This window comes from Olivibacter ginsenosidimutans, assembly GCF_039542865.1.
Classification (GTDB): Bacteria; Bacteroidota; Bacteroidia; order Sphingobacteriales; family Sphingobacteriaceae; genus Olivibacter; species Olivibacter ginsenosidimutans.
This window is the reverse complement of sequence record NZ_BAABIQ010000035.1, coordinates 1-57,671: the sequence shown is the minus strand read 5'-3', so window position 1 is coordinate 57,671 and position 57,671 is coordinate 1. Positions and strand designations below refer to the sequence as shown.

Annotated in this window: 55 protein-coding genes, 1 pseudogene and 1 riboswitch; of the genes and pseudogenes, 30 read left to right on the top strand and 26 right to left on the bottom strand. The window is 39.3% G+C overall.

Annotation, left to right across the window (positions count from 1 at the left end; genetic code table 11):
- The first annotated feature begins 119 nt into the window (after nucleotides 1-119).
- The 3 genes from ABD930_RS12045 (at nucleotide 120) to gdhA (ending at nucleotide 3,263) form a co-directional block, all read left to right on the top strand.
- Nucleotides 120-335, top strand: a complete 216-nt coding sequence (locus ABD930_RS12045) for a helix-turn-helix domain-containing protein (RefSeq protein WP_345231975.1) — start codon at nucleotides 120-122, stop codon at nucleotides 333-335.
- A 35-nt stretch (nucleotides 336-370) separates the two neighbouring features.
- A complete protein-coding gene (locus tag ABD930_RS12040; RefSeq protein ID WP_345231974.1) occupies nucleotides 371-1,750 on the top strand; it encodes an exonuclease domain-containing protein in 1,380 nt (459 codons plus the stop codon).
- 172 nt (nucleotides 1,751-1,922) lie between these two features.
- Nucleotides 1,923-3,263: an NADP-specific glutamate dehydrogenase gene (gene gdhA, locus ABD930_RS12035; RefSeq protein ID WP_345231973.1), complete on the top strand. Its 1,341-nt coding sequence runs from the start codon at nucleotides 1,923-1,925 to the stop codon at nucleotides 3,261-3,263.
- Between the two features lie 65 nt (nucleotides 3,264-3,328).
- On the opposite strand, the gene ABD930_RS12030 is transcribed toward gdhA, so the two are convergent.
- Nucleotides 3,329-3,550, bottom strand: a complete 222-nt coding sequence (locus ABD930_RS12030; RefSeq protein ID WP_013666684.1) for a DUF2795 domain-containing protein — start codon at nucleotides 3,548-3,550, stop codon at nucleotides 3,329-3,331.
- Between the two features lie 205 nt (nucleotides 3,551-3,755).
- Between ABD930_RS12030 and ku the strand changes: the two genes are divergently transcribed.
- Nucleotides 3,756-4,511 carry a non-homologous end joining protein Ku gene (gene ku, locus ABD930_RS12025; RefSeq protein ID WP_345231972.1) on the top strand — a complete coding sequence of 252 codons (756 nt, stop codon included), beginning with the start codon at nucleotides 3,756-3,758 and terminating at the stop codon, nucleotides 4,509-4,511.
- A 254-nt stretch (nucleotides 4,512-4,765) separates the two neighbouring features.
- On the opposite strand, the gene ABD930_RS12020 is transcribed toward ku, so the two are convergent.
- From ABD930_RS12020 to ABD930_RS11995, 6 genes are all read right to left on the bottom strand, one after another.
- Nucleotides 4,766-5,146: an HU family DNA-binding protein gene (locus ABD930_RS12020; protein WP_345231971.1), complete on the bottom strand. Its 381-nt coding sequence runs from the start codon at nucleotides 5,144-5,146 to the stop codon at nucleotides 4,766-4,768.
- Nucleotides 5,147-5,375: 229 nt separating this feature from the next.
- Complete coding sequence (locus tag ABD930_RS12015; RefSeq protein ID WP_345231970.1) at nucleotides 5,376-6,134, bottom strand: 3'-5' exonuclease; 759 nt, start codon at nucleotides 6,132-6,134, stop codon at nucleotides 5,376-5,378.
- 5 nt (nucleotides 6,135-6,139) lie between these two features.
- Entirely contained in the window at nucleotides 6,140-8,467 is a 2,328-nt protein-coding gene (locus ABD930_RS12010; protein WP_345231969.1) for a RecQ family ATP-dependent DNA helicase, read from the bottom strand.
- 141 nt (nucleotides 8,468-8,608) lie between these two features.
- Nucleotides 8,609-8,917: a helix-turn-helix domain-containing protein gene (locus ABD930_RS12005; RefSeq protein ID WP_345231968.1), complete on the bottom strand. Its 309-nt coding sequence runs from the start codon at nucleotides 8,915-8,917 to the stop codon at nucleotides 8,609-8,611.
- Nucleotides 8,898-9,245 (bottom strand): type II toxin-antitoxin system RelE/ParE family toxin, encoded by a 348-nt coding sequence (locus tag ABD930_RS12000; RefSeq protein WP_345231967.1) that lies wholly within the window; start codon nucleotides 9,243-9,245, stop codon nucleotides 8,898-8,900. Before ABD930_RS12000 ends, ABD930_RS12005 begins: the two co-directional genes overlap by 20 nt.
- Nucleotides 9,246-10,192: 947 nt before the next feature.
- Nucleotides 10,193-11,320, bottom strand: coding sequence for a putative sensor domain DACNV-containing protein (locus ABD930_RS11995; RefSeq protein ID WP_345231966.1), 1,128 nt, complete (start codon nucleotides 11,318-11,320; stop codon nucleotides 10,193-10,195).
- 83 nt (nucleotides 11,321-11,403) lie between these two features.
- Here ABD930_RS11995 and ABD930_RS11990 point away from each other — a divergent pair, with 83 nt between their 5' ends.
- Both ABD930_RS11990 and mgrA read left to right on the top strand, forming a co-directional pair.
- Nucleotides 11,404-12,324 (top strand): L,D-transpeptidase, encoded by a 921-nt coding sequence (locus ABD930_RS11990; protein ID WP_345231965.1) that lies wholly within the window; start codon nucleotides 11,404-11,406, stop codon nucleotides 12,322-12,324.
- A gap of 148 nt (nucleotides 12,325-12,472) precedes the next feature.
- Entirely contained in the window at nucleotides 12,473-13,504 is a 1,032-nt protein-coding gene (gene mgrA, locus ABD930_RS11985) for an L-glyceraldehyde 3-phosphate reductase (RefSeq protein ID WP_345231964.1), read from the top strand.
- A gap of 72 nt (nucleotides 13,505-13,576) precedes the next feature.
- On the opposite strand, the gene ABD930_RS11980 is transcribed toward mgrA, so the two are convergent.
- Both ABD930_RS11980 and ABD930_RS11975 read right to left on the bottom strand, forming a co-directional pair.
- On the bottom strand, nucleotides 13,577-14,581 hold the full coding sequence (locus ABD930_RS11980; RefSeq protein ID WP_345231963.1) for a Kelch repeat-containing protein: 1,005 nt from the start codon (nucleotides 14,579-14,581) through the stop codon (nucleotides 13,577-13,579).
- Between the two features lie 4 nt (nucleotides 14,582-14,585).
- Complete coding sequence (locus ABD930_RS11975) at nucleotides 14,586-15,938, bottom strand: DUF4270 family protein (RefSeq protein WP_345231962.1); 1,353 nt, start codon at nucleotides 15,936-15,938, stop codon at nucleotides 14,586-14,588.
- Between the two features lie 193 nt (nucleotides 15,939-16,131).
- Here ABD930_RS11975 and ABD930_RS11970 point away from each other — a divergent pair, with 193 nt between their 5' ends.
- Nucleotides 16,132-17,634: a sensor histidine kinase gene (locus ABD930_RS11970; RefSeq protein WP_345231961.1), complete on the top strand. Its 1,503-nt coding sequence runs from the start codon at nucleotides 16,132-16,134 to the stop codon at nucleotides 17,632-17,634.
- Nucleotides 17,631-18,302 (top strand): response regulator transcription factor, encoded by a 672-nt coding sequence (locus ABD930_RS11965; RefSeq protein ID WP_345231960.1) that lies wholly within the window; start codon nucleotides 17,631-17,633, stop codon nucleotides 18,300-18,302. The genes ABD930_RS11970 and ABD930_RS11965 overlap by 4 nt, the downstream gene beginning before the upstream one ends.
- A 2-nt stretch (nucleotides 18,303-18,304) precedes the next feature.
- Here ABD930_RS11965 and ABD930_RS11960 read toward each other — a convergent pair whose 3' ends face one another.
- Together ABD930_RS11960 and ABD930_RS11955 are read right to left on the bottom strand one after the other, a co-directional pair.
- Nucleotides 18,305-19,033, bottom strand: a complete 729-nt coding sequence (locus tag ABD930_RS11960; RefSeq protein WP_345231959.1) for a LytR/AlgR family response regulator transcription factor — start codon at nucleotides 19,031-19,033, stop codon at nucleotides 18,305-18,307.
- Nucleotides 19,030-20,085 carry a sensor histidine kinase gene (locus ABD930_RS11955; protein WP_345231958.1) on the bottom strand — a complete coding sequence of 352 codons (1,056 nt, stop codon included), beginning with the start codon at nucleotides 20,083-20,085 and terminating at the stop codon, nucleotides 19,030-19,032. Before ABD930_RS11955 ends, ABD930_RS11960 begins: the two co-directional genes overlap by 4 nt.
- Before the next feature lie 465 nt (nucleotides 20,086-20,550).
- On the opposite strand from ABD930_RS11955, the gene ABD930_RS11950 reads away from it, so the two are divergent.
- Genes ABD930_RS11950 through ABD930_RS11935 form a run of 4 tightly spaced genes read left to right on the top strand, consistent with a single transcriptional unit; the run spans nucleotide 20,551 to nucleotide 25,115 of the window.
- A complete protein-coding gene (locus ABD930_RS11950; protein ID WP_345231957.1) occupies nucleotides 20,551-21,909 on the top strand; it encodes a TolC family protein in 1,359 nt (452 codons plus the stop codon).
- Nucleotides 21,910-21,950: 41 nt separating this feature from the next.
- A complete protein-coding gene (locus ABD930_RS11945; protein ID WP_345231956.1) occupies nucleotides 21,951-23,129 on the top strand; it encodes an efflux RND transporter periplasmic adaptor subunit in 1,179 nt (392 codons plus the stop codon).
- Between the two features lies 1 nt (nucleotide 23,130).
- Nucleotides 23,131-23,877, top strand: a complete 747-nt coding sequence (locus ABD930_RS11940; RefSeq protein ID WP_345231955.1) for an ABC transporter ATP-binding protein — start codon at nucleotides 23,131-23,133, stop codon at nucleotides 23,875-23,877.
- Nucleotides 23,878-23,888: 11 nt separating this feature from the next.
- Nucleotides 23,889-25,115 carry an ABC transporter permease gene (locus tag ABD930_RS11935; protein ID WP_345231954.1) on the top strand — a complete coding sequence of 409 codons (1,227 nt, stop codon included), beginning with the start codon at nucleotides 23,889-23,891 and terminating at the stop codon, nucleotides 25,113-25,115.
- Nucleotides 25,116-25,185: 70 nt separating this feature from the next.
- Here ABD930_RS11935 and ABD930_RS11930 read toward each other — a convergent pair whose 3' ends face one another.
- Nucleotides 25,186-25,365: a histone H1 gene (locus tag ABD930_RS11930; RefSeq protein ID WP_345231953.1), complete on the bottom strand. Its 180-nt coding sequence runs from the start codon at nucleotides 25,363-25,365 to the stop codon at nucleotides 25,186-25,188.
- A 267-nt stretch (nucleotides 25,366-25,632) separates the two neighbouring features.
- Nucleotides 25,633-26,382, bottom strand: coding sequence for a DeoR/GlpR family DNA-binding transcription regulator (locus tag ABD930_RS11925; RefSeq protein ID WP_345231952.1), 750 nt, complete (start codon nucleotides 26,380-26,382; stop codon nucleotides 25,633-25,635).
- A 90-nt stretch (nucleotides 26,383-26,472) separates the two neighbouring features.
- Between ABD930_RS11925 and ABD930_RS11920 the strand changes: the two genes are divergently transcribed.
- Entirely contained in the window at nucleotides 26,473-26,994 is a 522-nt protein-coding gene (locus ABD930_RS11920) for a 5' nucleotidase, NT5C type (RefSeq protein WP_345231951.1), read from the top strand.
- Here the strand turns inward: ABD930_RS11920 and ABD930_RS11915 are convergent.
- Both ABD930_RS11915 and ABD930_RS11910 read right to left on the bottom strand, forming a co-directional pair.
- A complete protein-coding gene (locus tag ABD930_RS11915; protein ID WP_345231950.1) occupies nucleotides 26,939-27,616 on the bottom strand; it encodes a class I SAM-dependent methyltransferase in 678 nt (225 codons plus the stop codon). The genes ABD930_RS11920 and ABD930_RS11915 overlap by 56 nt on opposite strands.
- 92 nt (nucleotides 27,617-27,708) lie before the next feature.
- Nucleotides 27,709-28,617 carry a UbiA family prenyltransferase gene (locus ABD930_RS11910; protein ID WP_345231949.1) on the bottom strand — a complete coding sequence of 303 codons (909 nt, stop codon included), beginning with the start codon at nucleotides 28,615-28,617 and terminating at the stop codon, nucleotides 27,709-27,711.
- 55 nt (nucleotides 28,618-28,672) lie between these two features.
- On the opposite strand from ABD930_RS11910, the gene ABD930_RS11905 reads away from it, so the two are divergent.
- The 6 genes from ABD930_RS11905 to ABD930_RS11880 all read left to right on the top strand — a co-directional run bounded on the left by ABD930_RS11905 (nucleotide 28,673) and on the right by ABD930_RS11880 (nucleotide 34,981).
- Nucleotides 28,673-29,509, top strand: a complete 837-nt coding sequence (locus ABD930_RS11905; protein WP_345231948.1) for a universal stress protein — start codon at nucleotides 28,673-28,675, stop codon at nucleotides 29,507-29,509.
- Nucleotides 29,510-29,711: 202 nt separating this feature from the next.
- Nucleotides 29,712-30,293 carry an RNA polymerase sigma-70 factor gene (locus ABD930_RS11900; protein WP_345231947.1) on the top strand — a complete coding sequence of 194 codons (582 nt, stop codon included), beginning with the start codon at nucleotides 29,712-29,714 and terminating at the stop codon, nucleotides 30,291-30,293.
- On the top strand, nucleotides 30,290-31,321 hold the full coding sequence (locus ABD930_RS11895) for a FecR family protein (protein WP_345231946.1): 1,032 nt from the start codon (nucleotides 30,290-30,292) through the stop codon (nucleotides 31,319-31,321). The genes ABD930_RS11900 and ABD930_RS11895 overlap by 4 nt, the downstream gene beginning before the upstream one ends.
- Before the next feature lie 4 nt (nucleotides 31,322-31,325).
- Entirely contained in the window at nucleotides 31,326-32,975 is a 1,650-nt protein-coding gene (locus ABD930_RS11890) for a carboxypeptidase-like regulatory domain-containing protein (protein ID WP_345231945.1), read from the top strand.
- Nucleotides 32,976-33,097: 122 nt separating this feature from the next.
- Nucleotides 33,098-34,192: a hypothetical protein gene (locus ABD930_RS11885; RefSeq protein WP_345231944.1), complete on the top strand. Its 1,095-nt coding sequence runs from the start codon at nucleotides 33,098-33,100 to the stop codon at nucleotides 34,190-34,192.
- A gap of 261 nt (nucleotides 34,193-34,453) precedes the next feature.
- On the top strand, nucleotides 34,454-34,981 hold the full coding sequence (locus tag ABD930_RS11880) for a YceI family protein (protein ID WP_345231943.1): 528 nt from the start codon (nucleotides 34,454-34,456) through the stop codon (nucleotides 34,979-34,981).
- 16 nt (nucleotides 34,982-34,997) lie between these two features.
- On the opposite strand, the gene ABD930_RS11875 is transcribed toward ABD930_RS11880, so the two are convergent.
- Genes ABD930_RS11875 through ribD form a run of 4 tightly spaced genes read right to left on the bottom strand, consistent with a single transcriptional unit; the run spans nucleotide 34,998 to nucleotide 38,411 of the window.
- Nucleotides 34,998-35,858, bottom strand: a complete 861-nt coding sequence (locus ABD930_RS11875; protein ID WP_345231942.1) for a nucleoside phosphorylase — start codon at nucleotides 35,856-35,858, stop codon at nucleotides 34,998-35,000.
- A 4-nt stretch (nucleotides 35,859-35,862) separates the two neighbouring features.
- Nucleotides 35,863-36,480 (bottom strand): YigZ family protein, encoded by a 618-nt coding sequence (locus ABD930_RS11870; protein WP_345231941.1) that lies wholly within the window; start codon nucleotides 36,478-36,480, stop codon nucleotides 35,863-35,865.
- Nucleotides 36,481-36,502: 22 nt separating this feature from the next.
- On the bottom strand, nucleotides 36,503-37,366 hold the full coding sequence (locus ABD930_RS11865; RefSeq protein WP_345231940.1) for an EamA family transporter: 864 nt from the start codon (nucleotides 37,364-37,366) through the stop codon (nucleotides 36,503-36,505).
- Complete coding sequence (gene ribD / locus ABD930_RS11860; protein ID WP_345231939.1) at nucleotides 37,335-38,411, bottom strand: bifunctional diaminohydroxyphosphoribosylaminopyrimidine deaminase/5-amino-6-(5-phosphoribosylamino)uracil reductase RibD; 1,077 nt, start codon at nucleotides 38,409-38,411, stop codon at nucleotides 37,335-37,337. Before ribD ends, ABD930_RS11865 begins: the two co-directional genes overlap by 32 nt.
- Before the next feature lie 109 nt (nucleotides 38,412-38,520).
- On the opposite strand from ribD, the gene prmC reads away from it, so the two are divergent.
- Nucleotides 38,521-39,396 (top strand): peptide chain release factor N(5)-glutamine methyltransferase, encoded by an 876-nt coding sequence (gene prmC / locus ABD930_RS11855; RefSeq protein WP_345231938.1) that lies wholly within the window; start codon nucleotides 38,521-38,523, stop codon nucleotides 39,394-39,396.
- Complete coding sequence (locus tag ABD930_RS11850; protein WP_345231937.1) at nucleotides 39,393-40,175, top strand: glycoside hydrolase family 25 protein; 783 nt, start codon at nucleotides 39,393-39,395, stop codon at nucleotides 40,173-40,175. Before prmC ends, ABD930_RS11850 begins: the two co-directional genes overlap by 4 nt.
- A gap of 42 nt (nucleotides 40,176-40,217) precedes the next feature.
- Here the strand turns inward: ABD930_RS11850 and ABD930_RS11845 are convergent, their stop codons facing one another.
- Nucleotides 40,218-41,420: a serine hydrolase gene (locus tag ABD930_RS11845; protein WP_345231936.1), complete on the bottom strand. Its 1,203-nt coding sequence runs from the start codon at nucleotides 41,418-41,420 to the stop codon at nucleotides 40,218-40,220.
- 289 nt (nucleotides 41,421-41,709) lie between these two features.
- Here ABD930_RS11845 and ABD930_RS11840 point away from each other — a divergent pair, with 289 nt between their 5' ends.
- The 3 genes from ABD930_RS11840 (at nucleotide 41,710) to ABD930_RS11830 (ending at nucleotide 45,252) form a co-directional block, all read left to right on the top strand.
- A complete protein-coding gene (locus ABD930_RS11840; protein WP_345231935.1) occupies nucleotides 41,710-42,837 on the top strand; it encodes a YncE family protein in 1,128 nt (375 codons plus the stop codon).
- A gap of 157 nt (nucleotides 42,838-42,994) precedes the next feature.
- Nucleotides 42,995-44,059 (top strand): oxidoreductase, encoded by a 1,065-nt coding sequence (locus ABD930_RS11835; RefSeq protein WP_345231934.1) that lies wholly within the window; start codon nucleotides 42,995-42,997, stop codon nucleotides 44,057-44,059.
- Nucleotides 44,056-45,252, top strand: a complete 1,197-nt coding sequence (locus tag ABD930_RS11830) for a BaiN/RdsA family NAD(P)/FAD-dependent oxidoreductase (RefSeq protein WP_345231933.1) — start codon at nucleotides 44,056-44,058, stop codon at nucleotides 45,250-45,252. The genes ABD930_RS11835 and ABD930_RS11830 overlap by 4 nt, the downstream gene beginning before the upstream one ends.
- Before the next feature lie 106 nt (nucleotides 45,253-45,358).
- Here the strand turns inward: ABD930_RS11830 and ABD930_RS11825 are convergent, their stop codons facing one another.
- From ABD930_RS11825 to ABD930_RS11810, 4 genes are all read right to left on the bottom strand, one after another.
- Nucleotides 45,359-46,540 (bottom strand): homoserine dehydrogenase, encoded by a 1,182-nt coding sequence (locus ABD930_RS11825; protein ID WP_345231932.1) that lies wholly within the window; start codon nucleotides 46,538-46,540, stop codon nucleotides 45,359-45,361.
- Nucleotides 46,541-46,688: 148 nt separating this feature from the next.
- Entirely contained in the window at nucleotides 46,689-47,738 is a 1,050-nt protein-coding gene (locus tag ABD930_RS11820; protein ID WP_345231931.1) for a homoserine O-acetyltransferase family protein, read from the bottom strand.
- 25 nt (nucleotides 47,739-47,763) lie between these two features.
- On the bottom strand, nucleotides 47,764-49,068 hold the full coding sequence (locus ABD930_RS11815; RefSeq protein WP_345231930.1) for an O-acetylhomoserine aminocarboxypropyltransferase/cysteine synthase family protein: 1,305 nt from the start codon (nucleotides 49,066-49,068) through the stop codon (nucleotides 47,764-47,766).
- Nucleotides 49,069-49,316: 248 nt separating this feature from the next.
- Nucleotides 49,317-49,427: riboswitch (SAM riboswitch) on the bottom strand.
- A 191-nt stretch (nucleotides 49,428-49,618) separates the two neighbouring features.
- Nucleotides 49,619-50,164, bottom strand: a complete 546-nt coding sequence (locus tag ABD930_RS11810; RefSeq protein WP_345231929.1) for a GNAT family N-acetyltransferase — start codon at nucleotides 50,162-50,164, stop codon at nucleotides 49,619-49,621.
- Nucleotides 50,165-50,526: 362 nt separating this feature from the next.
- On the opposite strand from ABD930_RS11810, the gene mqnE reads away from it, so the two are divergent.
- From mqnE to ABD930_RS11795, 3 genes are all read left to right on the top strand, one after another.
- Entirely contained in the window at nucleotides 50,527-51,729 is a 1,203-nt protein-coding gene (gene mqnE / locus ABD930_RS11805) for an aminofutalosine synthase MqnE (RefSeq protein ID WP_345231928.1), read from the top strand.
- Nucleotides 51,730-51,813: 84 nt separating this feature from the next.
- Nucleotides 51,814-52,449, top strand: coding sequence for a histidine phosphatase family protein (locus tag ABD930_RS11800; RefSeq protein WP_345231927.1), 636 nt, complete (start codon nucleotides 51,814-51,816; stop codon nucleotides 52,447-52,449).
- Between the two features lie 22 nt (nucleotides 52,450-52,471).
- Nucleotides 52,472-53,194, top strand: coding sequence for a menaquinone biosynthetic enzyme MqnA/MqnD family protein (locus ABD930_RS11795; protein ID WP_345231926.1), 723 nt, complete (start codon nucleotides 52,472-52,474; stop codon nucleotides 53,192-53,194).
- A gap of 29 nt (nucleotides 53,195-53,223) precedes the next feature.
- Here the strand turns inward: ABD930_RS11795 and ABD930_RS11790 are convergent, their stop codons facing one another.
- Nucleotides 53,224-54,342: an AI-2E family transporter gene (locus ABD930_RS11790; protein ID WP_345231925.1), complete on the bottom strand. Its 1,119-nt coding sequence runs from the start codon at nucleotides 54,340-54,342 to the stop codon at nucleotides 53,224-53,226.
- Between the two features lie 126 nt (nucleotides 54,343-54,468).
- Here ABD930_RS11790 and ABD930_RS11785 point away from each other — a divergent pair, with 126 nt between their 5' ends.
- Together ABD930_RS11785 and ABD930_RS11780 are read left to right on the top strand one after the other, a co-directional pair.
- Nucleotides 54,469-55,053, top strand: a complete 585-nt coding sequence (locus tag ABD930_RS11785; RefSeq protein WP_345231924.1) for a DUF6580 family putative transport protein — start codon at nucleotides 54,469-54,471, stop codon at nucleotides 55,051-55,053.
- Between the two features lie 11 nt (nucleotides 55,054-55,064).
- Nucleotides 55,065-55,148 (top strand): annotated as a pseudogene (locus ABD930_RS11780) (NAD-dependent deacylase); the annotation flags it as partial.
- Here ABD930_RS11780 and ABD930_RS11775 read toward each other — a convergent pair.
- On the bottom strand, nucleotides 55,143-56,003 hold the full coding sequence (locus tag ABD930_RS11775; RefSeq protein WP_345231923.1) for a helix-turn-helix domain-containing protein: 861 nt from the start codon (nucleotides 56,001-56,003) through the stop codon (nucleotides 55,143-55,145). The pseudogene ABD930_RS11780 and the gene ABD930_RS11775 sit on opposite strands and share 6 nt — an antisense overlap.
- A 92-nt stretch (nucleotides 56,004-56,095) precedes the next feature.
- On the opposite strand from ABD930_RS11775, the gene ABD930_RS11770 reads away from it, so the two are divergent.
- The gene (locus ABD930_RS11770) at nucleotides 56,096-57,319 is read left to right on the top strand and encodes an MFS transporter (RefSeq protein ID WP_345231922.1); all 1,224 of its coding nucleotides are present in this window, start codon (nucleotides 56,096-56,098) and stop codon (nucleotides 57,317-57,319) included.
- The last annotated feature ends 352 nt before the right edge of the window (nucleotides 57,320-57,671 follow it).

Here is a 57,671-nt window from a genome sequence, read left to right as displayed (position 1 = left end):
CTACAAAACATTTGCTTTTTCTCTACAAATATAAGAAAAAAACAACCATTTACAATTAATCAAGCTAGGTACGTGTTCTTAAAGTATTTTTATAGCAATAAATTACGGAGATAATAAACTTGACTGCATTAGGATTATACTTAGCAAAACGATCAATCAATAAAGCCGAAGTATCCCGAAAAACGGGTCTGAGTACTTATCGATTAAGTCAGCTTTCGCTTAATCCAAAATCCCATTTACGTGTAGACGAGCTTTACCTCATTGCATTGGCTATCGGTGCTAATCCTGGTGAGATGTTCGAATTTCTGTGTAAAGACCTACAACTTAAAAAGTAATATACAATTCAAAAAAATATGCTAATTTTGTTAGCATGGAATATGCCATAGTAGATATTGAAACGACCGGTGCTTACGCTGCTGGCCATGGTATTACCGAAATCGCCATTCTAATTCATGATGGATCAACGGTGCAAAGCACCTTCGAAACGTTAATTAACCCCTTGCAAGAGATCCCTTTGCATATTACGGCACTTACAGGTATTGACCATCAATTGGTGAAACATGCTCCGACATTTGCAGAAATAGCAGCCCAAATTTATCATTTGTTAAATGATAAAGTATTTGTTGCCCATAACGTAAATTTTGATTATTCCTTTGTAAAACACCATCTTGCAATCCATGGTTATTCATGGAGCGCAACTAAATTATGTACCGTACGATTAAGCAGGAAATTATTACCGGGCTATCCATCTTATAGTTTAGGAAGATTGTGCCAACAGTTAGATATAACGATTAATAACCGGCATCGCGCAGGCGGTGATGCAGAGGCCACCGCTATTCTCTTTTCCAAGCTATTGGAACAGGATCGTGGCGAAATTCAACAAATGCTCAAGAAAACATCTAAGGAACAAGTTTTACCTCCTCATTTACCAAAAGAGCATATCGAATCACTTCCTACATCCCCAGGTGTTTATTATTTCAAAGATCAAAAGGGCAAAACCATCTATGTCGGAAAAGCAAAAAATATTCGTAGCCGGGTAGCTGCACATTTCGCTGGCCAAAACCCAAATCCGCAACGGCAAAATTTTATGCGCCATATTTATGCGGTCGATTTTGTTAACTGCGGTACGGAATTAATGGCATTGTTACTGGAAGCATCCGAAATTAAACGGCTTTGGCCAGAAAATAACCGGGCACTAAAACGTTTCGAACCTAAATATGGTCTTTATCTATACGAAGATCAGCGGGGTTACCTACGATTAGCGATTAATAAACACCAACGATACCAAAAGGCTCTTTACGCTTTTGGTCAGTTAAGTGACGCTTATCAGCTACTGAATACCTTAATACGCGACTATCAACTCTGCCCAAAATTATGCCATGTGCATAAAACTGCTGGCTCCTGTTTATCCACTCCAGATAACCCATGTTTAGGGGCCTGTGTTGCTAAGGAAGATCCAAACCGTTATAATGCGAGGCTTGAAACAGCTGTACACCAGTTAAAAGAAAGCTTACCTTCCTTTTGTCTACTGGATAAGGGGCGGACTCCTGACGAACAGAGTTGTATTTGGATTGAAAAAGGTAAGTTTTATGGAATGGGGTACATCAGCTTTGAGAGCGCTCTTATCTACCCAGAAGAAATCAAAGAGCATCTTACTCCTTATCCATCCAACGACTATATGATGCATTTAATTACGACCTATACTCAAAAGCATCCGGAAAAAATAAAACCGCTTAAAGGCCACATATAGACCAGCCCGTCCCGTTTAAAAGACTACGTAAAACAGCCTATCGACCATTTATGAATGGTTGATAGCAACTATTGGAAAAAATAAATTCAAAAAACAAAAGTAGAATTGATGAAATTTATGTATTTTACGCTCCCCATTGTTACCACAATACTATATTAAATTGATTTTATATATGAATTTATCAAAAGAGGACTTTATCAATCAAGTCCAAAAAAGAAATGCAGGAGAATCCGAATTTTTACAAGCCGTAACCGAAGTAGCAGAAACCGTTATTCCTTACATTCAAGATCATAAAAAGTACCGAGAGGCCCGTATTTTAGAAAGAATAGTTGAACCTGAGCGGGTTATCATATTTCGTGTACCCTGGTTAAATGACCGAGGAGAAGTAGAAGTAAACCGAGGTTTTAGGGTACAGATGAATAGCGCTATCGGGCCATATAAAGGAGGCTTGCGTTTTCATGAATCCGTCAACCTAAGCGTACTTAAGTTCTTGGCTTTTGAACAGATTTTTAAAAATAGTTTAACCGGACTGCCGATGGGTGGGGGTAAAGGTGGATCGGATTTCAATCCAAAAGGAAGGTCAGATCATGAAGTCATGAAATTTTGTCAAAGTTTTATGACGGAGCTATACCGCCATGTCGGAGCGGATATCGACGTTCCAGCCGGTGATATCGGTGTGGGCAGCAGAGAAATTGGTTACCTCTTTGGTCAATACAAGCGCATTAAAGGAGAATTTACCGGCGTACTTACTGGAAAAGGGTATGAGTGGGGGGGAAGTCAAATTCGGCCAGAAGCTACCGGTTATGGCCTAGTTTATTTTGTAAAGGAAATACTCGAGCGACAAAAAGAAACCTTAAAAGATAAAAAAATCATTATTTCCGGTTCGGGCAATGTGGCGCAATTTGCTGCTGAGAAATGCATTTTAGAAGGAGCAAAAGTGCTGACCTTATCCGATTCTAATGGTTATATCTATAATCCAAAGGGAATTGATTTAGAAGGATTAGCCTACATAAAGAAATTAAAGAATGATGAACGGGGTCGAATTAGCGCTTATGCCACAAAATATAATTGCGATTACTTTGAGGGAAAGACACCTTGGGAAGTCGAAGGCGATATTGCTCTTCCCAATGCTACCCAGAACGAACTGCATAAAAAGGATGCGTTGAAACTTGTTCAGAATGGATGTTTCTGTGTTGCCGAAGGTGCTAATATGCCTTGTACACCAGAGGCTATTGCCGTTTTTAATCAATATAAAATTTATTATGCCCCAGGTAAGGCGGCTAATGCTGGCGGAGTTGCAGTATCAGGTTTAGAAATGTCCCAGAATTCTTTACGCTATACTTGGACGCGCGATAAGGTGGATGCCAAATTACAGCAAATTATGCGTGAGATCCATACCCTCTGCGTAAAACATGGCAAAGAAGATCATGATTATATCAATTACGAAAGAGGGGCAAATATTGGCGGATTTGTGAAAATTGCAGACGCCATGCTGGCGCAAGGTTTGGTATAACTGACAAAATGACAAAAAAAGAGGCGTCGTGTATTTATATAATGATCACGACGCCTTACAATTGCTTAATATTCATCTTCATTGAACAGAAAATCGTCTTTAGTGGGGTAATCAGGCCATACTTCTTCTATGCTTTCGTAGGCCTCGCCATCATCTTCCATTTCATTTAGATTTTCCAATACACCCTCTGGCGCACCAGAACGGATGGCATAATCAATTAGTTCGTCCTTTGTTGCTGGCCAAGGAGCATCTTCCAGATGCGAAGCCAATTCTAATGTCCAATACATAATTCTCCTTTAATACGTTTTACACACAAATTTTGTTTCCAAAATCAAAACGCAATAAACAAAAACTGAACCAAATCATCGCTTTTGTTGCGTTTTTTACTTGCTCCATAAATATTGGGCCGAATATAAGATATTGTAAACAATTTTAAAAGTGCAAACTTAACAGATATTTAGCTGTTATTCTTTCAATAGCGAAAAATGTACTATGAGAGCAATTTGGACAGGAGCAATTGGTTTTGGATTGGTAAATATTCCGATAAAATTGTATAGCGCAACCCAACAAAGTCATTTAGATTTGGACATGCTGGATCGTAAAGATCATTCCAGAATACGCTATCAACGTGTCAATGAGCATACCGGTAAAGAGGTTAACTGGGATAATATCGTTAAAGGCTATCTGCTAAACGATAATTATATCATCTTAGAAGAAGCAGATTTTGAAGAAGCAAGTCCAGAAAAGAACAAAATGATTAATATTCAGTCGTTCGTCAAAGAGAAAGAAATAGACAGTATGTACTTTGAAACGCCCTACTATGTTGAACCTCAAAAAGGTGGGCAGAAGGCTTATCATTTACTGGTGAAGGCTTTGGATAAAGCTGAGATGGCTGGGCTTGCAACGTTTGTCATGCGCGCAGGAGAAAATCTTTGTATGATCCGTTCCAAAGACAATATGCTGGTCTTGAACAAACTGCGGTTTGAGGAGGAAATCCGGTCGACCGAAGACTTAACCATTCCAGGCAATATAAAATTAACGAAGGCCGAAATGGATATGGCGCTCGAATTGGTTAAACACCACAGCACGTCGTTCAATGTTGGCGATTATAAAGATGAGTATAGCCATGAATTAATGAAGATTATTAAAGAACGGGCAAAGGGTAAACGACCTAAAGTGCGTAAGCTCAAAGTGAAGGCTACCCGTACGAATGATTTATTAGAACAACTGAAAGCGAGTTTGGGGTAGATCAAAATCATTGTCCAATTTTAACTAAAAAGAAAACATAATAAGAAAATCAGGCTAAAAAACCAGTCCAAAAAAACATTTAGACCGTTTTACAAAGTCATCTAAACCATTTTATCAAGTCGCTTAAACCGTTTTTGAAACGGATTAGGTGATTTTAAAAATGATATAGACCATTTTCAGGCTTTTTGGTCACAAAAAAGGCCGGTACCCAAAGGATACCGGCCATCGCCTAGAGCGTCTAGGTTTGCTTATACCTAATTTTTCTTAAAAGTTAATCCCAATAGTTCCTTCCTAACCTTAGGACCGGGATGGAACAGCAGCCGCGTACGGATAATGTTCCTGCCATCAACCTCTTCCGCCGTAGCACTGCCCATGCTGTTGCTGCCCAGACGGAAGGAACCCAGGTTGCCTAGGCGGATAATATAGCCGCGTGCAATATTCTTGGGTATCTCCCTGACCAGGTTCTGCAAAACGGCATAAACATCAGCTTCCGTTACCGAGGAGGCGTGGGAGATATCGTCTACCAGATCTTCGAGGGTAATTTCGCCCGCAGAGATTGGACAGGCGTAAAACTTTTTGGGAGCTGCTAGGTCGCTAGGATTCCCTTTTTCTACAATGTTGAATTGAATTGCCATAATCATTAAAAATTTTAAACGTTAAACAAAAAAATACTGTCGCAGGCGGCGCCTCACCTTTTGACTAGACAAATTTCTGTAAAACGAAAAATAGGTGTGTCCGAATTTGGCGCTTTTGTCCGAATCTGGCGCTTTTGTCCGATTAAGTGTCCGTTTGTCACTTAAAAAAACAGCGACTACCCCCGATCCCGGATGACCAACAGGTATTGTCGTTAATCAATTTTTCCATTCACATTCGTATTTTTTCAAAATGCAATTCAGGAAGAACAATCTTTACCTCAATTTTCTTGTCGTTATCTATCCAATGAACAATGAAATTTACTTTTGCTTCTTTCAATTCAAAACCGCTTTCCTGTATTTTACCTAATCTTTCAAGGAATTTCTTGGAGAACTTTAAAACAAATTCTCCTTTCTCGTTTTTGCAACCTTCATCAGAAACAGTAATTGAATCTCCGCTTGTCAATGTATCTACCCGTTTCTGAACATATTCAAAATACCCTAAGTTCAAATCCTTGTGCGAAAGATGCAATGCCAGTCCGCTTGGTGGTTGAAATGTGTTGTTGTTCTCCACCCTTTCTAATTTTTCGGTCTTTAACTTATCCAGATAATTACCATTCAAGTGGATAGTCAAATTTTGTTTTGCTCTTGTCATAGCAACATAAAGCAGTCGCTTCTTTTCATCTTCCCGTGCATCAAAGTTTTCAAGAAGCAGAAAAACATGGTCAAACTCTTTGCCTTTCGCTTTATGAATGGTTGAAACAAAAATTGTTTCTCCGTTTGCGCTGATGAAATCTTCCAGTTTTGATTCCCGGATAAAAACTTCAAAGTCTGATTTGTATTTCCACTTCGTATTTATTGCTTCAAAGTCTTTAATCAGGTTATTACAGATGTCAAATTTTGAGCTTAGTTTAAACCTATCGATCAGGTTTCTTTTTGCATTTCCCCAAACATCATCACTGATAATAAACGAATCATCGTCTAAATTCAATTCATTCAAAAAGAAACGAACCTCTGCAAGATTATACAAGCTAAAACTGTCGTTCGTTCACGCAATAGATTGACAATGGAAATCACATTCTTAATATGGAGACCTAAATTATCGGAGATGTAATCGACTCTTGATTCTGCTTCATCGAGGTTTGTTTGCTTTCTGCTTTTGCTGGAAAAGAGACTTCTAATAATTCTAGTTGCGTCTTTTTTTTGCTTTTCGCTGAATTTTTGAGAACGCATGATGTTATCAATTGCCTCTTGTGCCGTTTTGGATAAAATGCTATTGGCGAATACTCTTGGCATGTTTTGTTTGCGTTTCACATAGCCGGCTTCTTCTAACGCTGCAATTGCAGTTGTAACCCGTGTTTCAATTTCTTTCAGGTTGTCGTCCCAACCTGCCGCTCTTGCAATTTCTAAAGCAGATTTTTGCACACTGGGTTTGAATTTGGTAATGAATTTAATGGCATTCCATATTTGTTTTATCTCATGCAAGTTGAGTTTGGTTTGGTTCAGCAAGATGAAATGCTTGCTAAGATCTTCCTCATTGAATAAGACATAACAGTCGGCTGTCATGTTTTCATCCCGTCCTGCTCTGCCTGCCTCCTGAATATAGTTTTCCAATGAATCGGAAATTTCATAGTGAATGACCATGCCGACATCTTTTTTGTCGACCCCCATTCCAAAGGCAGAAGTGGCCACCATAATTTGAACTTCTCCTGCCAGGAAAGCATTTTGGTTTTCGGTTTTCTCCTGACTTTCCATTTTGCCGTGAAATGCTCTTGCATTAAATCCATCTTCGCTTAACCTTGTGGCAAGGTCTCTTACTCGTCTTGTTCTTGAAACATAAATGATCGTCGGACAATCTTTCTCCTCCATTAAGTCACGAACCGTATTGTATTTTGCTTCATCGTCTCCTTTTTCAAAAACCTTGTAGTGCAGATTTGTTCTTGTTGCCTTTGAAGGAAATATTTCCAACTTGATTCCCAATTTTTCGTTGAAGTAAGTACAAATGTCTTCCATGACTTTTTGTTTTGCGGTGGCCGTAAAACAAGAAACAGGAATTTGTTCTTCCAGATTTTTGTTTTCCTGAAGCGATTTGATAAAATCACCAATGTATAGATAATCAACTCTGAAATCTTGTCCCCACGAAGAAAAGCAGTGTGCTTCGTCAATTACAAAGCGGACAATTTTTCTGCCTAATAGTAATTTTTCAATCGTCTTTGAACGAAGCGATTCAGGAGAGATATAAAGAATAGATGCCCTGCCGTCTTGAATTCTTTCAATAGATTTTGCTCTTTCAATCGGGTCAAGCAAGCCATTGATCGTTACCGCATCTGTAATTCCAATTCTTTCCAGATTGTCGACTTGGTCTTTCATCAGCGATTGCAAAGGAGAAATCACAACGGTCAAACCTTTTGCATTTTCTCCTGCCATCAACGCAGGAACTTGAAATGTAATAGATTTGCCGCCACCTGTCGGAAATACTGCCAATAGTGATTTGTTGTCAACCGCTGCCTGAACGGCGTTTTCCTGCAATGGCTCACCCGCATAAGTTCTATAAGCATCAAATCCGAAATATTTTTTTAATCCCTTGTGTATATCCAACGCTTGATTGCAATATGCGCAACCGGTAAGGCATGGCTTGCTTCTAAGAAGAAACATGATCCGTTCAACTTTAGGAAAGTTTTTTAAAACCCAAGGGGGTGTTATCGAATACCGGTTGTTGCAATTGATAAGTGCTAAAGCGTAAGCTAATTCAATCGGATGTTCCGAAATTATTTTCGGAAGGTCGGCGTGTTCGCAAATAACAGCTGGAAATCTTTCACGAATTAGTTTTTCTGTTTGTATCTCGCTGTTTGCGTATGCTATGAAGCGAAAAAAAGCAGCGAACTCCCTTTGCTCTCTCAATAGCAAATAAAAAATATGTTTTAGTTTTTCGTCCGTTTGCTTGAATGCAGCAACTTCATCAAAGAAAAGGTCTTTGGCTTTTATAGCATCGTTAAGCGGGTTGTTTGTGTCTTCGGTTTGTAGTTTGTCGTCTTTGAGCAAAGCGTGATATGGCTTTGCCGGAAACAAAAGGGGAGAGAGAAACAACGTGTCAATGGTCTGGGCAACATTAACGTTTGCATCTGTAATGGCTTTCTGAATATATGGTAAGTCGTGATTTAAAATATTGTGCCCGCAAATGAACTGTGCCCCATGGAGAAACTTTATGAAATTAGCAATAGCGTTTGAATGGAAAGAATTGCCGTCACTTTTGACACTTCCAATGTCAAGAATTTTTCGGCTTTTTGGTTCAATCTCCGTGTCTATAAAGGCAATTGAATTCATATTTATCTAAAATAGTCATTTTAATTTTTTATCCCATTTTAGCATGTCATTAATTATCAATTTCAAATTGTTCTTATTTTGGTTGTTCGCTTGTGGAAATTTATTGTCTTAATAGCTTATTGTCAACTATTAGCGGACGCATTACATCTTTATCGACAGTTCTAAATGTCCTCCCAATCCTTTTTCTATGATTTTTTGAAGGGTCGAAATCCGAACGTCTTTAATGTTATTTTCAACTCGTGAGATATATCCCTTATTCGTACCTACTTTTTCAGCAAGTTGTTCCTGTGTCATACCTTTTTCGATACGGGCTTGTTGAAGGATAAATCCAAATTTAAATTCTTCATATCCTTTTTCAAAATCTTCACGTTTTTCCGTTCCTCTTTTACCATATTGTTCATCAACAAATTGGTCAAGAGATTTTAAGTTTTTATTTTTTATCGTTTTCATATTCTTCTTTTATTTTTAATGCTTTTTCAATTTCCTTTTTCGGTGTTTTCTGTGTCTTTTTCTGAAAACCGTTTGCCAATACGACTAATTTTCCTTCATCAAAAAAACAGAAAACTCTAAATATATCACTACCCAATTGAACTCTGATTTCATACAAACCGTCCGTTCCTTCAATATGTTTTAGATATTCGTTTGGAACTTGCGGAATTGTTTCAATTACTCTGAATGTCCAAATGATTTTCTCTTTTACTTTCTGCTTTTGTTTTTCGTAAAAGCCAGAGAAATAATCTTTGTACAAAAATATATGTCGTACTTTCTCACTTTCCATATTAGTACAAAGATGCAAAAAAGTTGTCCGATTATACAACTTTTAGAGTAAGATTTTTTACTAAAATAGTTTTTCTCAAAGTCCTTTTTTGTCGGATTGTGCTTTTTAATTATCCAAATCTGCAGGTCGTTTTTGACAATTCTGTCAGCTTTTGATTAAGGGTTTGTACGCCATAATTTCTACATATTTCGGTCTAAGAAATAGTGATAATTGGATATCCACGTTTCTACAAACTGATTATAACCTCTCGCCCTATTGTTTTCAAATATTTCGACGTTATTCGTTCTTTCTGTCATTTATGCGGTATCGGTTTACCATGATTGCAAACAGGCAAGGGCTTCGCGAGGGTTGGGCTTTCTGTCAACCTGTTGAATAAGGGTCAATGAAGAGTTTATGTTTGAATAAAGTAAAGCCGTCAGTTCAAACCGAACTGACGGCTTTCGATTTTAATTCTCGTCCAGCCGAATAATGAGCAATTTGTCCATTGTTGTGACTGTCACTCGTTGTTCGGGAGTAAATCCTAACTGTCAAGCCAAAGTCCGCTTAGTCTGATTACGGGAACTGTGGTCTGGCTCCAGCGATTAATTTTGATATTTGGTTGGATTTTCAGGCTACGCACATCGGGTCGCTTGATTGTTTGTCTCTTGTTGTTTCGCATAATTTTTTATTTTTAAAAAGAGGTCTGACGGTGCTGCGAAACAACAAGAGAACTTGTAGGTTACGGGACTTACACCCGCTCTCCGCCAGACTTTATCTTTGATTGCTAAATTTGATGAATTAAACATTGATTTTCTCTTAAATTGTTTCGCACTTTAAAGATAAAATTTTTTGTCTAACTATCCGTAACCGAATTATTTTTTTATCACTTATTATACATGAATAAGAATTGTCAAATTGGGAAGTGTCAGCATGAAAAGTTAACAGGAAATGGATGTTCATAGCCTTATCTAAAGCAGCAATACATCAATCCGATGCGCATGCACTATTTGCGTAGGGGCGGACCAAACAAACACCGTAAATACGCCATCTTGGGAGGCGACCAAAGCCATAGCTTCTCGTTGGTCATGTACGAATTGTGCTGCTGCCAAATGACGTGTACCACCTAATTTGACAGGATCGACAATTTCTGCCTCATTTCCCACAATAGGTTCGGATAGGAGCACTTTAGGTACTTGAGCATTTTTTTGGTTTCTTCCCACTTTGGCTCCAAAAGCTAAAAATTCGTAATTTTTAGTCATAATCGTGGCGCCATCGATGGCGGTGAAACCTCCGATAATATCAATTATTTTTAATATATTAGATTTCCAATCCGCTCGGCGACGATCCATAGGATAGCGTTGTATCAGATCACTTAAACCACCGTAAATGGGATCAATAATATAACTTATCGGATGCACGATCGAATCCTTCCATTGGTGTTGATCTGGAGGCACTAATAGTAACAGTCCTCCGCGGGCATGCCGTCGCATTGCTACGGCTAACTCCACTAAAACATTTATCGGCTCATCTAGAGCAATTGCCAGCGACTTACCCAATAAAGATGCCAGCAAATCTGGATATTCCGTCAAACCTAAGCTCCTATCATCTACCAACTTCACTTGATCGCCTTTTAATACTGCAATATTGACATACTTTCCATAGCCTTCCTGTCGCTTATGCTTGATCACCAATAATCCAGGTTCTATAACCTCTAACACGAGACATGAATCGGGTATATCATGAATGGTACCCCAAATCAATACATCATTATCGGTATACCATACCCCTAAATGAATACTCGGCTGTACAACAGCGGGCGATAACTTTACCAAATGGTGCGGCGTTAACCGAACAGGTGTAGCAAAACGCAAGGGATCTGTAGCCACATCTGGCGGAATCAGTGCCACAGAAATTTTAGGTAAATATCCTTCTTCTTTTCTCAAGCTTGCCCAAAAAGAAGCATCAATAAGGGCTTCAATAATTGCTGCCGGTAAGTAATGGCTCTCGTCTAATGATTGGTATGCATGCTCTTTAAAATAGTTTTCCAGCGCGCCGGAAACCATTCGTGCACCTAAATAAGTAGTATCAGAAATCATATCACTGCAAATGGCTTTATATTCTTATCTCGTCAACAAATGTCCTCTTTTAAATGTTATAATAAAAATTAAAACAATTACCTATGCTAAAAACATCCATTTACTCAAGCTTTATTTTTTTTCTAGTAATCAGTTTCATCGCCTGTAGAGATAACCGTAACGCGGGCATATCGACAAAAAAAGCAGACTCTTTGGAAAATAACATCCCAAAGATTGATCGTTACAACGCCAATTATCAAATGATGGCTGTTAAAGGTAACGACACGGCCCTGACAACCTTCAAAAAAAAGTATACCGCAGCACAACAACATATCATTTTAGCGTTAAACAGGGTTGATTTTACGAATTTCAACCGGATTGATTCCATTGTCATTCCAGATTCCGTGTGGTCGGATATCAATAGTTATTCGCCTTTTCCCTTACAAATTGAAGCCTTAGATTCTGTACCGAAAATGGTATTCTTTGCCTATCCTATACAGGCGTTTGCAGCATATGAACATGGACATTTGGTACGATGGGGCCCTAGCAGTATGGGAAGTAAAATACACCCCACAAAAACAGGCTTAGCGTTTACGAATTGGAAAGCAGAAGAACATGTTAGTACTGCAGATGATGAATGGCTTCTACGCTGGAATTTTAATATCCATAATAAAGAGGGGATTGGTTGGCATCAATATACCATGCCAGGGTATCCTGCCTCGCATTCTTGCCTGCGCTTGTTAGAGAACGATGCAAGGTGGCTATACGATTGGGCTGACGAATGGATTGTAGAAAAGAATCAGCATGTATTGGCAGAAGGTACTCCAGTACTCGTATTTGGGACTTATGATTATGAAGGTATGAAACCTTGGTTAAAACTTGCTGAAGATCCTAAAGCTAATGAAATCGCTGAAAAGGATCTACTGAATGAATTAAAACCCAACTTGGAAAAGATAGCGGAAGAACAGCATAAGCGTGAGCAGGTGATTGCAAGCCAACAAGATTCTGTAGGGCAGGGTAGCTAAGATTAACCCGCATCCATGTTAAAAATGTAGCAGTATCTCTAAAAACGGGTATTGAATTGATGCACTTCGAGAAAAGGAAGCTTATTTAGCCTATGCGCTGTGCGTGGATTACCGTATCTTTAAACCAGAAAAATTAACGAATAATACAATGAATTGGATTCCTGATCAAAACCGATACAAGCAAATGGTGTACAGAAACTGCGGAAAAAGCGGTTTAAAGCTACCAGTCCTATCGCTAGGTTTATGGCATAATTTCGGTGATGATACCACACATCAAACCAAACAAGAGATCTGTCGAACGGCATTCGATTTAGGTATTACCCATTTCGACTTAGCCAATAACTATGGTCCTCCTCCTGGTAGTGCTGAAATAGCCTTTGGAAGAATATTAAAAGAAGACTTTAAGGGTTTACGCGATGAACTGGTCATCTCATCGAAAGCAGGTTATGATATGTGGCCTGGACCTTATGGAGAATGGGGGAGTCGAAAATACCTAGTCGCCAGTTGCGATCAGAGCTTAAAGCGGATGGGATTGGAATATGTGGATATTTTTTATTCTCATCGCTTTGATCCAAATACACCTTTAGAAGAAACAATGGGCGCTTTGGATCATATCGTTCGTTCAGGTAGAGCGCTTTATGTAGGCATATCTTCCTACAATACCCAACGAACACGTGAAGCAGCAGCCATATTAAAAGACTTAGGCACTCCCTGTCTCATTCATCAGCCCAGCTATTCACTGCTTAATCGTTGGGTAGAGGATGACGGCTTACTTGATACCCTGAACAATCTTGGTATGGGTTCAATCGTATTCTCTCCACTTGCTCAAGGTATGCTGACAACAAAATATTTAGGTGATATACCGAAAGATAGCCGGGCTATGCAGCATAAATCACTTCATCCGGATTTTTTGAATGAAAAAAACCTGAAAAATATTAACGCATTAAATGAGATCGCTAAACAACGCGGTCAAACATTGGCACAAATGGCTATTGCTTGGGTATTAAGAAAGAAGGAAGTCACATCTGCTTTAATTGGCGCCAGTAAAGCCGAACAGGTAAAGGATTGTGTTGGCGCAATTAAAAATCTGGATTTCACAACAGAAGAGTTACAACATATAGACCGCTATGCCCAAGATGGTTCAATTAATATTTGGGCTAAATCTGCGGAATTAGCCTAAAGAATTCCTGCTTATCATCAAGAAACGAAGGGGGGTCGAAAAAACCCCTTTCGCTTCTTGATGCGCTACTTATTACTCATTGGGGTGTTTCGATAAATCTGGTGTGAACTTCCAGATATCATCAAAAGGTGTACTACCACTTCTTCCGCCTACAACATAACCTACACCATTTGATGAGAATCCAACAGCTTGTTGCCTTGATGATGCACCGTTAATGGTAAAATCATCATGTTCAATCCAATAATCCACCGATGGATCGTAACGCCAAGTCGAGCTGAGCGTTGAGCTATTTGTACCCCCGGTGATGAAACCATAATTGCCAATTACAAAAACAGCTGGGTAGTTCCGACGTAAGTCGTAGGTATAATCATCTGTTCGGCCACTAAGTGGTTCTTTTGTACTCCAATTTTGTCCGTCAAAAGCATAAAAACTGGAAACATAAGCATTATTGTTTGTTCCTCCTCCCAGGTAGGCCACATTATTGATCACAAAACTGAAGGCAAAACTACGTTTCTCTGGTGTACTATTCACCTTCGTCCAACTATCACTGCTAGGCGAATAGGTGTACACATCGTTGTAGTCCTGAGCGTCAACATCTTGTCCGCAACCGACATAAGCCACGCCATTAATCACAAAACTTACTGCTCCATACCGCGCAACACCGGGAAAATCAGCTATCGGGCTCCAAGAATCTTGTTGCGGATCATATACATAAAAATCTTTAAACATTTTCGTGCCATTGGTGCCCAAGCCAACGTAACCTTTTCCATTAAGGGTAAAAGCCACAGCATTATTACGTGCTTCGCCTGGAAAATTAGCTTTTTCCATCCATGTAGCGCTATTAATATCGTAAACCCATGTATCTTTAAAGCGGGTACTGCTCGTTCCATAGCCCGTAGTTAAATAAACATCCTCGTTAATGGTAAAACTTGCTGCCCCGCTCCTGGGAAGACCATCAAAGTCGACACCGCGCACCCATTCTTCATCATCATCGTCTTCTTGATCTTTACTGCAGGCGGCAGCGGTGATCAATACCAAAACCATCATGGTCAATTTAATAAACTTAGTCGTTTTCATCTTATTAGTATTTAGTATATAATATGCGAAGTTTAATGGCTGGGCTGCCTTCCCCTTTTCCAAGGAGTAAGCGATCTACTTTTGTCAATAAGTCAGCTGTGGGGATCGTCAAATACAAAGAGCTTTTTTTATCTTCATTGGCGCCCAGATAGTTGCTTACGTATTCTGTTAAATTAAACGTATAGGTACCGCTGGCCGTCCCTCCACTGAGATCTTTTACTAAAGAAGCTGTTTGCGTTGTCGTTTCATAGCTTGAGGTTAGCAAAGACTTGGGAACACCATATTGATCGGCTAACATGATATTTAGTGATGCTGGAGGGGTATACGGTATATAAGAACTAGAAGGCGTTTCAATAATAAGTTCAGCTCTGTTGATAATGACGTCATTTCTGTTCACAAACTCATGGAGGTATGGAAAGTGTATCTTGGCAACCAAACCAGTAAGTCCTTGTAAAACGGCTTGCTGATTCGTTTCGGAAGCTAATAATTCACCTTTAACACCTTCAGGTAATGCTTTTAATAAACTTTGGCTACGATCGATATCGAGCTTGTTAAACTGATACGTATTATCGTCCACCTTTAGTTGTAGCTTTGCACCAATTCTCTTTCCGTCACTGGTACGGGTATAAGAATAATAGAGATTCATTAAGATGGAATCCGTTGGAAAAGCCGTTATTGCGGATGCTTTTCCGGAAGGAACTAATACAAAGCCTTTCAGGTATTCCAAAAATTCTTCCGAATTAGTAACCTGGCTACTTTTATCCTTTATTTTTGTCCATAAATCTTCACCAAAAGAGGGATTCAACCGAACAAAAACGGTATCGGACTTGCTGTTGGGTTTTGGATGGAAATCTACAGTACCCAAAGGTTGCTGTTCATAGCTGAAGCTGCTGTTGGTAAATAAGGTAGACCCACTGGCAAATACGGGTTTCTCGTCATCTTCCCAAGCATTCGATTCATCAACTAATTTTATTTCTTCCGTTACGCTATGGACGGTAAACGTTTGTGCTATGGTGGTATCGCCATAATAATATCCTTGATAAGGTAGTGCTAATGATAAGGAATCGAAAACGGCATCGTCAGGCAAACTTGCACTGCTAACGGCAGAATTGCCTATCCTAAAATAACTGGAAACAGCTATATTTCCTGATACGGCATCTTCCATTCTTCCAACGAGGAGTACCCCTTGACCACTGGAGGGCAAAGGATCAAGTTGGTAGGTTGCCAGCTTGACTGTTGTGCTATCTGAAATCTCCGCTCCAATAACATCATTCGTGTTACTTAAGCTGATCGTTCCATCTTTTGTGCAGGCGAAAAGCGAAATGATGAGCACGACTAGGCTAAACTTTGACAACAAAAAAACTGCCTTATTTATTGTAGGTGTTACGCATGTCATAAAAATGAATTGACTGTAAAAAATAGTTTTTATCTAACTGAAGGCAAAGGTGTATAGGAATAGTGTTAATTATTGTTACATATTGTTAAAAATAGTTAAGCATGATCTTTTGCGTTGATGTGAGTCTTAATTTTGTCGCTATAAATTAAACTGCATGTCTAAACAACACCGCTATCTGTTGATGCTGATTACCCTAGCAAGCCTGGTAACGATCGTCTTTCAGTGTTTCTGGTTGATGGGAAACTATCAACATGAAAAAGAAAACTTCATCGCTTACGCGGAAAGGTTACTTTTTGAGAGTATGCAGGAGGAAAGAGAAGCACAATTTCGTAACGTATATCCGGATCTGTACAGTGATTTGGTTAAGAAAGGTAACTTTCAAGATGCTATTCAAGTATTTTACCGCGGTCCTAATGGATTAGGACAAGAAAAAGCTGCACCTAACGATTCATCGCACGTTCAATTGTTTCCAGCGGCATTTATGCATCTTGATTTCCAGATGCTTCAAAAAAGATACCGGGAAAAATTAGGACCAGATTTACAGGATGTATTTTTCTTAGATACACTACATATTAGTCGCGAAAGATTTGCAAAAACCGTTTCGAATCCTACAAAAACCGATAAAACGAAAGCAGTTAAACCATTCCGTTTGAGGTTATTGGGGCGACCCATTTTTAATGGGCCAACGCACGAAGAATTTGAAGATGGAGCATTACCGCCGCCTTTAAGGATGCGGCATTTTGACGCTGCATTAGGAAAAACGAATCAAGCAATAATTGCTAAATTTCCCATACAGGCAACCACAATGATGTTGGATCCTGCCAAAGATTTGTTTTTATCCCTATATCTTAAAGCGCCTAGCTGGTGGATTTTTAGACACCTGGCAGGCGCCCTGCTTTCCTCGTTGCTGCTTACCGGTTTAACCATTGGGTGTCTGGTGTATTTACTCTATACTATTTTTAAACAAAAGAAGTTGGCCGACATTAAGAATGATTTTGTGAACAACATGACCCATGAGCTCAAAACACCATTAGCAACAGTCCTGGCCGCAACGGAAACCCTTCAACAATTTAAGCTGGACGATAAGCAGCAAAAAGCTAGTTTGTATCTGCAGATGACCCACAGAGCAGCAACCCATCTTACAAACCTCATTGATCAGATTTTACATCTTGCGGTAGGCGAAAAGAAGGGCATGTACTTGCAAATAGAATCGGTAGACACCGACAAATTATTGCAGCAGCTTATTGATACCCATCAGCTCATTCATCAGCAACAGATTAGTTTATCGATAGTAAACGATATTCCGCCCATACCGCTCGATAAAATGCATATCGGTAATGCCATCAATAACCTGTTAGATAACGCCGTTAAATATGCCGTAGATGCAGTGCATATTCAATTAGTGAGCAAAATTGTCAACCAGCATTGGGTGCTTAGTATATCCGATAATGGCATTGGTATTGCTTCTGCCGATATTTCTCATATTTTTCAACCATTCTATCGGGTACCTACCGGTAATATTCATCGGGTGAAGGGCTTTGGTTTAGGTTTATATTACGTCAAGCAAGTCATTACACAGCATAAAGGCCTGATCGAGGTTAGCAGTACACCCGGGAAAGGCACTACATTTACTATTTATTTACCCTTAAGCATATGATACCATTATTATTAATTGAAGATGAGACTGATTTAGGACTGATCATTGCCGATAATTTGCAGTCGGCCGAGTATAGTGTCAGCCATTGCGCAGACGGCGAACAAGGCTTATTCCTGTTTCACCAATTAAAGCCTGCTGTGGTTATCCTAGATGTTATGCTCCCAGGCATGGATGGATTTGCAATTGCCAAAAAGATACGGGAAGTGGATACCGAAACACCTATCTTATTCTTAACAGCCCGAACGCAAACGGTTGATGTCGTTAACGCTTTTGAACTCGGAGCCAATGACTATCTTCGGAAACCTTTTAGTTTGGAAGAACTAAAAGTACGCATTAATGCCTTAGCACAGCGCAACCAGTGGCAATACCAAAAACGCTTCTTACAAATTGGTGATTATGTGATGGACGGGATGCGTCAGCAGTTGCAGTATAAGGAAGAAATCCTAAACCTATCGTTTAGAGAGTGTGAATTGATCAAAATGTTATATGAAAGCAAAAACAAAGTTGTTCATCGACAAGATATCATTCAAGCTGTGTGGCCAAATGATCGCTTTTTTACCGGCAGAAGCCTGGATGTATTCATCAGTCGAATCAGAACCTATCTGCAACACGACAAGCGCATTTCCATTGTTAATATAAGGGCTGTTGGTTATAAAATGATTATCTAGTATCAACCCCACTTTTGTATCAATTGTTTAAAGGTATCCTTATACAAATCGCCAACCGGAATTTCCAACTTGCCAATATGAATACTATTTCTGCCAATAGCATCTATTTGATTAACCGCTACAATAAAAGACCGATGGATCCGAATAAATTCATTTTCCGGTAATTTTTCTTCAATGCCTTTCAATGTGCTCAGTGATACAATAGGGTCTGCCTTGTCTTTTAAATGAATTTTTACGTAATCTTTTATTGATTCGACATACAGAATGTGTTCCAGCTCTATCCGGATCAGCTTATAGTCTGCTTTCACAAATAAAAACCGTTCATTTTTTGCCTGATCTTGTGTAGTAAGGCGACTGTTTAATGTTTCAAAATACAGTTTGCCTTTATTCGCCGCTTCTAAAAATTCAGCATAGTCGAATGGCTTTAATAGATAAAACAAGGCATCTACTTTATATCCCTCAACGGCAAATTGGTTAAACGCTGTAGTAAAAATGATTTTGCTGTTAGACTTCGATTGGTTAATGATTTTAGAAAACTCCATTCCTGTTAATTCCGGCATATGGATATCGAGAAATATCAATTGGATATCCAATTGGTCTATTCCTTCAAGAGCTTCTATGGCACTGGCATATTGTCCAACTAACTTCAAAAAGGGTGTCTTTTCAATAAAACTGACGATTAGCCCTAAGGCCAATGGTTCGTCATCTATCGCTATGCAATTTAAAATCATGACAGGGTAAGCATTAATTTAACCTGATAAATGGAGTGATCCGTTGACTTTTCAATAGTAAGTTTGTGTTTATTGGGATACAACAAATTCAATCGCCGTTTTGTGTTTTGCAAACCAATACCGCTCCCTTCCTCCATAGCAGGTGTACTTCCTTCATGTAAGGTATTGCTGACCTCTAAATATAAGGTATTCTGTTCCAATCGTACGTCAATGATAATGGAAGAAGGTTTTGTTGCGCGTATGCCATGTTTAAACGCATTTTCTACAAAGGGTAGTAATAGCATGGGAGCGATGGTATAGTCGCGCGTAAGCGTAAGCTCCCGATAGATAACCTCATTATTAGGATGTAAACGCAATTGCATGAGCTCGATGTGGTCTTTCATGAATTTAAGCTCTTGTACCAAGCTTGTTTGATGCTGTTGGGTTTCATATAAAAGATAACGCATCATTCGAGATAGTTTATGCAATGCCTGTCGTGATAGTTCCACGTCATTATAAGAAAGCGCGTAAATGGTGTTTAACGTGTTAAAGAAAAAATGTGGATTGATCTGGGCCTTTAAAAAAGACAACTCCGAAGCTATTTGCTGCCGTTGCAAGGCTTCCTTGAGCTGTACATCTCGCTGCCATTGCCTTACAGCCGCGATGCTCGTACTAATTCCGAGTACAAGTAAGGTCATCATGAGCATAAAACCATCAATGATATCGGGATGTCTTGGCGGTCTTTGGCGGACAGTGGCCATTATTTCATGAAAATTTAACCATTGATCAATACCAAAAACGATGTATTGCTCAAAAGCTATTGCCACCAATAACCAAAGTATAAAAAGCGCACTCCGTTGACTAAAGAGTAACTTAGGGGTGAAAAATAAGTAGTTAGCATAAAAAATAATCCCTAACGAAAGAATGACATACGACTGTTTTGCCCAAAAGACAGGTGGCAATTTAATTCCCCAGGTTAAAGGTGGATAAAAGAGTAAAAGAAATCCCAATAATCCCCACAATAATAAATGGGTGAATATGATCCAAATCGTTTTTCTATTTAATCTATACATATAATGACTGTATTACTCTTTTCGAAAATGAAAACAAATACTTTAAACCAGACATGCCAACCTATGAGTAACCTTTCCATTTGATTGCTACCACTAACTCTCCGTTCAGCTAAAATATCGCCTAGGAAATTTGCGGTTTGCAGGTTGATGCACAACCATTGTAGCAAAGTTCCAAGCGATGAGTCTTTGGTTACTTTCTTCGGAAGAAAGTAACACAAACATTTACAATGTTACGGTATCGGATGTATTATATAAAGATTAGCCGATAAAAAGCACACATTTGCCGGAGAAAAGTTAAAAAAACACGTCGGATTCGAGAAAAATCAAAACGCAAAATCAAAAAATAGTTTATCCCAAAAAAATAACTTTCTATCGTTATTCATCTACTATCGGTCGAGAACCCTTTTTTTGAAGCTGAAAAGGTTGTCTTTTTGTCGCAATTAGTTCATAAAAAGGTACGAAAAAATGCATTTCAAAATCCTCATATGTATGGTGCTCTATAGCCTTGTCGGAAATTTCCAACAAGTTCATGCCCAAGACACCTTAACGCAATCCAAAAGTTGGTCACTAAAAGAATGCCTTAACTATGCACAAGAAAATAACATCGCCTTAAACAATTTAAAATTGGCGCAATCTAGTGCTGAACAGGATCTAATTAGTGCAAAAGCAGCAGTATTGCCCGATTTAAATGGTTCTATAAGTCAAAATGCCACTCATTATGGTTCTTCAACAAGCGAGAGAAGTAAGAAAATTAATACTTCTGGTAGCATTGGTGTTAATTCAGCTCTCACCCTATTTAATGGGGGAACGCTAAAGGCAACCATCCATCAGCAACAATTAGGAGTAACGGCTGCCGGACTGGATGTTGACGAAGCGTATAACAATTTATATTTGCAGATTATAGAGGCATACACGAACATTTTACTGGATAAGGAAACGGTAAACTATGCTGTTGACTTGGTCGAAACGTCACAAGCCCAGACCAACCAAATGCGTCAACAGTATGAGGCTGGTGCGGTTGCGAAGAAGGACTTAATCCAATTAGAAGCACAGCTCGCCTCTGACCAATATACCCTTACCAATGCCAAAAATGCTGAACGACAAGATAAAATTGTTCTTAAACAATTGCTGCAACTGCCTATTACGGAAGATTTTGATATTGAAAAGCCAGATGCCGCTGTCTTACAACTAACGGCCATTCCGACATTAAACCAAGTAGTAGAAGAAGCTTTAGCCAATCGTCCAGAAGTTAAAAACAGCCTACTCACTGTAGAAAGTGCTAAACTTGACTTAAAGAAAGCCAAGGCTGGATACCTACCGGAGATCTCGTTAAATGGAGGTATTGGCACCAGTTATGGTAACAATACGGATATGGGGACCTTCAATCAATTTCATAATAACTTTTATCAGCAAATTGGTATTACAGCCAGTATTCCCATTTTTACGCGAAAAATAAATCAAACGAATGTGGCGAAATCCAATATTGCCATTAAACAAGCAGAGTTGAACCTGTTAAATACGAAAACCGTTCTTTCACAAGAAGTAGAGCAGTCTTATATCCAAACGCAGAATGCGTATAGTCAATACGATGCTTCCACCAAGCAATTGGACTATAACAAAGAAGCTTATCGCATTGCCGGTGAAGAATTACGTGTAGGATCCGCTAATACGGTGGAATACGTGCAACAGAAAAACTTATACGTCCAAGCTATACAGGCTTACACACAAGCAAAGTACAACGCATTATTATCCTTAAACGTTTTTAAATTTTATAAAGGCGACTTTATAGAAAATTTCCATACTGGCTCTGTACAGGGGGAATAGCAGGTATCTACTAGAGCATATTAAAAATAAAGTATAAACGCATGAAAGGCAAAAAAATTAGCATTATAGGAATATCCGTTATCGTACTAGCGGTTGTATGTTATTTCTTTTTTGGTAATCGTAAAGAAGAAAAAATAGTACTCCAAACGGCACCCGTAGAAAAGGGGCATATCGCCGAGATCATAACATCTACGGGTACGATACAACCAGTCGATACGGTTGCAGTAGGTACACAGGTTTCTGGTATTATTAAAAGTATATATACCGATTACAATGCACAGGTAAAAGAAGGACAACTACTTGCCGAATTGGATCCGACCCTAATGCAAGCTACTGTCGATCAAATTAAAGGGCAGCTTGCACAAGCACAAAGCAATTTAAATTATCAAAAAATAAACTACAACAGACAAAAGACCTTGTTTGAGGTAGGGGCTATTAGTCAAGCAGCTTATGACTTAGCGACCAACACCTATGAAACAGCACAGGCTAGCGTAAACAGCATTAAGGCCCAATTGACATCGGCTCAACAAAACTTATCGTTTACCAGGATCTATTCTCCGATAAACGGGGTTGTGTTGAACAGAAATGTCAGCGTCGGACAGACCGTTGCCGCAAGTTTTAATACACCTACCTTATTTAGCTTAGCAAAAGATATTACGAAGATGCAAGTGCAGGCAAAAGTGGATGAGGCCGATATTGGCGATGTCAAGGCTGGAGATCGGGTAAGCTTTACCGTGGATGCCTACATTGACCAAACTTTTGAAGGTAAAGTTTCTGAAATCCGCTTGCAACCCACAACATCGAGTAATGTGGTGACCTACACAACGATCATTGAAACCAGCAATGCCGACATGAAATTAAAACCAGGGATGACCGCTACGGTAACCATCTATACCAAGGAAGCCAACAATGCTTTAACGATACCCGTAAATGCACTAAAATTCAATCCCGATCCTCGTGAAATTGGACCGGAATATCAAATTGTTGGTAATCGATCTGCAGATACCACGGCAAAGGCAGCACAGGTTTGGCTTTTAAAGGGTCGAAAAATTCAACAACAATCCGTACATACCGGAATTAACGATAATACAAAGGTACAGGTTACCGACGGACTAACCGAACGCGATACGGTCGTTATTGGTATTACTACGACTGCGGCTGCTGCAGCCAATCAAGACAATACCAATCCTTTTTTACCAATGCCTCGAAGAAGAAAATAAAATGAGTGAAATATTGAACATACAGCACTTGACGCGTGAATTTACGGTAGGTTCTCAGCTGGTCAGAGCACTAAAAGGCGTGAGTTTTAGTGTAAACGCTGGCGAATTTCTAACCATTATGGGAAGTAGCGGTTCTGGAAAATCTACGATGCTTAATATTTTGGGATGCTTAGATCGTGCAACATCAGGCGACTATCTATTGGATGGGGTAGATGTGAAAACACTGGATCGTGATGCATTGGCCCAATTACGAAATAAAAAAATTGGTTTTGTATTTCAGGCGTATAACCTGCTACCGCGGACTTCCGCCTTGGAAAACGTAGAGTTGCCTTTGCTGTATCAATCAGGCGTACCAAATAAAGAGCGGCAGGAGAGGGCTATGCATGCCCTGGAATTGGTAAAACTTCAGGACCGGTTTGATCATACGCCAAGCCAGCTTTCTGGCGGACAACAGCAGCGTGTAGCCATTGCCAGAGCGTTAGTGAACGAACCTGTGATGATTTTAGCAGATGAAGCAACAGGTAATTTAGATACCCGCACCTCCTATGAAATTATGACGCTGATGCAAGAATTGAACCAAGAGCAACATAAAACCATTGTTTTTGTAACCCATGAGCCAGACATTGCCGCTTTTAGCAGTCGGACGCTCATGTTGCGGGACGGAAAGGTACAACGGGATACACCGAATGACAACATTCGTTCGGCCAAGGAGGCGTTAGCCGCTCTACCCAAAAGTGATGATTATTGATTTATAGTCTTATGAGTATTTTCAATCTTTTACGCATCGCCCTAAGGGCGATTAAGCGAAATAAGTTAAGGGCTTTTTTAACCATGTTGGGTATTATTATTGGTGTTGCTGCTGTCATTACCATGATGTCTATCGGTCAAGGGTCTAAACAGAGTATCCAAAATACATTCTCGAGTATGGGGGCTAATATGATTACGGTGATGCCTTATAACAATATGCCTATGCCTGGTGGGGTTAGAATGGGGGCTGCAAGTGTACAATCGCTTACCTTAAATGATGTACAGAAAATCCAGCGGGAAGTAACCGAAATTAATGCCATATCACCTGGCGTTTCCAGTAGTGGTCAAGCCATTCGGGGAGCGAACAACTGGCCAACAAACTTACAAGGTGTTTCTGCTGATTATTTGCACATCCGTAAATTGGAAATTCAAGAAGGAACCAATTTTACCGATGAACAAATTAAATCATCCGCGAAAGTATGCTTAGTAGGTAAAACAGTTGTCGATAACTTGTTCAAAAACGGTGAAAATCCCATCGGACAGATCATTCGTTTCGGGAAGATACCCTTTCAAATCATTGGTATATTAGCGCCTAAAGGACAAAATACCTTTGGACAAGATCAAGATGACATCATCATTGCACCCTACACGACGGTAATGAAACGGATATTGGCATCTATTTACCTACAGAATATCTATGCTTCTACGGCTACAGAAACACTCTCTGAAATTGCAAGCGACCACATTATTGAGGTATTGCGTACCAATCATCGATTACGGGATGGGGTAGAAAATGACTTTGATGTGCGTACTCAAGCAGAACTTATACAAACGTTGAGCTCAACCAGTGGCATGATGACGTCGCTTTTAACCGCTGTAGCGGGCATTTCACTGGTTATTGGAGGAATTGGAATTATGAATATTATGTATGTTTCGGTTACTGAGCGTACCCGGGAAATAGGTCTCCGTTTATCTATAGGGGCTAGAGGAAAAGATATCCTTTGGCAGTTTCTCACGGAGGCGGTCATGATCAGCATTACCGGAGGGGTATTTGGTGTTATTATTGGAATAGCGGCTTCTCTTATTGTATCTAATGTGGTTCACTGGCCGATTATTATTTCTCAATCTTCTATTGTGATCTCCTTTATTGTCTGTGTAATTACAGGAATATTCTTTGGTTATTATCCAGCAGTAAAAGCTGCTGCCTTAGATCCAATTGAAGCATTACGTTATGAATAAGAGGTAAAAATAAAGCCTGATATTCATCAGGCTTTATTTTTTCATAGGTAGTTTTGGGGTATGCAACGATTTATTTACCTGAATTTTTAACGGAGGTAACATCGTTACGAATCTCTTGGGCAAGATTTTTTAACTCTTGCATTGCTTTACGTACACGGGTACCTGCAGCTGCATTTCCTTTGTTAAAGAATTTGTCGGCATCAGCCTCTACAGAACTAACCAGTTCTTTTAACTTTCCAAATTTGCTCATTGTAATTAAATTTTTAATTTAAGTGATCATTTAAATACCAGAAATTTTCTGGCATTTTACAATGGAAATCAAACCACATTTTTCGTACCAAAAGCCTTTAAAATACGCGAAAAACCGCTAAATTGTGGAAAACAAGGTGTTGTCTGAATAAAAAATCTATTATTAACCCGTTTTACAGATAAAAAAACCGTGAAAATAGCTTAACTATTTTTGCCAATAAAAATGCACAACGGAAACATATTGTAGACTTTTAAAGACGATGATAGCTTATTGAATAGCAACACCGCGCTCTTGAAACGCCTGGTATAATTCAGCATCTACTTCAGCATCCGTCAGAATCACATCAATCGCATCGACAGGGCAGACGTAAAAGGATTCTGCCGTTTCAAGCTTGTTTATGGTTGATAATGCAATTATATTTTTAGAATTCATTACAATACTCCTTTTAATTAATGCATCGTCATAGTCGACTGTCGTTATTCCCGCCGCTAAATCTATGCTACAAATCCCCAGAAAAGACACATCTGCCCGGACATTTCGTATTGCTTCAATAGTTTCTATACCTACGGTGGTGAACGATTTTTTATTTAAACGTCCTCCGAAAAATAACACTTCAGCTAAGGGATGATCTTCCAGAATAGTTGCAATTGGAAAACTATTGGTAACGGCCACGATCTGTTTATCAGGAGGTAAAGCTGCCGCGACAGCTAAACTGGAAGTACCTCCATCAAAGAAAACAACTTGACCATTTTCTATGAAATGTAAAGCCTTTTGTGCAATGATTTCTTTTTGCGCAACTTGTAAATGCTCCCGATCCCGGAAATGTGGAGGTACAGGCGAGTGCGCAATTGCACCTCCACGCACCGCTTTAATAATGCCCAAATCGGCAAGCTCTTTAATATCCCTTCTAACGGTATCCTCAGATACATTTAAAAGCCTACTCAGTTCGGCCAATTGCGCTGTTTGCTTGTCTTTAACATGGGCTGTTAAGCGTTGTTGTCTTTCTGCTTTAATCATCTGCTTGCAATTTAATGCAAAATTAACATAAAAATATGGCAATATAAAGCATTTTATTGCTATATTTGTTGCATAAAATTGCAAATATCTATGAAGAAAAAATCTATTGCCATCGATATGGATGGTGTTTTAGCTGATACTGAATATCAATACTTAAGCTATTATGAAAAAGAGACGGGTAAAAAATTATTGAAAACGGTATTCCATAATGTGCCGGAACTAGAGGTATTACCTGATGGTTTGGTCTATAAATACTTACATACACCGGGTTTTTTCCGTGATTTGCCAGTAATGGAGGGAGCGGTAGAAGCGGTTAAGGCTTTACAAGAGCAGTATGAAGTCTATATCGTATCTGCAGCTATGGAATTCCCTTTATCCCTATATGAAAAAAAAGAATGGTTAGCGGAGCATTTTCCGTTCATTCATTGGCATAATATTATCTTTTGCGGAGACAAAAGCATTATTGACACAGATTTTATGATTGATGATTACTGCAAAAACCTCGATTTTTGTAAAGGCAAACCAATACTCTTTACTGCAGGGCACAATGCAAGTGTTACACACCACCAACGGGCAAACAATTGGAAAGAGGTATTGCAGTTGTTGCTTTAACATACACCTTACCTTGTATAAATCCAGCGTAATAACGATAAGTTGTTAAAAGGGTATACTTTTCTCTCCCGAAATAAGACCGAACATCGATTAAATGCTTTGCTTCAACAGTACATAACCATCCGAAGAAACGGTACATGAGTTTTAGCATTATCCTTTTCCAATATGCATCTCGATTATCTACCACAAAATCGGCAAACAGCCATAGTCCTGATGTACGGAGCTTTGCAGTTAACTTATCAAAAACAAGTGTTGTACGGGCTTCTGCAAAATTATCAAAGAGAAAAGGGGTGATAATAACGTCAAACTGCGACGGTTCGGTATCATCTTCTATAGCACCGTGTTTAAAATAAACGCTATTTTTACCATATTTTCGTTTTTTAGATAAATTCAGCATTCTCTGGGATAGCTCGAGGTAAGTAATGGTTAATCCGTCAGCATACCGTTTTGCCAACTCCTCCAATATCCATCCAGAGCCACCCCCTACAATAAGGATGGTACTCTTTGGAGCTATATGACTGATTAGATCAATTTGTACCTTCACCTGTGCTTTTCCGAATACCAGTCTGCTCAAAAAATCATATACCTCCGCAATCGCATCGTAATTATTTTGTATACGCATATTCATTCATTATTCATTATTCATTATTCGTTGTTCATTATTGGTTGTTCGTCGTTCGTACGGTCTACAGCCTATAGCGTATAGCTTTTAACTTAAAAAAATTGCATGGCCACTACGCCACAGATTGCTTTCACCAAAAGTAAACCATCAATGACGATCAGGTAATAAAGAATATTCTGGCGCTTGTGCATGGAATAGGCAACAAGCAACGACAACGCAAAAGGTAAAATATTAATCAACAACGGTATGTATCCAAAGTGTCTATAATAAGCGAAAATAACCATAGCCAAGACACCAACGAGTAGCAACGGTATAAGAATTTGAAAGATGGTATTCCGCAACCCAAATCTAACCACAAATGTTTTGAGTGAGCGATTGGCATCTTCCGCATAGTCCTTGATATCAAACATAATGGCATTTACCGTGCAAAACATAAAGGTTTTGATAAATAACCAAGCAACTAAAAAGGGATCTGGCGTATAAAGATGACCTTCTAGTTTTAACATCACTAATGGAAAAAGATTAACGCAACTGGCCCAAACAAAACCAATGATGAAGGATTTGAGTAATCCAGTATCCCGGATATTTAACCTTATAATAGATTTAGGTAATAAACCGTAATATAAAAATCCGGCCGATACAACCAACAGCATAATCAACCAATATGCCCAATGCAATTGCCGTAAATGCGTAAAATCATGATACAACAGATAAATCACAAGTAGCACACTCAACAACACCGAAAATTTAAGGTTCCATCGCACAAATGCACGATGTTCATGGTACCAACGGGTGCGCGGATTATGGTGACGAGCGCTTACGGTAACATGGACATAGGCATAAGTGTAATAAGCCATCGTTGCAAAAAACAAAAGCAAGTAATAGGCTGTATTATTAAAAGGAACGTTAAGTTGTACGGCTGTTTCTATAGATAGGGCAATAGCCAGTAGGCCAACGAAGAAATTTCCAAAGAAGATAAACTGTATAATACGATCGATCATTACCCATAAAGCTATCAACGAAAATACATTTTTTATAGGTTTAACGTATCAATTGATGAAAACACTTTTAGTATTAACGGACTTTTCTGATGCCGCCACCCATGCAGCGAAATATGCGACTATTTTTGCTAAACAGCTGATGGCTTCCAGAATTATCTTGTTTAATAAGCTTTCAAAAATTGATGCTATTCCGGGTACTCCCTTGTTGGTGGATAGCGCCTATCAAAGCAGGGAAGAGGCTATGCGACAGCTTAAGCGCCTATTTCATGAATTAAAATTCCTAAAACATACCCATACCGAATTATCGTATTTGGTTAAAGAGGGAAAGTTGGAAGAATTGACCAACGAACTGATTACAAAATATCAAGTCGATTATGTGGTTATGGGCCTGACAGGCAAAAGTAGGCTTGAACAGACGTTGATCGGAAGCAATACGATAAAAATTGCCAAAACAGTGGCCAAACCCCTCTTAATTGTGCCTGAATCTAGTAAGCTGATTCCTGTTTCAAAAATAGCCTCGATCTCCAGCCTGTTTGATTTAAAACAGGCACAATTGATTCACCACCTTTTACATCCCTTGAGACAGCATGATACCACCATCGAACTTTTTGTATTACATCATGAAAATGAGACGCATATCCAGCAAGGCCTACATAACCATAGTCTGGCTGCGGTAAAAGAACAGCTGGCTCCCTATCATCCTACCTACGTTACTATTGGTGAAATCGATATCGTTCGAGATGTTTTAGATTTTTGCCGGGATCAGCAGATTTCACTTATCGTGCACATTGAGAAAAAAAGGAATTTTTTCGAAAGTATTTTTTCAACGGATATTACGGAACAAATAGCTTATGTATCGCATGTCCCCGTATTATTGGCTAAACAAGGGTAATTAAGTTATAAGTTGTAAGGTGTAAGGTATATGGTGTAAGGTATAGGCGCTCTTATACCTTCTACCTTCTACCTATTGCCTTTTACCTGATCACACCAATAGGGGTAAAGCCTAGTGAAGTTGTCTACACTATAAGGGATACGTTTAACCCATTTATTTAATTACCTTTGACAGATACAGCTTCATGTTAACACAACTAACCATGCAAAGCGATATAGATACGCTCCATTTACTACAAAAAGGCGATGAAGGCGTGTTTGAAGGAGTATTTAAACAGCATTTTAATCCGCTGCACGCTTATGCTTATACCATTTTAAAAGATACGGTTGCGGCGGAGGAGGTGGTGCAGTCTCTTTTTCTCAAACTTTGGGAAAAGCGCTCCCATTTAGCCATACGTACCTCTTTAAGATCATACTTGTATAGGGCCACGTACAATGACTGTATGAATAAGATTAAACATGGTCAGGTCAAGCAAAAACATGAAGATCATTTGGTATATACCCACAATTCTTCCTACGAACACACCGCCAATCAATTGCATGAAAACGAATTAAAAAGAGAGCTAACAAAAGCTCTTGGTTTACTTCCGGAGAAATGCCGGATCATTTTCCAAATGAGCAGGTTTGAAGAGTTGAAATACCAGGAAATTGCCGACCGGCTGGAGATATCCATCAAGACGGTCGAAAATCAGATGGGGAAAGCATTGAAAATACTTCGTTTTGCGTTGGCAGATTACCTGCCTTTATTAATTTATTGTTTACTTCACTTATTTCTCGGGCAATGAAAGATGAATTATTAATCAAATTCCTTCTTAAGGAAACATCTCCTGAGGAAGATCTAGAGGTCCATAATTGGCTGAAACAGAGTCCGGACAACACAAAAAAATTAGCGCAGTTTAAGATCATTTGGGAGAGCAGTAAAACGCTGGCGCTACAACATCCTATCGACGAAGAAGCCGCCTGGAACCGTTTTAAAGAACTTCGCGATCAGGAAGTAAAGCAGCCATTGCCTAACGACAATGATGAGCCGCCTATAAAAGTAGATGAACCGCCTATAAAAGTATTAGCTACACCAAAAACCAATACGACCACTCAATGGTTAAAAGTAGCGGCTTCCGTCATCATAAGCTTTGGTCTGCTGTTGGGAATCTATTGGTATACAATAGCACCAAAGCATCCTTATTTTAATACCATTGAATGGGTCGCAACAACAGCAACATTAACGGATACCTTACCCGATGGAACAGGTATAACCTTGAATAAGCATTCCAAAATTACCTTTCAGGAAAAATTATTCGGATGGAAACGACAGGTTAAAATGACGGGTGAAGTTTTTTTTGATGTAGCATCGAATGCTTCAAAACCGTTCGAAGTGCAAACGGATAATCTAACCATCCGTGTTTTAGGAACATCTTTTAATGTTAGAAGCAATCCTAAAGCAACGGAAGTAATCGTCGAAACCGGAGCTGTTCAGGTAAGTAGGGATGACGTCATCGTTAAATTAAAACCCGATGAAAAAGCAATAGCGCGCACAGGTTTGACCACTATTGAACAACGAAAACAAACCGATAAATTATATGATTATTATCGCACGAAACAATTTAAATTGGACAATACGCCTTTATGGCGCTTTGTAGAAGTGCTGAATGAAGCCTATTCCGTAAAAATCGTGATTGGTGACCCTGCTATAGGCAATTTACCGATTAGTACAATTTTTGATAATGATTCTTTAAATACCATTTTAGACACGTTATGTAGCATGTTGCAGCTACATGTAGTGAAAAATGGCAAAACGATAACGATAAAAAAATAGGAGCTTGAATAATCGATCCAGTCGCTTTCTCAAACGCCTGCTGTTGACCACTATGCTATCGACAGCAGGTTTTGCTGTTTTTAGTCAAAACTATCTATATCAGCCTGTTACAGTACATGTGAACCATCAAAAATTAGCGGATGTATTAGCGAACATCGGACAACAGGGAGGATTTCACTTTGCCTATAGCAGTGGTATTATTCCTGCCGACAGTTTAGTGGTATTGCAAAACTTTAAAGGAGACGTAAAAACTGCCTTAAACTTGCTTATAGGGGATGGTTATGCTTACCAACAAAGTCCTAATCACTTAATCATCCGTCCGGCACCTTTCAAACTAACGCTGATGCCTGAAGAAGTAGGAGAGGGTAAGCGAGTATACACCATTAAAGGGACGGTGGTAGATGAGCAAACAGGTCGAGGTATTTACCAGGCAAGTGTTTATGAAAAGCGCTTATTAGTAGGTACTTTAACCGATAAGAAGGGGCGCTTTAAATTAAAGTTAAAAACGAAAGATGGCGGTCCTATGGTACTTACCGTAAGCAAACAACTATATAAAGATACGACAACTGTGTTCCTGCCAACAGCTAATCTTACCGATAAATCCCAAAACAGTCGGTATGGATATATGGATGGTGATGGAAATGCCGCTGCTAACACCGCCTTGGGGCGTTTGTTTTTAAGCTCCAAACAAAGGCTAAATGCCTTAAATTTAGGTAATTTTTTTGCGTATATGCCGGTTCAAATTTCCTTAACTCCAGGATTAAGTTCGCATGGTATGATGAGTGGACAGGTAGTTAATAAATTCTCGGCTAACCTAATTGGCGGTTATACTGCTGGCGTTAACGGCGTTGAAGTAGCTGGTATCTTTAATATGGATCGCTACCATGTTCAGTATGTACAGGCTGCTGGAGCAATAAATGTGGTTGGTAGTAATCTTTCCGGTGTGCAATTAGCTGGTATATATAACAAGGTGTTGGATAGTTTGAAAGGTGTTCAAGCGGCTGGATTGTTTAATCTTGTAAAACAAGAAGCTAAGGGAGTGCAATTAGCTGGTTTTGCCAATAGTGCCCATGAATTGAAAGGACTGCAAATTGCGGGGGGGCTTAACCGGACAAAAAATAACCATCATGGTGTTCAGTTCGGTATAGTCAACATTGCCGACACGACCTCCGGTATCAGTATTGGTTTAGTAAATATCATTGGTAATGGTTTTAAACGGCTCAGTATAGCCACAAATGAAGTGCACTATGCTGAGCTTGCGTTTAAGAGCGGTGACGCTAAATTATATAGCGTTATTTCGGTAGGTTTGGGGGCATGGAATGGTGGAAAAGCACCAATCACCGGTTTTGGTATTGGCCATGAATTTAATCCTCATGAAAAGCAGCATTATTTCGCTGCAGAACTTGTCGCTCAACAAGTTTATGGAAAAACATTTGAAAATATCGCTGGCTGGCCTAAACTCAATGTATTGTATAACATTGCGCTTAGTAAACGTACAAAAGTGTTTGTTGCTCCCAGTGTAAATTTACTCATTAAGAGTAAGCAAACAGTTGAAGGAGAAAAAGAAGTTCTTTCCGATAATTATCCTTTTCTAGTTAACAACGAACGAACGAAATGGTGGGCAGGCTTGGCACTAGGCATTTCCTTTTTTTAGCTGGCTTTAAGCTTTACGGATACGGCTTATTGCCTATTGCTGTAAAGATAAAATTAAATAAACTCATCAATAGGGGGGAACCCCAGATAACTTGTCATACTATTAAACAACAAATGAATAGGATGACAAGATTTATGAAAAAGAATGCATGGAACCACAAGCGGATCATATTGACAGCCGCTTTACTAACAACTGTTTTTTCGTTATTTGCTCAAGAAAATAGCCCTGCACACATCGGTATTATCTATCCTTTAAGTACGCACGGGGGCAAGGCCGAGGAATATACTAATCACCTAAGTTTGCACGCAATAGCAGGCCTATCCGGAGGAGAAAGGGGGCTAGCCCTATACGGAGGAGCGGGTATCATCAAAGGTGATGCCGCTGGATTACAAGCTGCTGGTCTATGGAATCAGGTAAGCGGTACCTTGCACGGCGTACAGTTAGCAGGAGTAATTAACCTTGCGCAACAGGCAAACAACGGTGTTCAGTTGGCTGGCGTAGTTAACCGCAGTATGGGGTCAACACGTGCGCAGCTTGCCGGAGTGTCTAATATAGCCTACGATGCTAATGGTCTGCAAGCCGCTGGTGTTGGCAACTTAAGTGGACAAGTAAATGGTATTCAGCTGGCTGGCGTGTTTAATCATGCAACAGATGTTCACGGCGCACAATTGGCTGGTGTTGTCAATAAAGCAAAACAGGTAACAGGCATACAGTTGGGCGTGGTAAATATTGCCGATAATAGTGATTACGCCATCGGTTTAATAAACCTCGTAAAGAATGGAGAAAGAAGCATCGGTATAGAAACTGATGAAGATTTGTCCACCTTTGTAAATTTCAGATCTGGAGGACGCGTGCTTTACGGCATTCTGGGTATCGGATTTAACCCGCAATATGAACAGATACGTTATGGCATTCAGGGGGGTATCGGAGCTAAGTTGTTAAACACCCGAAATTTTAGGTTGGCTGCTGAAATAAACAGCATCACCTTAACCGATTTTGATGGTCATTATTTCAGTAAAAATGGTCTACGGATCCTCCCAGCAATTAGGATTGCCAATAATGTTTATCTATATGGCGGACCATCGTTCAATTATGTCAATACTGACAATGAAGATGGCAAAAAACTAGTGAAGTTTGAATTATGGGACAGACAACGGAAGAATGATTACCAGGCCCTTAATGTTGGTTTTATGGGAGGTATACAGCTGATGCTCTAATATTCCGTTCGTTGCAGATGGCCACACGTCGTTTTTTCCGGCTGTGTACTGTTAAAATGAAAAATCACTATTAATAAATTACTCAATAGGACTTAACATGTCATTCCGACTGTAGTGGAAACCTTATTTCGACCATGGTGGAGACATATTCATTATGCTATCGTGTCACGTTAATTTCATAAATATATGTTATAACATTATTTTAATAGTAAAGCATTTATATTTGATGAAGTGAACATACAAACAATAAAAATTTGACATATGGCAACAACATGGGTAGTAGATCCGGCACATTCGGACGTTCAGTTTAAGATTAAACATTTGGTTATTTCCACGGTAACTGGAGCATTTAACCAATTTGAAGGAAGTGCAACAGCAACAGACAATTTTGATGATGTACAAGCGAACTTTAAAATTGATGTTAAAAGCATTGATACGAAAAATGCTGATCGCGACAATCATTTAAAGACAGGCGATTTTTTTGACGCAGATACACATCCGGAAATTACATTTAGTTCTACTTCGTGGAAAAAAGTAGGTGAGGGTACGTTTGAATTAACAGGTGACTTAACTTTAAGGGGAGTGACAAAACCGGTAACCTTAAACGTTGAGTTCGGTGGCATTGAAAAGGATGCTTACGGCAATACAAAAGCAGGCTTCGAAATTACCGGCAAAATTAATCGTAAAGAATTTGGTTTAAGCTACAATGCCTTAACTGAAACTGGAGGATTGGCTCTTGGCGAAGAAATCAAACTGGTCAGTAATATCCAATTGGCCAAACAAGCTTAACAAGAAAGGGGAAATGTCAAGCTAAGCGTTCTAATGTCCATCGTATGGTCCGCTCAACAGCTTTTTGTGGTTCCTTGCTAAAGGTATGCGTTAAGCGGTTTGCTAATATGGTATTGACCGATAGGGCGCGATGACCAAGTAATTTAGCTAAACCATAAATTCCGGCAGTCTCCATCTCCAAATTTGCAAGAACAAAATTTCCAAAAGAAAAAGAGCATAAGGTACGAAACAGCGTACCATGCTTTTGTTCTGCCCTCGTTGTACGTCCTTGTGGTGCATAAAAACCGGGAGCAGTTAAGGTTACACCATAAGCGACATCCTTTCCCAAACGATCAGATAATTGTGGCGAACACGCTACTACATAAGGATGCAAATGGTCATGCGCGATATGTTTTTGAAAGGCTTCCCGTAATGTACGCTCTTCAACCGATTCATCCATTCGGTAATAGTGTAAAAGAGGATCTAAGCCGATGGCAAAGGTGGACACCAATATCGTATCTATGGCAATAGCCGCTTGCAAGGCACCAGAGGTTCCGATACGAATAATATCCAGTGCTCGTAATTGCGGTTTTATGGTGCGGCTTTCCAAATCGATATTTACCAACGCATCCAACTCATTTAAGACAATATCAATATTGTCTGTGCCAATTCCAGTAGAAATGACGCTTATCCTTTTTCGACCAATAAAGCCTGTATGTGTCCGAAATTCCCTTTTCCCTTTTTTTAATTCAATGCGATCAAAGTACTGACTTACCTGACCGACCCGATCTGGATCACCCACCGTGATAATAGTGTCTGCCAGATCTTCCGGCAAGAGATTTAAATGATACACACTACCATCTGGGTTCAATAGGAGGTCTGTTGCCGTAAGCTGCATAGATTTATACTGATTTTAGGTATTTTACTTTTACATTTTCTAAGCGTTGCAATTGGCCTAGGGTTTGATTAACCCGACTTTGCCTAATTTCGAAAACGAGCGAACATTCATTATCAAAATGTTGCTCCAGTAAGGTCAACTCCTCATCTTTTACTACACGCATGAGCTCATTTAGCTGCGGATATTCTACGTGCACCTCATATACGTCATTCACCGTTCGCGTGATGATATTTGCTTGGTTGATGGCGTCTTGTGTAGCACTTTTATATGCATTGATGAGCCCTGGAACACCCAATAGGGTTCCACCAAAATACCGTACGACAACGACAATGATATTGGTTAGGTCTTGAGACAAAAGCACATTTAAAATCGGACGTCCGGCTGTACCCGAGGGCTCTCCATCGTCATTCAGGCGAAAAATAGACCGGTCGGTTGTTAGGCGATAGGCCCAACAATGGTGGCGTGCTTTCGGATGAAGACTTTTCATTTCGGTAATGACCTGTTTCAAATCCGTTGCATCACGAAAGGGATAAGCATAAGCGATAAACTTGCTGCCTTTATCTTTATACAACCCTTCCGTAGCTTGTTCGATGGTCTTATACGTATCTTCAAATAAATTCATGAGCTATAAACCTAAATTAAGCCTATAGAAAGCTGATCATCAGGACGGAAATTACGGCAAGTAAAAGTCCGATTTTATTGAGTAAGGTAAGCTTTTCCTTAAATAAAAATAAGCCTACTACGGCCCCAACAAGGATAACACCAATGTTCATTGCAGAAAAAACCACCGAAGGATTATTCGGCAAAGCCTGATGCGCTTTCATATAAAATAAAATATTACCAAAATTAAAAAGTCCTAAAACAAGCCCCCAAAGAGTACCAGAAAGCGAAAAATGTGCACGTTTGGTTAATGCAAGATAAGCCAAATAAAGGAAAGAAAAAGCCGTGCACAGCACGAAAACGATAAATAACGATGTTTTATACGAGAGTTGCTGGTATTGTGCCAAATGTTTAAAAAGAATATCAATCATACCCATTCCGAGAAATACCATCAAGGGATAAATCCACGTATACTGTCCGGAATGATAAGCGCTTCGATCCTGCTTCCATTTAATAGAACAAATAATAGCTGCCAAGCCAACAGCCACACCGATTAGTTTAAGTGCTTGGACTTCTTCTTTGAAAATAAAAAATGCTGCCAGCAATGGAATAAATAACGACAAACGTTGGGCAACTTCTGTTCGTACAATGCCTGTATAACGAATGGAAGTAGCTAGAACAACAAATAAAGCTGGAAGTAAAATACCCAAACTTAAATAACTAAGCCAAGGCGCCTGCTCTAAAGAAAAGGCCTGTAAATCAGGCTGAAGATATTGGTAGCTCAGCAGTACGGCAATGGGATAATTCCATGCAATCATTTGTAGTACATTGACAGAATAGCGTCTAGCCAGTTTAATAATGACGGAGACGGTTACACTACACAAAACGCTTAAAAGTAGAAAATGCATCTTGGTTAAAATAAGTTGTCCATAAATCTTTTCCGACCTGTTGTTTAGTCTCCGGAGGCATAGGCAAACGAGGGGCTTCTATACCATCTTCCCAATATACGTCACCTTCGAATACACGCGCTTCATCCCACAATCCCGCATCGATAAACAAGCGAAGTGTTTTTACGCCTCCCTCTACCACAAGCGATTGGATATCCATCAAATGCAACTGATACAATAGCTGCTGAGGAAGGTACAAATCGAAATTTTCTAAAGCAATGTATTTAAGATTTTCTTGCCACTCGGATTTTTCTGCATTAAATACGATGGTATCCACAGTCTGATCAAATAGGTGCAAGTGTTGTGGCAACGAAAGTGTTTTGTCGATGACAATACGTTTAGGATTTTTTCCCTGCCAATGCCGCACCGTTAGTTGTGGATTATCGATCAAAGCGGTATTTGCCCCTACCAATATCGCATCTTCCTGGCTTCGCCATTGGTGACTTAATCGTTGCGCCAAAGGTCCGGTAATCCATCGTTGTGTGTGATCGGTTGGAGCAAAGTAACCATTGGCAGTTTGAGCCCATTTCAATAGGACGTAAGGTCGTTGTTTTTGTACTCGGGTAAAAAAACGCCGGTTAACAAATGCCGCCTCTTCTTGACATACGCCTTCTATCACTTCAATTCCTGCCTCCTGCAACTTCCGAATACCACGTCCGTTTACTTGTTCAAAGGGGTCTCGGCATGCAATCACGACTTTTTTTACTTGATGTTTAATCAAGAGATCGGCACATGGTGGTGTTTTTCCTTGATGGGAACAGGGTTCTAAACTTACATAAACGGTAGACGCTCGCAGCAAGTCGGCAGCATTGGGATATCGGTTAAACACGTCCGCAATAGCATTCGGCTCAGCATGTGCTGCTCCATATTTCCGATGCCAGCCTTCACCAATAATTTTATTGTTGTGTACCACCAAAGCGCCAACCATGGGGTTCGGACTAACCGTGCCTAGCCCCAGTTGAGCCAGTTCTAAACAACGGCGCATATAGATTTCGTGATTAGGCATGTGCAAACCTACACATTTTTATCAGTTGTACGTCCAAGAGCTTATTTTTTTACAGTTTTATAGCGAAAGCAATATCTCACCTCTAATTTCGTATGTTTGCACCCATAAAATGACACAAACATTCAAAACTATACGGCAACGGTTTCTGAATACGCTTAGCCCGACTTACGGCGAATCAGAAGCGGAAAGTGTCTTTATTATCGTATTGGAAGATGTCTTTCATTATAAACGAACGGATTACCTGTTAGGCAAGCCTCTGGCACTAAGCGCTGCTGATGAACAACAATTGGAAAAAATACTTGTTCGTTTGCGTAGAGGAGAACCTATTCAGCAAATTATCGGATCAACCCAATTTATGGGTATATCGCTTAAGGTAACCAAAGATGTGCTCATCCCTCGACCGGAAACCGAAGAATTAGTTGATTTGATCCTTCAAGATCAACAAGCGGATAGGAGGCCTGAACTTCGTATCATAGACATAGGCACAGGAACGGGCTGTATCCCCATTGCGTTGAAAAAACACCTGCCTGAAGCCCATATTACCGCATTGGATATTTCTAAAGAAGCACTTGAAGTTGCTAAATATAATGCGTTAAATAATAATACCTTAATACATTTTATATTAGCTGATATTTTAGAATGGGATCTTGTATTTACCGATGAGCAATATTGGGATATTATGGTAAGTAATCCACCTTATATTACCCATGATGAAAAATGGGACATGCAAGCTCAGGTATTGGAGTTTGAACCTCATCTGGCCTTATTTGTGGAGAATAAGGCGCCTTTATTATTTTATGAAACCATTGCTTCTTTTGCCTTACAGCACCTTCAACCGAATGGCTTACTGTATGTTGAAATTAATCAAAAATACGGACAAGAAGTAAAAACCTTATTGCAAAAAAAGGGTTTCAGCAACGTATCCTTATTTCAGGATATCCACGGGGCTGATCGAATGATTAAAGCAAGCCTATCATCCAAGTGACTACTAACAAACGAAAAAAGAGAAAGACCAAGCAAGATATTCCCACTAGGGGCCGCTGGAAATGGTTCGGCCTGGGAATTTGTTTTGCGATATTGATTGGTATTGCCCTAATTAACCACGCGCTCTTCAACCGAAGCCATTTCGGCATTAGCATGCCAGCAGGTTATCACATGCACGGTATTGATGTTTCCCAATACCAAGGAAAAATTGATTGGGACAAACTATGCAGTCCACAGGATAGCGATATCCATATTTCCTTCGTTTATATGCGCGCCACTATGGGAATGCGTCAAGACAAGCGGTTTAAGGAAAATTGGAAAGCAACTGCTGAACATCATCTGAAACGAGGTGCTTATCTTTATTTCCATCCCAACAAGGACGGGGAAAAACAGGCCGCATTGTTCATTAAAAACGTAGGAAGTTTAGCAGGCTGTCTGCCACCAGTGGTTGATATTGAAAAAACGCATCGGACAGATAAAAATGTATTAAAAAAGCGCTTACAAGCATGTCTAAATGCCTTGCATAATTATTATGGTATTCGGCCGATCATTTATACCTATACCACCTTTTACCGTGATTATCTCGGCGAATCATTTGATTCATATCCATTATGGATTGCCCACTATGAACGCGATGATAAACCAGATTATATTCAACGAAAATGGGACATTTGGCAACATAGTGAACGGGGTAGAATCGCTGGAGTAACGGAATTCGTGGATTTTAATGTACTTAATTGCGATAATTCCATTATGCCTTGCGAGGTTTGTGGTAATTAGTTATTCGTTATTCGTTATTCGTTGTTTGTTGTTTGTTGTTTGTTATTCGTTGTTAGTGGGCGGTGTACTAAAATCAAACTTTGTCAAATCCGGTTTTAAGCGTTTTACTCGTTTTAACTCGTGGTCATAGATTAATCGGCCAATATTTTTCAAAAAAGGGTAAGTAACTTCTTCGTATTCGTAAAGACCATCATTATAGATGTCATTATTATTTGATTGCACAACTACCGTTAATAGAAATTCGACACCCCTTTCAAAATCGACGATATAGGCATTATCGATATTAAACCCATAGGAATCACCATACTTATTAAAACTCCGGATAGTACCATCGGGCTTTGGGTATTTTTCCCGACCAAAAAACAACAGTTTACTATAGGTAGGCCAAAATTCAGTACTGTCATATTTGGGGTAATCTACCTCTTGTGGGAAACGTGACATATAGTAATAAATGAATCGGTAATCTTCCTCCCTTAACTGAAACCGTTTCTTTTTGGGAAAGGCTTCTGGAAAAAGTAATTTTTTCAAAAGGAGTTGTTGATCAGCCAGGGGATATACGTTGAGTCCTTCAAAGCTATAGGGTTTGTGAATAAGGCTATCGTTCGCATCCATATAGGCCTTTCCACGCACCACGTTCTGCAATTTTAAGGGATAATCTTTCGGATCATATTGTGCTTCTTGTTGGTAGATCACCTGATCCCCTTGGTAAAAAGTTATAGGATTGGTATGCTTGGCCCATTCTCCTTTATCACCTATCGCCAAACGATTAACAATGCGACTGTGTTTTGCGCCATAATGCTTCAGCTTTTTATTGATCTCGGCACGGCCGACAAATTCGAACAAACGATTAAAAGCATCATTATCACTAGTAAGAAGAATTTTTTTGATATAATGGCCAATACTTGGCAAGCCTGTAGGAGCGGAAGTATCCGCAGTTACCCGAGTTTGCTTTTCCCAAGCGGTATCGACCCGTAAAGGGGTATCTTTGGTTATACCCTCTCGTTGCAAGGCATTGATTTTTTCCAATGCAAAAATCGTGGTAGGCAGTTTTACGGTACTTGCCGGATAGAAATACCAGGTAGGATCTAAACGATAACTATAGGAAGTAAAATGTGGCATTTGATGTTCATCCCGGTCAATTTGCGTATACAAAATTTGTACCTGCTTGCGTTGTGGATCATCCAAAACGGCCCGAAAGAGATCCGGATGCCCTTCGATCAGTTGTTTTAAAAAAGTAGTATCCATTTTTTGAGCGCTTGTTTGTAAAAAAAACAAACAAAGGATTAGAAAAAGGAACAATCGGTTCATTAGCTGTGCATTTGAGACCTAAAATTACAAAATTTAGCCAATTACCATAGGCAACAATAGTGCAGCTTTGTTATACCATGCAATATAACTACATTTGCGCTGATCTTAGCGGCTAAAACTTTGGTCGATTGGGTTGAAAATATTTTATTTTAAAAGGTAGCATAAACCATTTGTAAACCGTTATAGCAGTACAAATAACAAACAGATTCACTTTTATAAACAACAAATGAAGAAAATCAACTTTTTTTATTTAAGCCTATTAGCAGGGGCTTTACTTACTTTGGGTGCGTGTAATGATAAGGATGAGGTTACACCAATAGAACCAACCCCAGAAAATGTGGGTATATTTGTATTGAACGAAGGCACCTATGGAGGAACTTCTAATTTAGGATTCTATAGCTATGGCACTTATCAATATACTAATGCCGCATATTCCGGTAATTTAGGCGCTGGAGCGAATGATATGATTACCTATGGCACAAAGTTATATATTAGTGTTACAGATGCCAATAAGATCGTCGTGTTAAATGCCCTAACAAAAGAAGAGCTTAAGGTTATTGACGTTTCCACTCCGCGTTATCTTTTAGCACTTAAGGGAAAAGTATATGCAACTAGTAGTAAAGAAAATAAACTATACGCCATAGATACGACAGATAGCTATAACATGAAAAATGTTGAAGTAGGACATAGCCCAGAGCAACTGACAACAACTAATGGAAAAATATATGTCGCTAATTCAGGCTGGAGAGAAAAGTTAGCGGGTGGGGATTACGATAATCATATATCTGTTGTAAATCCTAGTACATTAACCGTTGAAACTAATATTACGGTTGCAGACAACATTACCACAATTGCTGCCGATACTAAAACGAATGTGCTTTATGTAAATGCATCAGCTATTTACGATGGTGAAAGTACCGAGCCCGCTGTTCCTTCTAAACTTTACATTGTGAATACAGCTACTAATACTGTTGCAACCTCTTTATCATTTGGTGCTGAGGCCATAGCGGTGATTCCGGAACTTCAACAAGCTTATTTAATAAGCCATAATTATGGTGATAACGATGGGAGTAAGGGACAGTTACTCGTTATGAACACTTCTTCTTCAACCTCACCTACAGTTCAGCCTTTTGCTGCTAGTTCAAATATAACCAACCCATATAGTCTAAATTTTATTTACGAAGCTAGTTCATTGTATGTTGGCGACGCAAGTGATTATAGCAGTAATGGTAAAATGTATATTTTCGCTTATGATCAATATAGCGGTGGACTTATATCCGCTAGCCAACCGATTGATGTAGGCGTAAGCCCTAAAGCTTTTGCTGTTAGCCATTATCAATCTAGCGAAAACTAATTGTTATAATGTTATTTTTGAAAAATCCTGACTGATTATTCAGTTAGGATTTTCTTGTAAAACCTTTTTTTCTTTTTAACTTTTCCTTTTTAATATTTTGTTTATTTTCAAAGGCATCGATGAGCTTGCTTTGCTCGGTTTTTAATATCTTCGCACCATGCAATATCCTTCCCTGAATATAGGTTTAATTGGTTTTGGTATGGCTGGGCAAGTATTTCACGCGCCACTTATAAGCGCAGTAGCCGGCCTCAACCTTTATAAAGTCTCCGCACGAAAAGAGGAGCAGCAAAGTATCTTGCGAAGTAAATATCCAAACACCCAAATCTGTACTTCGGCAGAAGAGATCATACATGATCCCAAGGTAGATCTTGTTGTTATCGCTACTTCCAATGATGTTCACTTTTCGCTAACAAAAACGGCACTCTTAGCAGGAAAACATGTGGTCGTTGAAAAACCGTTTACCAATACGACTGAAGAAGCAGACGAATTGATTGCGCTAGCAAAGCAGCAACAACAGGTGCTATCGGTTTTCCATAGCGCGCGGTGGCATAGCGATTACCTCACCGTAAAGGATATCTTAACTAACGGAGCATTGGGAAGATTAGTAACCTATGAAGTGCGCTACGACCGTTTTAGGAACTACCTTCGGCCAAATGCCTGGCGAGAACACGATCTTCCCGGATCGGGCATCTTTTATGATTTGGGGGCACATTTAATCGATCAGAGCCTCCAACTATTTGGAAAACCTCAGGCGTTATTTGCTTCACTCCGTAAGATGCGCGAAGGGGTAGGAGCCGTGGATGATTTTGAAATGCTACTTTATTATCCTAGGCTGAAGGTTTCGCTTAAGGGAAGCATGTTGATTAAAGAACCCACCCCTCGTTTTGCATTATATGGCACCGAAGGTGCTTTTGTAAAACCAGGCGTAGATCCACAAGAGGAAGCATTAAAAGCAGGAAAAACACCTTTAAATACCACAGACTGGGGTGCTGAGCCAGAAGAAATTTGGGGCATACTACATACCACAGCACAAAGGCCAGACGCCCGTCGGAAAATACCAAGTCAGCGGGGAAATTATCCAGCTTACTATGAAAATGTACGTGATGCTATTCATGGCATAACTGATCTTATGGTAAAACCGGAAGAGGCCCGGACAGTGATTCAGCTATTGGAATTGGGTGAACAAAGCGCGCGCGAGCGGCGGATAATCGATCTGCCATGAGGTACGATGCCATCATTGTCGGCGGTGGTGCCTGTGGATTGATGTGTGCCGTACAAGCGGGGTTTTTGGGAAAACATGTTGCCGTATTGGAAAAAAACGATAAAATAGGAGCGAAGATCCTGATTTCCGGTGGCGGCCGTTGCAACTATACGAACCTCTATACAGAAGCGGTTCATTTTAATTCACAAAATGAACATTTTTGTAAAGCAACACTCGCACAATGGACAGTTAATGATACCATTAATTTTTTTGAAACGTATGGTATTCGTGGACAAGAGAAGACCTTAGGGCAACTTTTTCCCATTAGCAATAAGGCCAAAGATATTGTATCGGTTTTCAGTAAGCTATTGCGGGAACTGGGACAAGATGTATACCTTCACGCTGATGTTACTGCCATCACTAAAAATCAGCAAACAGGAGATTTCACTGTTAGCTATAAGCAATCAGGCCAAATCCAAACGTTAGCAGCGCGGACTGTGGTCATGGCAAGTGGAGGATTGCCCGTAGCAAAATTGGGTGCAAGTGACTTCGCCTTAAAAATAGCCGAAGCTTTTGGTTTAGCTATCGTAGCACCTAAGCCCGCCCTGGTTCCCTTAACGATTACGGGCAAGGATGCCGAGTGGTTTAGCGCACTGGCAGGCAATACGGTCTTTTGTAAGGTATCTAACGAACGGATTAGCTTTGAAGAAAATATCTTATTTACGCATTGGGGGCTTAGCGGTCCGGCAATCCTTCAGATTTCGTCTTATTGGAATCCGGGAGAGCATATTATCATAGATTTATTGCCTCGTAAGCAGTTTTCCAAATGGATACAGGAAGAAAGAGAAAAAGGAGGGAAGCGTATGCTGCTACAACTGCTGCAAGATCATTTTACCAAGAAGTTCGCTGAGGCCTTGGGTAAGTTCCTTCCCATCACCAAAAAGATTGCTTCCATGAGCAAACAGGAAGCGCAACAGGCACACCAGCTGTTACACCATTTCGAAGTAAAACCCGCTGGAACCAAGGGATATGATAAAGCGGAGGTGATGCGTGGGGGAATAGATACCGCCGAACTATCGTCACAAACGCTGGAAGCGAAAAAGTGTAGCGGACTTTATTTCGGCGGTGAATGCGTGGATGTAACCGGTTGGTTGGGTGGCTACAACTTCCAATGGGCCTGGGCCAGTGGCTATGTTATTGCGCAACATATATAGTTGTTAGTTATTAGTTGCTCGTTATTCGTTATCGTCTTACACATAAAATAGAATAGACAACCAACCGGCTAACAACCAATAACTAATAACTAATAACGAACAACCATTAAGGTATCTCCACAACAAAACTGCTATCCGCTATTAAGGCTTCTCTATGTGCGATTAACGACTCTAAATTGATTTCTCCAATCACGTATTTAAAGTCCCGTGCATAATAACGCTCCGAAACTTTTTTAAATTCCAATTTATCGACAATAGCTTCATCATTATAACGCAGATAAACTTTCAGTAAATGATCGTTACTGTGCGTAAGCTGAATAGATTCTAAATGTTTTTTGTATTCATAGCGGTAATCATAGCGAAGTGCCGTAATATCAGAAAGTACTGCCGAACCCGTTGGATGTCCACCGGCACCCTTACCGTAGAAAAATTGTTGATCTGCAAATGCGGCCTGTACCACCACACCGTTATATTCATTTTCCACTGTATATAAGATGCTTTTTTCGGTGACAAATTTAGGAACAACATATAAAATTACTTTCTCGTTTCCAATTTCTTTAGCCGTAGGAACTAATTTAATTTTATAATTTTTTTCACGGGCAAACCGAATATCGTAATCTGACAGTTGATCGATGCCAATATTCAGGATATCTTCCGGCTTTACATATAAGCCATACGCATGTGACGCTACAATAGCTAACTTATATTTTGCATCAAAACCGGCCACATCTAAGGTGGGATCTGTTTCGGCAAACCCTAATTGTTGAGCTTGTTTCAATGCCGTATCGTAATCCAAATGTTCATTGAAGATCTTGGAAAGAATATAATTGGATGATCCATTAAATATTCCCGAAACCGAATGGAGCAGCTCATTATCGTAATACTCTTCCAAGTTCCGAATAATGGGGATACTCCCACAGACAGCTCCTTCGTACAATAAACTGGTACCATATTCTTGTTGTATGGCAATCAATTCTTCTAAATGATTGGCAATCATTTTTTTGTTAGCCGATACGACATGTTTTCCTGAACGCAGCGCAGTGGATACAATAGTAAAGGCAGCCTCTGCATCATCAATCAATTCAACAATCGTATTGATTGCTGGATCAAGTAATAGATCATTAGCATTTGTTGTAAACAGTTCTTGGGGTAGTGTACGTTTCTTTTCTGGGTTTTTGATGGCGAAACGCTTAATCGCCAAATTCAGTTTCTTGGTTTTGATGATGTCGTATAAGCCCTGACCCACTACGCCAAAGCCAAACAGTCCTAAAGTAAGCTTTTTGCTCATATTGTTCTAATTCTTCTCTCTATATTAATAAGTATCAAGATACAAGACATAAGATTCTATTTTAACAATAAGCAGTTCAAATCTTGACACAGGCTTACATCTTGATACTGATGTCTTGATACTTGATACCTACGTCTTGATACATTATTTAAATAAACGCTTGCACGGTTTTACCTGGTGCTGCTTGTTTTAAAAAAGCGGCAATTTCCTTACTGATTTGCTTCGTCTCAATCAGGAAACCATCGTGTCCGTAAAAGGAATTAATGGCTATAAATTTAGCAGCGGGAATATGCTTGGCCAAAAATTGCTGCTCTTCCAATGGAAATAACTGATCGCTGCTTATTCCAATGACTAAAGTTTTAGCCGTAATGGCCTGAAGTGCCTGTTCAATACTATTTCTTCCACGACCAACATGGTGTGCATCCATTGCCTTGCTTAAAAACCAATAACTATAGGCATTGAAACGTTTAACTAATTTTTCACCTTGGTAATTCTGATAAGAAGATGCTTTAAAATCATCGATTTTATCCGCATCGGTTTCCAATTGAGTGGCACCATAAGTTTCATAGGTTCGGTAAGACAACAGTGCAATGCTCCGCGCAACTTTTAAGCCTTTAGCACCACCATGAGGTTTATTCGCATAAAATGTCCGATCAGCGCGAATAGCCAGTCGCTGACTTTCATTGAAAGCAATACCCCACGGCGAATGTTGAGCATTAGTTGCCAATAATACTAAGGTTTCTATCCGTTCAGGATGGCTAATAGCCCATTCCATCGCTTGCTGACCGCCTAATGAGCCACCAATCAGCACCTTGATCTTCGCTATTCCCAAATGCGCTGCCAATAATTCATGCGCTGCAGCTAAATCACGAATAGAAAACTGTGGAAAAGCCAAGTAGTAGGGTTGATCTGTTGATGGATTAATACTCAACGGATTCGTGGTGCCGTAAGGTGATCCGATAATATTGGCACAGATAATATAATATTCTTGAGGATTAAATAAATCCTTCTCGCCAAATAAGCCGGGCCACCAATCAAATACATCCGAATTTGCCGTTAAAGCATGGCATACCCAAATGACATTATCCTTACGGGTATTTAAGCGGCCATAGGTATGGTACGCAATTTGCACCCCCTTCAAGCGCTTACCATTTTCTAACGGAAAGGTCTTTGTATAGTTAAATTTATGAATACTCATTTTGTCGCTAAACGTCTGTTCACTTCTATTTTAGCTGATCAAAAGCCTGCTGTAAATCTGCTTTGATATCGTCAATATGTTCTAAGCCTACCGATATACGCAACAAAGTCGGAGTAACCCCAGCTGCTATTTGAGCCGCCTCTGGTAATTGTTGGTGCGTGGTTGCCGATGGCTGAATAATCAATGTTTTTGTATCGCCTAAATTTGCCAGATGACTAATTAAATTCAGGCTATCGACAAATTTTGTTGCCTGTTCTTTCTTTCCTTTAAGCTCAAAAGATAAGACGGCACCGAAACCATTTTTTAAATATTTTTTGGCATTGGCATAGGTGGGACTACTACTCAAACCAGGATAATTAACGGCTTGAACTTGTGGGTGAGCTTGAAGCCATTCGGCTAATGCTAAGGCATTATCCACGTGGCGTTGTACCCGCAATGATAAAGTTTCTACACCTTGTAGGAGCAAAAAGGAGTTAAAAGGGGAGAGGGCAGGACCAAAATCCCGTAAACCTTCTACACGCGCACGAATGGCAAATTGAATGTTTCCAAAGGGGCCATTCGCTCCAAAAACATCGTTAAACACTAAGCCATGATAACCCTCAGACGGTTCACTGAATTGCTTAAATTTACCATTACCCCAATTGTAGTTTCCTCCGTCAACAATAACACCACCAATACTCGTGCCGTGGCCACCAATCCATTTGGTTGCTGACTCTACCACAATATGTGCTCCATGTGCTAATGGCTTAAATAAATAACCAGCCGCACCAAAAGTGTTATCTACTAGTAGAGGCAAGTCATGTTTCTTCGCAACCGCTGCTACATCGTCAAAGTCGGGAACACTGAAACTTGGATTACCAATGGTTTCCAGGTAAATAGCTTTTGTCTTATCGTCAATAAGTGCCTCTATATGCGCTGCCTTATCATTTTCAGCCAAACGAACCTCGATACCCAAACGCTTAAAAGAAACTTTAAATTGATTATAGGTACCGCCATATAAACTAGCGCCCGATACAAAATTGTCTCCGCTTTCTAAAATATTGTTCAATGCAATAAATTGTGCCGCTTGGCCAGATGCCACAGCAAGTGCAGCTACACCTCCCTCCAGCGCCGCTATACGCTTCTCAAAGACATCAGTCGTCGGATTCATAATCCGCGTATAGATATTTCCAAACTCTTTTAATGCAAATAAATTGGCTCCATGTTCCGAGCTATTAAATACATAGGAAGTGGTTTGGTAAATAGGTACAGCTCTCGAATTCGTAGTAGGGTCTACTTCCTGGCCGGCATGTATTTGTAAGGTTTCAAATTTTAGATTTTCTGTTGACATGTTCGTTTCTATTATGGTATTCTATTATTTTCCCTGTTAAAAAATATAACAATAGTACGTTAATCGATGGATGGCTTGAAAAAGATCAAAAAGGAGATGTCCTAACAGCACATATAGCGTTGATAACGATACATCGTAAAAATAGGAAGGTCTTTGGTGCTATAAGATAAGGGTTTGAAAAACACGGTTAAGCTTTTCAAAACAGCAAGGATAATACGCTCGGTAATCTGTGATTTCATTGTCTTTTTTATTTATATGCTCCCATAAATTTGGGACAGGATTTGGCACCTTTTCCAAAACTATTATGGATGGTTGCCAGTGGGTCTCAGAGCCGGTCTCTCGCCACTTCTTTATAAATCAAGACTCTATTAAAGAGGAATTGATCAATACACGGTTAATGTATGCCGCAAATATACACTTTATTTTGATAGTGCAAAACCTTTTTACGTGATAAGTAGGACAAGCGCACATGTTAACATGCCTCTGCTACGAGCAGGAATGACCAAGCAAATTCATGAACAACGATTAGATTAAATAGCTTGTTGGAATCCTAGATCGCTTGCTGGAATCCGCCGTTATTTTTTTGAATGAGTTTAGCTGTTGATGGTGGTAAATCGATCGGACGGGTATAGGTGATCAATTCATTTTCCTTAGATGCATTAAAGAAGCCTAATTTTTTTACCATTCTAGTAGCTGGTTGATTATCCTCGTGAATACATATTTTAATAAAAGATGCGCCTAAACAATACTTAGCCATCTCAATCATCTGGTTAAAAGCGTTTGGCATAATTCCCTTTCCCCAATATTCGGGCAATAACGAACCGCCAAAGAAAATTTCTTTCTTTTTTTTATTCCAGTTGTATAATACGCAGGAACCGATCACCTGACTTGGATTACTTTTCAACCGTATGGTATAGACATACTTACATAACCAAAGCATTCGTTTGGTAAAATCTTCTGCAGACTCATTACCAATCTCGTCATTAATATTAATTTTCCAAAATAGCTCTGGTCTTGCATAGGTATTATCGAATATTACCGCATCATCAATGGTTAGTTTTCGTAAGAGGATGGGGTCAGCTTTTAAGTTATCCATAATTCAAGAATTAAAATATGAGAACCAAATTTCCAGTGTTTTAAATTTAGACAAATTATTTCTATATATAAAATATACGACCTTTTTATACTCGCTTTTTAAATAATCTCACTAATCAACACAACTGGTGAGCAGTAAAGCATATTTATACTGATTTAAAAAACAAATATTGCCTGATAAAATGGCTTTTTACGAAAGGATAGGGGTCACGCTAAGCCTTTTAAGGTGTAACAAAAATCTTTTTAAATAGTTTGACCAAGCGTCTTGAAAAAATAAGATTTCAATAATTTACGTTACGCTCACAATTGTAAGCTTGCATATCAAGGCAACTTTATCTAAGTTTGCCTACAAGATATTCGTGTATGGAAGCTGTTAACAGGTTAGCATTAGTAATCAATGATCCCCATCTTGATCCCGACTTGAAAAGTATAGCTTTAAAAGTTCTTCATGGTGAACGCATTACTTTCGATGAGGGAGTATTGCTGTATGAAAAGGGAGAATTAGGGTACTTGGGAGTGCTGGCAAATTATATAAGAGAAAAGAAGAATGGGAATTACACCTATTTTAATCGGAATTTCCACATTGAACCAACTAATCTTTGCGTTTATGATTGTAAATTCTGTTCCTATTCAAGATTGATCAAAGAACGATCAGAAGGCTGGGAAGCCACCATGGATGAAATGTTGGCAACCATAAAAAAATACGATAACGAACCGGTTACCGAAGTACATATTGTAGGGGGGGTATTACCGCAGTACAATATGCAGTTCTATATGGATTTGTTTCGCGCCATCAAAAAACATCGCCCCGACTTACATGTAAAGGCACTTACGCCTGTAGAATACCACTACATATTCAAAAAGGCTAAAGTAGATTATGCCACCGGCATGCGGATGATGAAAGAAGCAGGGCTCGAATCGATGCCGGGAGGAGGTGCAGAAATTTTTGCTCCAGAAGTACGGGATAAAATAGCGAAAGATAAATGTAATGCCGAACAATGGCTGGCGATTCACGAAGAGTGGCATAAATTAGGCATGCACTCTAATGCAACCATGCTCTATGGACATATCGAAGCATTTCACCACCGTGTGGATCATATGGAGCGTCTTCGTCAATTGCAAGATAAGACAGGTGGTTTTCAATCATTTATTCCATTGAAGTTCCGAAATAAGGATAATCAAATGTCCGATGTACCCGAATCTTCGGTTATTGAAGATCTTCGAAATTACGCCATAGCACGTATTTATTTGGATAATTTTCCGCATATCAAAGCGTATTGGGCTATGATTAGCAGGGATACCGCACAATTGTCTTTAAGTTTCGGTGTAGATGATATTGATGGCACATTGGATGATACAACAAAAATTTATTCGATGGCTGGCGCCGAGGAGAAAAATCCGGCTATGAGCACACAGCAATTGGTAGAACTTATTAAAAATGTAGGCCGACATCCTATTGAACGTGATACGTTGTATCATGTCGTTACCGATTATCAGGATGTTGTATTTGACGAAGCGACATCCCCCAAAAAGAATTACTATAGCTTGCCGGTACTGAATGATTAGTTATTGGCTGTTCGTTAATGGTTATCAGTGGTTGGTAGAACGCACAACTAAATACGTCTTTGATACCCGATACTTAAAAATTAAATGAAGAAACTATTTTACATTATCCGACACGGCGAAACAGACTTAAACAAACAAGGAATAGTTCAAGGCAGAGGAGTCAATACCCCATTGAATGCATACGGAAAACAGCAAGCTCATGCTTTTTATGAAGCATATAAAGGCATTGGGTTCGACAAAATCTATACCTCTACATTGCAAAGAACCCATCAAACCGTAGCTGAATTTATGGCAGATGGCATTCCATACGAACAATTAGAAGGGCTTGATGAAATAAGTTGGGGCATATACGAGGGGAAGGTGCAATCAGACACGATCATAACGGGCTTTAATTCCATCACCCAGCAATGGAGTGAAGGAAAATTGGAAGTCAGTGTAGCCGAGGGAGAGAACCCCTTAACGGTACAAGAACGACAAAAAAAAGCCTTAAATTACATGCTTTCGAAAAAAGATGAACGAAAAGTTCTGGTATGTATGCACGGCCGCGCTATGCGTATTTTTTTATGTCTGTTGATCAATAAGCCACTTTCGGAAATGGACGATTTTCCGCATATGAATACCGCACTATATTTGGTTTCATACGATAACGGCATCTTTACTATTGAAGACCATTATAATATCAACCACTTAACCGAACTCCAACGAACAGTCGAGGAATAAGCTATTATATTAAATTTACTACATGAACAACGTTAAAGTATCTGCCGTATCCTATACCAATACGACACCATTCATTTATGGTATTAAACATACCGATCTCATTCATAAAATAGAACTGAGTTTAGATATTCCAAGCATTTGCGCCCAAAAATTAATTGATAATCAAGTAGACGTTGGTTTAGTTCCAGTAGCTGCGCTCTTGCATATTCCAACGTATGAAATTATTTCCGATTACTGTATCGGCGCCACAGGAGCTGTAAATTCTGTTTTCATTTTTAGCAACAAACCCGTAAATGAAGTTAAAACCCTTCGCCTCGATTTACAATCTCGAACGTCGAATAACTTAGCACGTGTATTGTTTAAGAATTACTGGAAACGATCCGTCGAACTGGTGGAGCATGCCGATGCCGATGCTTTCGTCGAAATTGGTGATCGAACTTTTGGAAAAAAAACACAATATCCTTATGTATACGATATGGGAGAAGAATGGATGAATTTTACCGGACTCCCTTTTGCTTTTGCTGTGTGGGCAGCAAATAAACCCTTACCAGAAGATTTCATTCAATTATTCAATCAATCCATGGCTTTCGGACTGGCTAATCGCGAACGTGTTTTAGAAGCGTTACCTAAACGGACTGATTTTGATCTCGCTCAATATTTGAATCATTTTATTGACTTTGCCTTAACCGACAAAAAAAGAGAAGCTATTACCTTATTTCATCAGTATATTAAAGCGCTCGGCTAATCCCTCATGGCATTAATTGGCTGCCTAGCTTAATCTTTTTCTCCTTCGCTAATGGCATCCGTCAATTTTTCTGCTTTAGGTTCAAGCGGGATCGCTACTTCGTCTTCTTCACCTAAGAGCATGCCCCAAGGTTTAAGTTCAGGTACACGGTCAAAAACCACTTTCATAATGGCGATAATCGGTATAGAAAGAAACATTCCTGTAATTCCCCAGATCATTTCTCCTAAAACTAAGCCTATTAAGGCAATTAGCGCGTTGATCTGAACTTTAGAACCAACGATCTTCGGCATGATAAAATTACCATCAATGACATGAATGGCCACTAACGTAATAATGACGAAAAGTACATGAGTAGCTGATGATGTTGCAAACGTAATCAATACCGTTAGCACTAAAGCGGTAAAAATGCCGATATAAGGAATAATATTAAATATCCCTGTAATAAGCCCCAGTAAAAAACTATATTTTACGCCAATAAAGTAAAAAGCTGTACAGGCCAAAATGGTCACAATAACCATTTGTAAAACCAAACCTACAACATAACGCTTAATGATATACTGAATTTGATAAATAACCTCATATACCGTATCACTATGTTTTTCTTTAAATGATTTTACCAAAAACTTTATAATCAGCCTTCTATGAAATAAAATAAAAAAAGTGTATAGAAAAGAAAATAGGAGTAACAAAAATACAGACGATAAAGACATTAGGGTTTTACTCAAGATAGTGGTTCCTGTACTTAATGACTTTGAAGCGGCTTCGTTAATGTAGTTGATTTGATCCTGATTATTAATATGAAAAGTTTTTGATACCCATAATTGCAAATCGGCAGTAGAAGTCAACACCTGCTCTTTAAAAGCTGGCCAATCTTTCGCTAAAGAAGACAGTTGCGTACCCAATAAAATGAGTAGAGCCGCAATTAATAGCACTAGTGTCACAGAAGAAACCAAGGAGGAGAGGGATCGGGGGAATTTTAATCGGTTTTCTAAAAAATTAGCGAAAGGTAGCAATAAGACCGAACATAAAAATCCAAAGATCAATGGTGTTAAAATGGTATGGCCTAAAATAGCTAAATAGCCTAAAAGTAATATGCTGATTAATACGCAGGCCAACTTAACATAAAAAGGGAATACATAGGTTTTCATAAGCGTACAAATAAAACAGTAAAAGTAATATATTTCCTTAACTTTATCTAATCGTTACGTATGAATAGCTTTTCACTTTAAGCTTTACCATTTTTTTACTTATTTTGCAACTCAATTTATGTTGTCATGACCATAGAAAAAAGAATATCGATAAGACATTTAGTATTGGTGCTGATCATTGTGTGCGTGGCCTTATTACGCATACCTGATATTGGAAAAGCGGTCAACTGGGCTAATTTTACACCTGTTGGTGCTTTAGCTCTATTTGCAGGTACTTATTTCGGTAAACGACCAACAGCTTATGCGATTCCTTTGCTTGCCCTTTTTCTCTCAGATATGGTGATAAACTATGGTTATTATGGTAAAATCGTCCTCTTTTATGAAGGAATAGCATGGGTATATTTGGCATTTGCGGTCATGGTATTCATTGGGAGCATGATTAAGAAAGTAACCGTTTTACAGGTATTGCTAGGCGCTTTAGCAGCGGTGGTTGTACATTGGTTAATAACTGATTTCGGTGTCTGGATTACAGGTAAATATTATCCGTTAACGGCTCAAGGCTTAATAGATTGCTACATAAAGGCCATTCCCTTTGAAAAAAATCTATTATGGGGCAATTTGATTTACTGTACTATGTTATACGGTGGCTTTGAATGGGCCAAGCATTATTTTCCGAACCTGCGTAGTGTACAAGATATTCAAATGGCTTAATCATATGGATGATGACACATCTAGTTGTCTTTACGGGCGCTGGTATTTCCGCTGAAAGTGGTTTAAAGACTTTTAGAGGAGAAGGTGGATTATGGGATTGAAGAAGTAGTTAGTTTTCTTCCTTTTTCTCTAAATTGTTTGGGACTTATCTTTCTGATTGATTTAAAATAGTGGGAAAGATGGCTTATATCCGTAAAGCCAAATTCATCGGCAATTTCCTTTATTGTTAGGGAGGGAATGGTAAGACGTTTCTCGATCAGTTTAAGACGGTATCCATTCACATACTCCCGATATGATATACCAAAATTACGTTTAAAATAAGCGCTGAAGTAACCCGGTGCAAGATGGAAATGTCCCGCAATATTTTTCATCAATAGCATTTCGGGCTCATAAATATACTCATGAATATATGATGCCATCTCTTCGTTTCCAGCCTGTTCTTTGTCTACTCGAACGCCGATTTTCAATGCGGCTTCTCGGATTAATCCAAAAATAGAAAGCAATTGATAATATATTAAAGGAGAAGAAGCAATATCTTTTCGGCTATTGTACGCTACAATGTTTTTAATAATATTGCTTAAAATAGAATTGCTGAGTTCGTCTAATTCGAGCTTTACTTCCTTTAATAGGTTATTACGCATGATTTCTTCCGGCGAAGAGAAAAATAGTGCATGAGGACGATGCTGCTTATGACCAGCGAAATAATCATCTGTAAATTTAATAAAGGTAAATCTGGAACGCTCCTCTACTTCAAAATAGTGTCGATCTTCCGGACTGACTATAAATAGATCCCTAGCTTTATAAGCGAAACGATTGTTGTTCAGTACGTGGATTCCTGCACCATCAACTATGTATATCATTTCATAGAAGGAATGTTTGTGTTTAGGCAAAGGAAATTCCTCTACGTCCCACTCGGTCACCACCAGAGATTCAAATTGTATCCTTCTCATGAGTTTGAAATTTATAGTGTCTTAAATATACAAATATATCTATTGAATAAACAAATTTTGTCCTTGTCTCAGATTTAAATTTGCGTAATAAAATGAACAAAATAAGAATAAAGGACAACTTCAAAGCAGATGTTAATTTACCTGTCTATCATAAAATTGTTTACCCAATTTTATTTTTGACCAGTTTCTCCCATTTATTGAACGACCTACTTCAGTCAATTATTCCCTCGTTATATCCTATACTCAAAGACAGTTTCCGACTATCATTCATGCAAGTAGGTATCATTACATTTGTTTTTCAGATGACAGCATCTATATTTCAGCCATTTGTAGGGATCTATACAGATAAAAAGCCTAACCCAAGATTTTTAATTGCTGGAATGGGGCTATCCATGATAGGACTATTGCTTTTGGCTTTCGCGCATTATTATCTGCTCTTACTCTGTGCTGTAGCACTAATTGGTATGGGATCGTCTATATTCCATCCTGAGGCCTCTCGTGTAGCCCAGCTTGCATCAGGGGGCCACAAGGGATTGGCACAATCGATCTTTCAAGTGGGGGGCAATTCGGGAAGTGCGGTAGGGCCACTATTGGTTGCTTTAATCGTGTTGCCGTTGGGGCAAAGTTATGTAAGCGTCTTTGCTGCTGCTGCTTTTATCGGTATGATCGTTTTATGGAAAGTGGGAGATTGGTACGCTGAACAATTAGCTGTCGGTAAGACCACTAAAAAGTCCCGCCTTGATGATGATATACTATTGTCTCGTAAGCGTGTTTTAACTTCTATCGTCATTCTTTTACTACTCGTATTTTCCAAATACATTTACCTAGCGTGCATGAATAACTACCTGACTTTTTTTCTCATAGAAAAATTTGGCATATCTGTAAAAGATTCGCAGCTATGCTTGTTTGTTTTCGCTTCCACTGTCGCTGTGGGAACTATTCTTGGAGGTAGACTGGGCGATAGGTATGGACGAAAAAAAATTATTTGGGTTTCTATTTTGGGAACAGGGCCTTTTACACTTTTCTTACCCTATCTTCCATTTGGTTGGACGGTTGTTTTTGCCGCTATGATTGGATTGATTATTGCCTCTGCCTTTTCTGCTATCTTAGTATTTGCTACTGAGCTTTTGCCGGGCAAAGTAGGTTTGGTTGCGGGACTATTTTACGGTTTCTCATTCGGAATGGGTGGGATAGGTTCGGCTGCGCTCGGAGCATTGGCAGATCGCAACGGTATCGAGTATGTATTTAAAATCTGTTCCTTCCTTCCGCTAATTGGCATTATTGCCGCATTCTTACCAAAAATGGTGAAAAAATAAAAAACAGTAAAATTTTTTATTTGCCAAAGATTATTTTGGTGCAAATATACCCGAAATTAAATTTTTTTGTATATATAACTAATTTATTATCAGTATAAAATTTATGTTTACTTGTGGTTTTAATACTCATTGTTGATGTCAATTTTAGATTCTCTTGGTAAGAAGCCAAATAATATACTGAAAGTCATTTGTTAAAAGTTTAATATGTTTATAATCAATAACTTACTATTTATTTGCTTAATAATAAATATCATTGTTGTCCGGTTAAATTCCCAATGTTCTTACAAAACATGCTTGGTTTCACTTGATCGCTGTTTTTCTGTTTAATGTCGATAGCATGGTCATGTCTGAA

What these genes read in the sequence shown, in the direction of transcription:
- ABD930_RS12040 (WP_345231974.1), top strand. Translation starts at nt 371, where the DNA reads ATGGAATATGCCATAGTAGATATTGAAACGACCGGTGCTTACGCTGCT.
- gdhA (WP_345231973.1), top strand. Translation starts at nt 1,923, where the DNA reads ATGAATTTATCAAAAGAGGACTTTATCAATCAAGTCCAAAAAAGAAAT.
- ABD930_RS12030 (WP_013666684.1), bottom strand. Translation starts at nt 3,550, where the DNA reads ATGTATTGGACATTAGAATTGGCTTCGCATCTGGAAGATGCTCCTTGG.
- ku (WP_345231972.1), top strand. Translation starts at nt 3,756, where the DNA reads ATGAGAGCAATTTGGACAGGAGCAATTGGTTTTGGATTGGTAAATATT.
- ABD930_RS12020 (WP_345231971.1), bottom strand. Translation starts at nt 5,146, where the DNA reads ATGGCAATTCAATTCAACATTGTAGAAAAAGGGAATCCTAGCGACCTA.
- ABD930_RS12010 (WP_345231969.1), bottom strand. Translation starts at nt 8,467, where the DNA reads ATGAATTCAATTGCCTTTATAGACACGGAGATTGAACCAAAAAGCCGA.
- ABD930_RS12005 (WP_345231968.1), bottom strand. Translation starts at nt 8,917, where the DNA reads ATGAAAACGATAAAAAATAAAAACTTAAAATCTCTTGACCAATTTGTT.
- ABD930_RS12000 (WP_345231967.1), bottom strand. Translation starts at nt 9,245, where the DNA reads ATGGAAAGTGAGAAAGTACGACATATATTTTTGTACAAAGATTATTTC.
- ABD930_RS11995 (WP_345231966.1), bottom strand. Translation starts at nt 11,320, where the DNA reads ATGATTTCTGATACTACTTATTTAGGTGCACGAATGGTTTCCGGCGCG.
- ABD930_RS11990 (WP_345231965.1), top strand. Translation starts at nt 11,404, where the DNA reads ATGCTAAAAACATCCATTTACTCAAGCTTTATTTTTTTTCTAGTAATC.
- mgrA (WP_345231964.1), top strand. Translation starts at nt 12,473, where the DNA reads ATGAATTGGATTCCTGATCAAAACCGATACAAGCAAATGGTGTACAGA.
- ABD930_RS11980 (WP_345231963.1), bottom strand. Translation starts at nt 14,581, where the DNA reads ATGAAAACGACTAAGTTTATTAAATTGACCATGATGGTTTTGGTATTG.
- ABD930_RS11970 (WP_345231961.1), top strand. Translation starts at nt 16,132, where the DNA reads ATGTCTAAACAACACCGCTATCTGTTGATGCTGATTACCCTAGCAAGC.
- ABD930_RS11965 (WP_345231960.1), top strand. Translation starts at nt 17,631, where the DNA reads ATGATACCATTATTATTAATTGAAGATGAGACTGATTTAGGACTGATC.
- ABD930_RS11960 (WP_345231959.1), bottom strand. Translation starts at nt 19,033, where the DNA reads ATGATTTTAAATTGCATAGCGATAGATGACGAACCATTGGCCTTAGGG.
- ABD930_RS11955 (WP_345231958.1), bottom strand. Translation starts at nt 20,085, where the DNA reads ATGTATAGATTAAATAGAAAAACGATTTGGATCATATTCACCCATTTA.
- ABD930_RS11950 (WP_345231957.1), top strand. Translation starts at nt 20,551, where the DNA reads ATGCATTTCAAAATCCTCATATGTATGGTGCTCTATAGCCTTGTCGGA.
- ABD930_RS11945 (WP_345231956.1), top strand. Translation starts at nt 21,951, where the DNA reads ATGAAAGGCAAAAAAATTAGCATTATAGGAATATCCGTTATCGTACTA.
- ABD930_RS11940 (WP_345231955.1), top strand. Translation starts at nt 23,131, where the DNA reads ATGAGTGAAATATTGAACATACAGCACTTGACGCGTGAATTTACGGTA.
- ABD930_RS11935 (WP_345231954.1), top strand. Translation starts at nt 23,889, where the DNA reads ATGAGTATTTTCAATCTTTTACGCATCGCCCTAAGGGCGATTAAGCGA.
- ABD930_RS11930 (WP_345231953.1), bottom strand. Translation starts at nt 25,365, where the DNA reads ATGAGCAAATTTGGAAAGTTAAAAGAACTGGTTAGTTCTGTAGAGGCT.
- ABD930_RS11925 (WP_345231952.1), bottom strand. Translation starts at nt 26,382, where the DNA reads ATGATTAAAGCAGAAAGACAACAACGCTTAACAGCCCATGTTAAAGAC.
- ABD930_RS11920 (WP_345231951.1), top strand. Translation starts at nt 26,473, where the DNA reads ATGAAGAAAAAATCTATTGCCATCGATATGGATGGTGTTTTAGCTGAT.
- ABD930_RS11915 (WP_345231950.1), bottom strand. Translation starts at nt 27,616, where the DNA reads ATGCGTATACAAAATAATTACGATGCGATTGCGGAGGTATATGATTTT.
- ABD930_RS11910 (WP_345231949.1), bottom strand. Translation starts at nt 28,617, where the DNA reads ATGATCGATCGTATTATACAGTTTATCTTCTTTGGAAATTTCTTCGTT.
- ABD930_RS11905 (WP_345231948.1), top strand. Translation starts at nt 28,673, where the DNA reads ATGAAAACACTTTTAGTATTAACGGACTTTTCTGATGCCGCCACCCAT.
- ABD930_RS11900 (WP_345231947.1), top strand. Translation starts at nt 29,712, where the DNA reads ATGCAAAGCGATATAGATACGCTCCATTTACTACAAAAAGGCGATGAA.
- ABD930_RS11895 (WP_345231946.1), top strand. Translation starts at nt 30,290, where the DNA reads ATGAAAGATGAATTATTAATCAAATTCCTTCTTAAGGAAACATCTCCT.
- ABD930_RS11885 (WP_345231944.1), top strand. Translation starts at nt 33,098, where the DNA reads ATGACAAGATTTATGAAAAAGAATGCATGGAACCACAAGCGGATCATA.
- ABD930_RS11880 (WP_345231943.1), top strand. Translation starts at nt 34,454, where the DNA reads ATGGCAACAACATGGGTAGTAGATCCGGCACATTCGGACGTTCAGTTT.
- ABD930_RS11875 (WP_345231942.1), bottom strand. Translation starts at nt 35,858, where the DNA reads ATGCAGCTTACGGCAACAGACCTCCTATTGAACCCAGATGGTAGTGTG.
- ABD930_RS11870 (WP_345231941.1), bottom strand. Translation starts at nt 36,480, where the DNA reads ATGAATTTATTTGAAGATACGTATAAGACCATCGAACAAGCTACGGAA.
- ABD930_RS11865 (WP_345231940.1), bottom strand. Translation starts at nt 37,366, where the DNA reads ATGCATTTTCTACTTTTAAGCGTTTTGTGTAGTGTAACCGTCTCCGTC.
- ribD (WP_345231939.1), bottom strand. Translation starts at nt 38,411, where the DNA reads ATGCCTAATCACGAAATCTATATGCGCCGTTGTTTAGAACTGGCTCAA.
- prmC (WP_345231938.1), top strand. Translation starts at nt 38,521, where the DNA reads ATGACACAAACATTCAAAACTATACGGCAACGGTTTCTGAATACGCTT.
- ABD930_RS11845 (WP_345231936.1), bottom strand. Translation starts at nt 41,420, where the DNA reads ATGGATACTACTTTTTTAAAACAACTGATCGAAGGGCATCCGGATCTC.
- ABD930_RS11840 (WP_345231935.1), top strand. Translation starts at nt 41,710, where the DNA reads ATGAAGAAAATCAACTTTTTTTATTTAAGCCTATTAGCAGGGGCTTTA.
- ABD930_RS11835 (WP_345231934.1), top strand. Translation starts at nt 42,995, where the DNA reads ATGCAATATCCTTCCCTGAATATAGGTTTAATTGGTTTTGGTATGGCT.
- ABD930_RS11830 (WP_345231933.1), top strand. Translation starts at nt 44,056, where the DNA reads ATGAGGTACGATGCCATCATTGTCGGCGGTGGTGCCTGTGGATTGATG.
- ABD930_RS11825 (WP_345231932.1), bottom strand. Translation starts at nt 46,540, where the DNA reads ATGAGCAAAAAGCTTACTTTAGGACTGTTTGGCTTTGGCGTAGTGGGT.
- ABD930_RS11820 (WP_345231931.1), bottom strand. Translation starts at nt 47,738, where the DNA reads ATGAGTATTCATAAATTTAACTATACAAAGACCTTTCCGTTAGAAAAT.
- ABD930_RS11815 (WP_345231930.1), bottom strand. Translation starts at nt 49,068, where the DNA reads ATGTCAACAGAAAATCTAAAATTTGAAACCTTACAAATACATGCCGGC.
- ABD930_RS11810 (WP_345231929.1), bottom strand. Translation starts at nt 50,164, where the DNA reads ATGGATAACTTAAAAGCTGACCCCATCCTCTTACGAAAACTAACCATT.
- mqnE (WP_345231928.1), top strand. Translation starts at nt 50,527, where the DNA reads ATGGAAGCTGTTAACAGGTTAGCATTAGTAATCAATGATCCCCATCTT.
- ABD930_RS11800 (WP_345231927.1), top strand. Translation starts at nt 51,814, where the DNA reads ATGAAGAAACTATTTTACATTATCCGACACGGCGAAACAGACTTAAAC.
- ABD930_RS11795 (WP_345231926.1), top strand. Translation starts at nt 52,472, where the DNA reads ATGAACAACGTTAAAGTATCTGCCGTATCCTATACCAATACGACACCA.
- ABD930_RS11790 (WP_345231925.1), bottom strand. Translation starts at nt 54,342, where the DNA reads ATGAAAACCTATGTATTCCCTTTTTATGTTAAGTTGGCCTGCGTATTA.
- ABD930_RS11785 (WP_345231924.1), top strand. Translation starts at nt 54,469, where the DNA reads ATGACCATAGAAAAAAGAATATCGATAAGACATTTAGTATTGGTGCTG.
- ABD930_RS11775 (WP_345231923.1), bottom strand. Translation starts at nt 56,003, where the DNA reads ATGAGAAGGATACAATTTGAATCTCTGGTGGTGACCGAGTGGGACGTA.
- ABD930_RS11770 (WP_345231922.1), top strand. Translation starts at nt 56,096, where the DNA reads ATGAACAAAATAAGAATAAAGGACAACTTCAAAGCAGATGTTAATTTA.